We start from the raw sequence: 57,671 nt of genomic DNA on the forward strand, positions 1-57,671 counted from the left end.
TGTGTTCATTAGTGCACCTATTGTCATGCTCGATTTCCAGTCAAAACCTATAAAGCGTGAGACCAATGTTCCTCCGATAAGCTTCCCGAATGTCGCAATAAAAATAATACATCCGCACAGAGCCCATAGTTCAGGTGTATTGAGTAAACCTATTTTGGTATTTAATCCTGTATAAACGAAGAATAACGGCAGCAATATAACTAAGGATATGTCTTCGATCTTATCTACAAATAATCTTCTGAAGTTGATATTAGGAGGCATAATTACACCGGCAAGAAAAGCGCCGAACAGAGGATGTATACCTATTATACTTGTCATATATGCCGAGACGAACAATGTCAGAAAAAATATGCCGATGATGGATTTACTGATAATGTTTTTTGACGTTTGTAAGTCAGCAACCCGCTGCAAGAAGGGCCTTACTAATTTAAACATCACTATTACATATGCTACAGCAAATAGAATAACATACAGAGAACTGACAAATGTTCCTGCTTTAGCTATAGCGATAACTGCAGCCAGCAGACACCAAGCTGTTATATCGTCAACGGCAGCACAGGTTATAACCATAGCTCCGAGGGGAGTTTTATTTAATCCTCTCTCATGTACAATCCGGGCAAGTACAGGAAATGCCGTAATACTCATGGCTATACCCATGAACAGCGCAAAAGGTAAGAACCGGACATCCGCAAACGTAAAGTAAGGATATATGAAATAAGCAAATGTAGTACCTAGAACAAAGAGGAGAGCAATACAGGAATGGCTTATCAGTACTGCGTCATTTGCCCTGTTTCTAAGTACTTTGAGGTCTAATTCCATGCCAACAATAAACATAAATAACACAAGTCCTATCTCACTTAATAGTTTGATATTACCAATAGACGATTCGGGAAATATTGTTGCTGATATTTCAGGGAAAAATGCTCCTAATAAAGAGGGGCCAAGTACAATACCTGCTATAATTTCACCGATAACAGTCGGCTGTCCTATACGTTGGCATATCCATCCGAAAAAGCGGACAAAAAACAGGATAACAATTATCTGTAAAATGAGAAGTGCAGTAGAGCCGGTTGCCTCTGTAATAACTGATGTCAGAAAATCACTCCATGCCGAACCATTGTTGATTAATTCTTCGATTTGCCTGCCGGACTCGAGGTTGTCTTTTCCAAAAGTGATAATTGTGTATAATAATATTGCTGTTAAGCTTAAGATGGATGTATAAAAAATGATGTTTTTATATTTTTTCATGTTTATCACACATGCCTTGGTTTTCTGATACAAAGATACGTATTTTCAAAATATCAGAACAGAATTTTATTTGTTAAGATAATTTCGGGTGGGGAACGAAAAGTTTTTTGTTAACTTTGAGTGTTCCGATTACTAATTAATATTTAGATATGTAATGAATGAAGAATTAAAACAGATAGGCTTGCGTCTGAAAGGTTTACGGGATGCTATGGAACTTTCGAAAGAAGAATTTGCTGCTTCATGTGATATTCCTTTAGCCGATTATATAGAATATGAAGCCGGAAAAAAAGATTTTTCGATTAGCTTATTAAAAAGAATAGCGACACAATACAATGTGGATATAACTACTCTGATGTTTGACGAGGAACCCCGTATGAATAGTTATGCGCTAACTCGTAAAGAAAAAGGGTTGGAGATAAAACGTGTCGAAGATTATCAGTATCAAGCATTAGCTAGTGGTTTTGCTAACCGTAAAGCCGATATTTTTGTTGTGACTGTTCAGCCAAAGAGCGATGATACACCCATACATTTAAGTTCTCATTCGGGTCAGGAATTCAATTTGGTAGTTAAAGGACGTTTGCTTATACATATTAATGGGAAGGATTTGATTTTAGAAAAGGGAGATAGCTTATATTTTGATCCGAGTTTACCACATGGAATGAAAGCTTTAGATGGTAAACCTGTCAAATTCTTGGCTGTAATTATTTAATATTCGATTTATAAGTGGTATATAAGTAACGGTAATACTTAATACTACATCTCAGAGCTTAAAACAACTCTTATTGTTACAGATATAAAAGCAATAAAAAGGTCTGCGACCTTATCTTAAACAAAGAATAAAGATGTTAGAAAGATTTTTAGACAAGACAATATTTACATCAACCGAAGATTTTAAAGAGAATTTTCATATAAACATTCCCGAAAATTTTAATTTTGCCTACGATGTTGTCGACGAATGGGCAAAAACTCATCCGGACAAGATAGCTCTTTGCTGGGCAAATGATGAAGGAGAGCATATCAATTTTTCATTTAAAGATATTAAGGAAAAGAGCGACCGGGCGGCATCCTATTTCCAGTCATTAGGATTAGGTAAGGGAGATATGGTAATGCTTATCTTGAAAAGACGTTACGAATTTTGGTTTGCTGTTATCGGTCTGCATAAGATTGGTGCTATAGCAATTCCGGCAACTCATTTGTTGACAAAAAAAGACATCATATACCGCAACAATGCCGCAGGCATAAAAGCTATAATTGCCACGGATGATGAATTTATTCATCAACACGTGGAGGATGCTTTACCCGAATCTCCAAGTATAAAACACATGATTGCTTGTGGTAAAATGGTTCCCGCAGGATGGAAAGATTTTCGTAAGGGATTACAAGAGGTACAGCCATTCGTGCGTCCGGAACATGTTAATAATAATGACGATATATCGTTATTGTATTTTACTTCGGGTACTACCGGCGAACCTAAGATGGTAATTCATAATTTCACTTATCCCTTAGGTCATATTGTTACCGCTAAATATTGGCATAATCTGAATGAGAATAGTGTTCACCTGACAGTATCTGATACTGGTTGGGCAAAAGCAGTATGGGGTAAATTGTATGGGCAATGGATAGTTGGAGCAACGGTTGTTGCATTTGATCACGAGAAATTCACACCGGTTATGGTGCTCGATCTGATACAGAAATATAAGATAACGTCTTTTTGTGCGCCTCCAACCGTATATCGGTTTATGATTCGCGAAGATTTGTCCAAATACGACCTGTCGTCATTAGAGTATTGTACAACGGCAGGCGAGGCATTAAATCCATCAGTATTTGAAACTTTTCACAAAGTGACAGGTATTAAAATGATGGAAGCTTTTGGGCAAACAGAGACAACACCTACGGTAATAACATTTCCATGGCTCGAACCTAAACCCGGATCCATGGGAGTTCCTAACCCGGCATACGATATTGATTTACTTACAACGGAAGGCCGGCCGGCCGAAGACGGTGAGTCCGGGGAAGTCGTAATTCGTACAGATAAAGGTAAACCAACAGGTTTATTTATGGGATATTACCGTGATGAGGCGTTGACAAGTGAAGTTTATCATGACAATATTTACCATACCGGTGATGTTGCATGGCGCGATGAGGATGGCTATTATTGGTTTATCGGCCGTATGGATGATGTGATAAAGAGCTCGGGATACCGTATCGGGCCATTTGAAGTCGAAAGTGCTCTGATGACACATCCCGCAGTCGTAGAATGTGCTATAACAGGTGTACCTGACGAAATTAGAGGGCAAATAATTAAGGCTACAATTGTTTTAGCCACGGATTATAAGAATAAAGCGGGCGAAATATTAATAAAGGAGATTCAGGATCATGTAAAAACGGTAACAGCTCCATATAAATATCCCCGGATTATTGAATTTGTGGAAGAATTACCCAAGACTATTAGTGGTAAAATAAAGCGTGCTGAAATTAGAAAACAATAAAGCAACTCTTTTGTAATGAAGGAGTCGAAATGTACCCTTTGCTTTATCCGAAGCAAAGGGTATTCTTTTTATTCTGCCAAATTGTCACCTTTTTTGTTAAGACTGTTTTACTATTCATACCTCCGTTGTTAAACCCTGTTAAGCCAAATTGTTACAGGTTAAAAGTGTTAAAAAATAAAGATTATCGTGATCAGGTGAACGAATTTTGTATATAAATTTGGAAAAAAGATTTAACAGGGTCTTAGACCGTAGAAAATAACTAAAACTAAAAATAATTAAACAATAAAACAGATTTAAGTATGAAGAAGCTTTGGAAGAATGCATCTACCTATATTGTAGCGGCATTAATAAGTGTCGGTGCTTCATATGGGACATTCAGTTATCTGAATGGTAGGTCAAATTACAGCACATCGGATGTGTTTAGTTATGCAAAAGAGTTTAACCAGGAGAACGTTCATTTGGCATCATTGACAAGCGAAGGCTATCCGGATTTTACTAAAGCAGCAGAAAGTACTGTACATGCAGTAGTTCACATCAAATCGACGGTTAAACCTACGGCACAAGAATCTAGAAGAGGTCGTCAGCAAATGATAGATCCTTTTGAGTACTTCTTTGGATTTGGAGACAGAGGAGGGCAGGACTTCGGTTATGGTACTCCTAAACCAAGCGTAGGTTTCGGATCAGGGGTTATTATATCTAATGATGGTTATATAATTACTAATAACCATGTTATTGATAAGGCTACTGAAATCGAGATTACCATGAATGATAATTCTAAATATACAGCCAAATTAGTGGGAGCTGATCCGACTACAGATATTGCGTTGTTAAAAATAGAAGGAAAAGAGTTTCCTTATATACCATTCGGTAATTCTGATAACCTGAAAGTAGGAGAATGGGTGTTGGCAGTAGGTAATCCATTTAATCTGACATCAACAGTAACAGCCGGTATCGTTAGTGCTAAAGGACGTGGTAATATCGGTCAGGGACAAGGTGGTGATATGACTATACAGTCTTTCATTCAAACGGATGCGGCAATCAATCCCGGAAATAGTGGAGGAGCATTGGTGAACACTGATGGACAGCTAGTCGGAATAAATACAGCCATCTATTCACAAACAGGAAACTTTGCCGGATATGGATTTGCCGTACCGATATCTATCGCTGGTAAAGTCGTGGCTGACATTAAGGAATATGGCACAGTACAAAGGGCTGTATTAGGAGTAATGATTAGTGACGTGGCGGTAGCTGAAGAAGCTAGCCCCGAAAAGGCTAAAAACCTTAAAGTAAAGGAAGGTGCTTTTGTTGGAGGTTTTGCAGAGCGTAGCCCGGCAAAAGAAGCTGGAGTTACCGAAGGGGATGTGATCACTGCTGTTAATAATACAAAAGTACGCAATGTCGGTGAGCTTCAAGAGCAAGTAAACAGGTATCGTCCGGGCGATAAAGTAGACTTGACTATTGACAGATATGGAAGTCAAAAGAAGATCACTGTTGAACTGAAAAATAGTTCAGGTAATACATCTGTAGTGAAGAAAACAGATGGTCTGGCTATAATCGGAGCAGCATTTAAGGAATTAACACCCGAACAGAAAAAGCAATACGGTGTAAGCTACGGAGTACAAGTTGCCGGAGTTGACAATGGTGGACGCTTTAAGAAAGAAGGTATTGAAAAGGGATTTATTATAATGAAAATAAATAATCAGTCAGTATCTTCCTCGGAAGAAGCTGAAAGCATTATACAATCTGTAGGTAAATCGCAGGATAAAGGTTTGTTCATTTCCGGATTTTATCCTAATGGAAGAACCCGTTATTATGCTATAGATCTCGGAGAATAAATAGATTAAGGATATTTAACAGTGTGTAACGTTTAATTCCCTGATCAAAATAGGGAATTAAACGTTATTATATTTACGAGAATGCGAAATGTACCGGAATATGTTTTTAGCGAAGATAATAGTTTAAATGATAAATATTTGTTACCTTTGCACACCCGTTTGAAAAAATTAATATCTATACAATTAATAAATAAATGAGACAGTTAAAGATTACAAAATCGATTACCAATCGAGAAAGTGCATCTTTGGATAAGTATCTTCAAGAGATTGGTAGGGAGGATCTTATCACTGTAGAAGAAGAGGTTGAATTAGCTCAGGCTATTAAGCGAGGCGATAGGGCCGCGTTAGAAAAACTAACCCGTGCAAACTTACGTTTTGTTGTGTCAGTAGCTAAACAATATCAGAATCAAGGATTAAGTTTGCCCGACCTTATCAATGAAGGTAACTTGGGACTAATCAAGGCTGCTGAGAAATTTGACGAAACCAGAGGTTTCAAATTCATCAGTTACGCAGTATGGTGGATACGTCAATCCATATTGCAGGCTTTGGCCGAACAGTCTCGTATAGTGAGGCTTCCATTAAATCAGGTAGGTTCTCTGAATAAAATAAGTAAGGCTTTTTCTAAATTCGAACAAGAGAATGAAAGAAAACCTTCAGCGGAAGAATTATCCGAACAATTAGATATACCTGTAGATAAGATTGCTGATTCGTTAAAAGTATCGGGTCGCCATATCTCAATGGATGCTCCCTTTGTAGAAGGTGAAGATAATAGCTTATTGGATGTATTGGTAAATGACGATGCTCCTATAGCAGACAGATCATTGATAAATGAATCGCTGCAACAGGAAATTGAAAGGGCATTGTCTACCTTGACAGAAAGAGAAAGCGATATTATTAAAATGTTTTTTGGCATAGGATGTCAAGAGATGACACTGGAAGAAATTGGTGATAAATTTCAATTAACACGTGAACGTGTAAGACAGATTAAAGAAAAAGCAATCAAGAGATTGCGTCAAAATTCCAGAAGTAAATTATTAAAGGGATATTTGGGTTAATCACTCATGATATGTACTTAAGTATATAGTAGGCTATCTAATTTTTTAGATAGCCTATTTTTTTTCTTATTTGAAAGAAAAGTGATTTTTATATATTTGTGCAACAAAAGAATTTGGATTTTAGTAAAACAACACAATGGAATTATACTACTCGTTTTCTATATTGATTGTAATCGCAACAATATTTTATTATTTGAATTTACGTTTTCTTAAACTACCCGCAACGATAGGTATTATGGTTATAGCCATGATATTATCTATTGGTTTAGTGTTTATAGGGAATCTTGTAACGAAGGGGCCTCTCCAAAATTTTTCAGTATTGATAGGCAGTATTAACTTTTCGCAAATGCTGATGAGCTGTATGCTGAACTTTCTTCTATTTGCTGGTGCCATCCATATTAACATGAGTGATTTGAAAGAACAGAAAGTTCCGGTGATGGTTTTTTCAACACTAAGTGTTGTTATTTCGACATTCGTAGTGGGGTTTACCTTATATTTTCTACTAAATGTGCTGCTTCCGGCTAATCTGAATTTACAAATATCATTGATATACTGTTTACTGTTCGGAGCTTTGATTTCACCTACCGATCCTATTGCTGTATTAAGTATATTGAAACAGGCTAAAGTCTCGAAATCATTGGAAACAAAAGTAGCCGGAGAATCATTATTCAATGATGGTGTCGCTGTAGTAGTGTTTGCTGTAATTCTTAATGTAGCACAAGGGCAGGCCATAGATTTGTCTTTTTCCCATATATCATGGTTGTTCATTAAAGAAGCACTGGGCGGATTTGTTGTTGGTGTTATTTTGGGGTATATTGCTGCTTGGGCTATGAAAACGGGCAACGATTATAAATTATCTGTATTAATAACGCTATCGGTTGTAATGGGAGGTGCTCTTGTCGCACATTCGATGCATATATCCGGACCATTGACTATGGTAGCTGCCGGATTGATTATAGGAGAGTCGAAACGTCAAAGATATGAAAATGAAGAGAATGATCAGGTCAACCATGTAGGAGCTTTCTGGGGGTTATTAGATGAGGTTTTAAACGCAATACTCTTCCTGTTTATTGGATTCGAATTACTCTTAATCCCTAACTTGCATGAATATTGGTTAATAGGTAGTATTTGTATTTTAGTCGTGTTATTTTCCCGTTACATTTCGATAAAGATACCTACACTGGTTATTCCTTTTAAAGAAAAATTTTCGAGCGGAACAATAAAGATATTAGTTTGGGGTGGGCTTCGAGGCGGTGTGTCTATTGCTTTGGCGTTATCGATACCTGAAGGGGGGATGAAGCCTATATTGATTGCTGCAACTTATTTTGTTGTCGTGTTTTCTATTATTGTACAAGGATTAACTATAGGTAAATTAGCGAATAGAATTAAGATATAAGTAATCTTATTCCGATAATAGATATTGAACTTTAGCTCCGGCGATTTTTACTAGATCTGCCGGAGCTATTTTTACTTGTAGGCCTCTTTGTCCTGCACTAATGTATATAAAGTCAAAATTATTACAGGTATCATGTATGTAGGTTGGGAATTTTTTCTTCATACCTATAGGGGAACATGCTCCGCGTATATATCCGGTAATGCCTAACAAATCTTTCATCGGAATCATATGGCAACTTTTATTATCAGATACCTTAGCCGCAATTTTTAGATCCAACTCTTCGGCTCCAGGGATGATGCATACGAAATATCCCGATTTATCGCCTTGTAAAACTAAGGTTTTGAATATTTGTTCAATAGGTTCATCTAATACTTCGGCAACATGTACAGCACTAAGATCAGACTCGTCCACTTCATACGGAATGAGAGAGTAGTTTATTTTAGATTGATCTAATAATCTCGCAGCATTAGTCTTATGTATTTTCATTTATATTTATATAATTCAATAATAATTACAAAGTTAATCGGCATGTTTAGCAGAGAACATGAAATTGATGTTAATAAAAGCATCGAAGTTCCAATTTTTAGTTAAAAAATATCCAAGTGGATACTAATTTGTTTGATAAATATAAATTGTATTTTTTTATTCTCTATATTTGCTGTGCATAGAGATATTATTACAGACAGTATTTAAATATTTTTCAAGTAGGCCTTGGTAAGTTATTTCATTTCTCTCTGAAATTTGATTCTTTGCAAAACACAGTATTATTTATTTTTTTAATTACATTTTTATGAACATTTTTATTGCAGGGTTAAGCTATAGTATCACAGATGCTGACCTAAATGATTTATTCGGAGAGTATGGCGAAATTACTTCTGCTAAGGTTATCATGGACAGAGACACTAACCGTTCAAAAGGTTACGGATTTGTTGAAATGAACGACGAGGCTGCTGGCCAAAAAGCTATCGACGAATTAAACGGTGCAGAATACGATGGAAGAACTATCTCTGTATCAGTTGCACGTCCAAGAGCTGAAGGCGGTGGCGGTGGCCAACGTAGAAGCGGTGGTAACGGCGGCGGTTTCAACAGAAGCAGAGGCGGTAACGGTGGTGGTTACAACCGTGACAGATATTGATATTTAGATTTTTTATATATACGATATCAGAAGGGATAGTATTAACTATCCCTTTTCTGTTGTAAAGCACGTTTTTTTGTTAACTTTGCAAGCGAAAATACAACAAGATTAATGCTTCGTATAAAACGCTTATATTTATATATTTTACAATCTTTTGTGCCGGTGTTTTTTATGACATTTGCCATCAGTTTGTTTATTATATTGATGCAATTCCTTTGGAAATATGTTGAAGATCTGGTCGGTAAAGGGCTGGAAGTTCATGTGTTGACCGAATTGTTTCTATATGCAGCCTTAACCCTTGTACCAATGGCATTGCCATTAGCTATACTTTTGGCATCCTTGATGACTTTCGGAAATCTGGGAGAACGTTTTGAGTTAACGGCTATAAAAGCAGCCGGCATTTCTTTGTTAAGGGCTATGCGCCCCTTAATTATTCTGATAACTGCTATAAGTATTGGGGCATTCTATTTTCAGAATGATGTTATTCCTAAAGTAAATGTAAAATTCCGGACATTAATGATCTCCATTAAACAAAAGTCGCCGGAATTAGATATTCCAGAAAATACATTTTATTCGGATATTGAAAATTATAATCTTTTTGTAAAAGAAAAAGATAAGGAGACCGGAATGCTCCGTGATGTGATGATTTATGATGTGTCAAAAGGTTTTGACAATATGGCTGTAATTGTTTGTGATTCGGCTAAGATGAAAATGTCATCACATAAAGATTATCTGATGCTGACCTTATTTTATGGGCAACAGTTTTCGAACCTGAAACAAACCGGATTTAGAGATAATATATCTTCGTCGAGTCAGTTTGTACCCTATACCAGAGAGATATTCAAAGAGAAAAAGGTAATTATTCCGTTTGATGCTAATTTTAATAGAATAGATGAGTCTGCAATGGAAGGTACCCAGCTGGCAAAAAATATAACACAATTAAGATCATCTATCGATTCATTATCGCTAATTGTAGATAGTTTGAATATTACTGACCGTAAGATAATGGTTACTCGTGCTTATGTGAGTACGCGTAATATTATTCCGGCTTCTGACTCTTTGTCAGACAAAAGTAAAGTCAGGCAAATGTCTTTAGATTCGATTCTGACATCTTTTTCTGCACAGGAGAAGCAACGTGTTTATTCGAGTGCTGCATCTGCTTCCGAGAATGGAAAAAATGATATGATGTTCCGTTCTTTTATAAAGATCGATCTGCAAAAGAAGATAAGAGGTCACAATGTCGAATTACAACGTAAGTTTACATTATCTTTTGCTTGTCTTGTATTCTTTTTTATCGGAGCTCCGTTAGGTGCTATTATACGCAAGGGCGGATTAGGTATGCCTGTTGTGGTCTCAGTAATATTGTTTATTATTTATTACATTATAGATAATGTCGGTTATAAAATGGCCAGAGATGGAGTTTGGCCGGTTTGGCAAGGTGTTTGGTTAAGTTCATTTATCCTTTTCCCTCTGGGCGCATTTATAACCTATAAGGCGATTAATGATTCTGCCCTATTTAATGCAGATGCGTACCGGAATTATTATATACGCTTTTTCGGAGACCGGACAGCAATGTCTATGGAGCAACTTTATATAGCTTATAACCGCAATGTTAGGTATGGACTTATTACATTTGCTATCTGCATTGTTTTAGTCGTATTATCGTCTCTTACCGGAGGTTTTCTGGGGGGATTGTTCACCGTCTTTACATGGATAAGTGGGATTGCTTATATCATATTATTTATACAGTTCTTTTTGGAAAGATATGAATTTTATAAAAGAGCTAAACAGGAATCGGAGATAAGTATAAAAGAGATGGTCTTTACCTTTACAATAGGGGTATTCTTTTATTTTGTTTTGTATCTTTATTATAGAAATAAGATGGCAAAAATGCTTGGAGACAGTGAATCCGGGCAAAAAGCTGTTCTAAATATTTAAATATTATGTCAGTTATAAAATTAAATACGATTGAAGAAGCAATCGAAGAGATTAGAAATGGCAATTTTGTCGTAGTTGTAGATGATGAAGATCGTGAAAATGAGGGAGATCTGATAATTGCAGCAGAAGCAATTACTCCGGAAAAAGTTAATTTTATGGAAACATATGCCAAAGGTCTACTATGTGTACCTTTGACTAACGAACGTTGTGACGAGTTGGATCTTCCAATGATGGTTACATCAAACACCTCTGTTCATGCTACGCCATTTACAGTTTCTGTCGATTTGCTCGGACATGGTTGTACTACAGGTATATCTTCACACGATAGGGCTAAAACTATCTTGGCATTAGCAAACAAGGATACTCTGTCCGAAGATCTGGGACGACCTGGTCATGTTTTTCCCTTAAGGGCCAGAGATAAAGGCGTTTTAAGTAGAATAGGACACACAGAGGCTGCTGTAGACTTGGCAAAATTGGCAGGTCTAGCACCGGCAGGTGTCCTAATCGAAATCAAGAAAGAAGATGGAGAAATGGCTCGTCTACCAGAGTTAGTAGAGTTTGCGAAAGAGCATAATCTTAAAATAGTATCAGTTGCCGATTTGGTTAAATACAGATTGGAACGTGAATCTTTAGTAGAAATAGGCGAAGAAGTGAAAATGCCGACAGAATATGGTGACTTCCATCTGATCCCTTTCAGACAAAAATCGAACGGATTAGAACATATCGCCTTGATAAAAGGTACATGGGAAAAAGATGAACCTATTTTGGTTCGTGTGCACTCGTCATGTATGACCGGAGATATATTCGGGTCGAGACGTTGCGAGTGTGGTGAACAACTGCACAAAGCAATGGAAATGATTCAAAAGGAAGGAAAAGGTGCAATCGTATATTTAAATCAGGAAGGACGCGGTATTGGACTAATGGCTAAAATACAAGCCTATAAATTACAGGAGGAAGGATTAGATACTGTAGATGCCAATTTGCATTTAGGATACAATGCAGATGAGAGAGATTATGGTGTTGGCGCTGCAATTCTCAGGGATCTGAATATAACCAAAATGCGTTTGATGTCAAATAATCCTGTCAAACGAGTAGGATTAGAGTCATTCGGTCTTCAGGTTGTCGAGAATGTCCCTATCGAGATTGAACCGAATAAATATAACTCATTCTATATGAAAACTAAAAAAGATAGAATGGGACATACATTACATAACATCGATTGATGTTTTCATAAGTAAAGATTAAACTTAGTATCATAATATATTAAAAAGACAATTTTCTGAAATGGCACAAGTAGCAGATCGTATTGCCAATTTATCGGCATCCGAGACATTAGTAATGTCGCAAAAGAGCTCTGAATTGAAAGCTCAGGGTATTGATGTTATAAATTTGAGTGTGGGGGAACCCGACTTCTATACACCTGATCATATAAAACAGGCTGCAAAAGATGCAATAGACGGAAATTTTTCTTTCTATTCGCCCGTTACAGGATATCTATCTTTACGAAAAGCTATTTGCTCAAAGTTATTGACCGAAAATAACCTTTCATTTGAGCCCGATCAGATTGTATGTTCTAATGGAGCTAAACAGTCTGTTTACAATGTGTTATTGAGTGTTGTTAATCAGGGTGATGAAGTTATTATTCCAGCACCTTATTGGGTAAGTTATGTAGAAATGGTAAAACTGGCAGAGGGTAAAAGTGTTGTAATTTCTGCAGGAATAAATCAGAATTTTAAAATTACACCGGCTCAATTAGAAGCAGCTATTACACCAAAAACAAGAGCAATTATTCTTTGTTCGCCATCCAATCCTACAGGGAGCGTATATTCTAAAGAAGAATTGAAAGCCTTGGCTGATGTATTAGCTAAATATCCAAATATTATAGTGTTAGCTGACGAGATTTATGAGCACATAAACTATATAGGGAAACATGAAAGTATTGCCCAATTCGAAAACATACGTGAGCGTGTAGTTATTATAAATGGGGTGTCTAAAGGATATGCTATGACCGGTTGGCGTCTAGGATGGATTGCTGCTCCTAAATGGATCGCTTCTGCCTGTAACAAACTGCAAGGGCAGTCCACATCCGGACCATCATCTATAACTCAGAAAGCTGCAGAGGCTGCCTATATTGGAGACCAGTCGTGTGTGGAAACTATGCGTAAAGCTTTTGAGCGTCGTCGGAATTTAGTTTATAAACTGACATCGGAAATAGAAGGTTTTAAACTCGAAAAGCCGGATGGGGCATTTTATGTTTTTCCTGATTGCTCATTCTATTTGGGTAAATCTTTCAATGGTAAGACTATCGAAACATCTGGAGACCTCGCCATATTCTTATTGGAAGAAGGTCATGTTGCTTGTGTTGGTGGACAAGCTTTTGGTGCCCCCAATTGTATTCGTTTTTCATATGCTACGGCAGATGATCTACTAATAGAAGCTTTAAAACGAGTAAAGGAAGCTTTGGCTAAATTGAAATAAGAACAAATAATAAGTACAATTAAAGCGGGTTTGAACTTTTCAAATCCGCTTTTGTTATTTTACTTGTGAATTTGAGAACTGCAGATTCCCAATAAACAAATTAGGCATGTTTTCTTAAAAAGAAAAAGCGGAAAGCGGATTTTATATTTATAAGAAATGATTTTTATTTCTTTTATATATCATCTATCTTTGCAGCGCTGAAAAAGTGTCGAGTAATAATACTTAATTTCTTACCTATTATATAAAATGATTTATACTGAAAATACATTGCATGAAACACCTCGGAGAGGTAGTATAGAGGTTATCTGTGGATCTATGTTTTCAGGTAAAACGGAAGAATTACTCAGGCGTCTTAAACGAGCTAAAATAGCTAAGCAAGAGATCGAAATATTTAAACCGGCAATAGATACGCGTTATTCGGAGGTTGAAATAATCTCGCATGATAAAAATTCTATACCTTCCACTGTGGTTGAACACTCGAGTAATATTTTGTTATTAGCGTCAAATATTGAAGTAGTAGGGATAGATGAAGCTCAGTTTTTTGATCAGGGATTAGTTGATGTTTGCCAACAGCTGGCGGATCAGGGATTAAGAGTCATAGTTGCAGGACTTGATATGGATTTTAAAAGAAATCCTTTTGGCCCAATGCCGGGGCTTTGTGCTATAGCAGATGATGTTAAGAAAGTTCATGCAATTTGTGTCGAATGTGGACGGTTAGCTAATTATTCGTTTCGGCTTGTTTCTAATAATGACAAGCAGGTTATGTTAGGCGAATTACAAGAATATAAACCGCTTTGCCGTATTTGTTATATGAGGCTTATGAAAAAATAATAAAGCATTTATTGATATATTTTAAATGCTTTATCTAGAATAAAAGAGAATGTATTCGCGAATATTTCTTTTGAGAAAAAGGGATATTCTAGTATTTACGGATTAAAATGGGCTCAGTATGAAAAAAGAACTGAAAAACATTGTTCATCAAACCCAGTCTCTGATTAAAGTCGGAGATAAAAAGAAACTGAGAGTTTACTTAGATAGCCTTGATATTTCGGCTATAGAAGATCTAATTGACGAATTACCTGACTATGCTCCTTTAATCATCGAGACGATGAGCGCAAACAGAGCAGTTAATGTCTTTAGAATTCTGGATGTTCCAACTCAGGAACGAGTCATAAAAAAATTACCTAAGCTAAAGACAAAAGAACTTTTGTCTATTCTACCCCCAGATGATCAGACATCTTTATTAGGCGAACTAAAGGATGAAAACCTGATTCAGGAATTAATGGCAATGTTGTCTCCGGAAGATAAACTGGAGGTTGCGGCTTTATTATCTTATCCGGAAGATAGTGTCGGACGGTTAATGACACCTGACTATTTGGCTATAAATAGGAATATAACTGTACAAGAGACTCTGGATACTATCCGGAAGAATGGAAAAAACTCCGAAACAATTGATGTTATTTATATATTGGATGACACAGGAGTTTTACTCGACGATTTACGTATTCGGGATTTATTGATCGTTGATCCGCAAACCCGTATTTCAGATCTAATGGATAACCGGCTTATTTCATTAAAAGCAGAAGATCCACAGGAAGAAGCCATAAAGATATTCAAGATGAACAATAGAGTGGCATTACCTGTTGTTAATTCAGAAGGGGTATTACTCGGTATTGTTACAATAGATGATGTCTTGTGGATTGCAGACGAAGAATATTCCGAAGATATGCAGCGCTTTGGGGGTAGTGGTACTCTGGACGAACCCTATCTGGATGTTCCTATCCACAAACTTGTTTGGAAACGGGCAGGGTGGCTAATTGTTCTTTTTATAGGTGAATTACTAACTGCATCAGTTATGCAGTATTACGAAGACCAATTAGCAAAGGTGATTGTGTTAGCAATGTTCTTACCTTTAATGATCTCGAGTGGAGGAAATAGCGGCTCACAGGCTTCTACTCTGATAATTCAAGCAATGGCAGTAGGAGATGTCCGTCTGTCTCATTGGTGGAGAGTTTTCAGACGGGAAATAGTTTCCGGTTTAAGTCTGGGTATTATTTTGGGTATTATTGGTTTTACACGTATTTATATCTGGCATTTCATCTTCCCTAATCTATATGGAGACCATTGGATACTAGTGGCATCTACTGTATCTCTATCATTAGTCGGTATAGTACTTTGGGGTTCATTGATTGGCTCTATGTTACCTTTTATACTGAAGCGGTTAGGTGCCGACCCTGCAACATCATCAGCACCGTTTGTGGCTACAATAGTGGATGTTACAGGATTGATGATTTATTTATCTATTGCAGGAGTAATTTTTGGGACAATACTTGATTAATAATTTTTTCTGACTTAAAAGCTAACCAAAATATACTAAAATAATAAAGTATGGAAGCGAACGATTTCGAACATAAGTCATTTGAAATTAATGGTAGGACTGTAGAATATAAAACTAAGGTTGTATCGAAGGTCGAACAGGACTTTATAAATCTGAGTGATAATAATAGAGAGTTTATTGCATATAGTTTGGTGGATGCCGAAATCCTACTGAAACAACTGGATGCATCAAAAGACCTGTCATCTTATACTGCTTATGATTTAGATACATTGATAAACTATTGGCTACATAAAAAATCGTGGTTTAAACATGTCTCAGAGGAGGAATTCGTTAATGCAATAGGTGCCGCATTCGGACATTGCTTGAATGTTAGATTCAAAACTATATGGACAATCGTAAGTGATGAATACGGAACTGATTTTGCGTGCATCTCAGAGTCTCCTAAGTTTCAAACATTTCCATTCAGCTCAGTTCGGAAAGCCGTGGAAGAGGGCAGGGAAGGACCGTTACAGGATATTATAGATTTGATAAATAAACACTTGTCTGATCAAGCGATATAATAAGAATAAAGAGGAAAATTATCGATTAATTTTCCTCTTTATTCTTATTAGTTATATATAGGTCTTATTTTCTAATTTGAGTAGAATCCGGCCTGGCTACATCTTTTTTCAACTCTTCTGTGCCTTTCAGTTCTATATCGTATAATAATATCTTATAGTCCATCTGTGAAGTATTTATATGTATATATCCACTGATATCTTTTATGGATGAAGATATATTTGGGTTTAATATTTTAGGTGTGATTTTATCTTGAAAAGTCTGGCGTTTTATAACAACAGTATCCGTATATTCGAAACGGACAGTAAGTTCTGCTGAAGCATTGTCTGATATCCCCAAGCTTTTTAGGCTGATTTCCATATTGGTATAATCTTTAGCTTTGATAGAATCGATATCGAAACTTAAATAAGGATTAGCCTCAGTCAGGTATGTATAATAGGGTAGAAGTGAGCCATTAATTTTATTGGCTTTAATTGCCGGTATATTTTTTTCGAGGACTAAAGACTCGCGCTTCAGACGTGCTGATACAGAATCGGATATTCTTAAGAATTCTTCCGGGTGATCGGCATACCATACTAATGAAGAGTCTAAGTCGGCTTGGGTTATTCCATGTTTAAGAAAAACCCCATCCAATAAAGCTTTCTTATTTTCAGCATCTTTAAAATCGTCATACTTATTCTGATATATTGCATCAACTAACTGCATGTCATACAATATATCCTCCATTTTATCTCTAGATAGTTTCTTATTTCCTTTACCACATGTAATGAAACACATAGCTAGGAATAGGGACAAAATCAAATATAGAAACCGTAATTTATTCATTAGGTTTTTGCATTGTTTCGGTTAATGTTTTTCGATAAAATATCAACAGTAATGCAATACCGATGGTAATAGCTGAATCCGCAAAATTAAATATAGGGCGGAAAAACAAGAAGTCTTCACCTCCCCATATGGGTAACCATTGCGGGAAAGTACCTTCTATAAGGGGAAAGTAGAACATGTCTACAACTTTTCCGTGCAACCAACTGGAATATCCGTTACCGAAAGGAACCATACTTGCAACATGCCCCGGATAGCTGGCAGTGAAGATCTCACCATAGAATACACTATCAATTATATTCCCGATAGCTCCGGCTAAAATAAGAGCAATAGAGGCAATGTAACCATGAGTGAAATTCTTTTTAACGAGCAGATATAAATAATATCCTATAAATCCTACGGCAACGATTCGAAACAGGGATAAAAATAGCTTACCAATGACTTCGATGCCGAATGCCATTCCGTTATTTTCTACGAAATAAATTTTAAACCAACTTGCAATCTCGATGGATTCATAAAGTGCCATGTTGGTTTTTACCCAAATTTTGATAATCTGATCAATAACAATAATAAGCAGAACAACAATAATAGCTGTTGCTCCCTTTGGGAAATTTCGCATAAGAATATATTCGTAATAAATTTCAGAAGAAAAAATAGTAAAACTATTGTAATCTTACTATTTCTCCCTCTGATTTGAGATTTTTAATGCTAATTCTCAACTCTGTTAGTTGAAATAAATTATTTCGAACCTCCGTTCTTTGCTTCGATGCTCAATGTTGCATGAGGCACAGCACGTAAACGTTCTTTTGGTATGAGTTTACCGGTTTCGCGGCAAATACCATATGTTTTATTTTCGATACGGATCAATGCTGCCTGAAGGTTTTGTATAAACTTCATTTGACGTTGAGCCAATCGTCCTGCTTCTTCTTTCGATAATGTAGCAGCTCCTTCTTCCAAAACCTTAAATGTTGGAGATGTATCTGTTACATCATTTCCATCAGAGTTTGTAATTGATGCTTTAAGTCCTTCGTACTCTTCTTTCGCCTTGTCTAATTTTTGTAGAATCAAATCGCGAAATTCATCTAACTCTTCGTCTGTATATCTTGTCTTTTCTGCCATAACTGTTCCTCCCTTTAGAATTTCCAATTTAATTATTTATGTTTTTTCAATAAAAATATTCAATATAAGGTCATCCATATCCGAAATTTCAACTCCTTCGACATGCGCTTCGAGAGTAACTTCATCGGCTAATACTTGTCCTGCAATATAGTCTTTATATTCTGAAATTGCACCACGTATTTGCTCAATATCTGATATTTTTACCCGAATACGATCTGTAATATCCAAACCGCTCGATTTTCTGATATTTTGTATACGGTTCACCAATTCCCGGGCAATCCCTTCTTTCTTTAAAGAATCGGTTATTGTTATGTCCAAAGCAACGGTCAATCGGCCTTCATTAGCAACCAGCCATCCTTCTATATCTTCTGATATGATTTCAGCATCGGCTAATTCAATAGTTGCAGTTTGTCCTTCAATATCAAATGTATACGAACCTTCTTTTTCGAACTGGCATATCGCCTCCTGATTCATTATTTGTACGGCTGCTGCCAGCTGCTTCATAATCTTACCATAACGAGGCCCCAGTTTTTTGAAATCAGGTTTAACCTTTTTCACTAATATTCCGGCTGCATTGTCTACATATTTGAGCTCTTTCACGTTCACCTCATTCAAGATCAGGTCACGAACAGCTTCAATTGCGGTTTCCTGACTTTTATCAAGTACGGGAATCATTATCTGAGTTAAAGGTTGACGAACTTTAATATTCACCTTGCGTCTTAATGCTAATATCATAGATGATATGCTTTGGGCGATTTGCATTCTTTCCTCCAAAGCTTTGTCTACTACGGTAACTTCGTAAACCGGGAAATCAGCTAAATGAACAGATTCAAGCGCATTTTGTTCGCAAGCCGAAGTCAAATCTGTGTATAATCTGTCGGCATAAAAAGGCGAAATAGGAGCTATAAGCTTTGAAATAGTTTCAAGACATGTGTAAAGGGTCTGGTAAGCCGATAATTTGTCTTGATCCATATCTCCTCCCCAGAAACGTTTACGGTTTAAGCGTACATACCAGTTACTGAGATTATCATTTACAAAGTCAGAGATAGCACGACCTGCTTTTGTAGGCTCGTATGTATTATAATATTCATCAACATCTTTTACCAGCGTGTTTAATAACGAGATAATCCAGCGGTCGATCTCAGGACGTTCCGAAACCGGAATCTGAGGCTGTGAGTTATCGAATTTATCAACATTGGCATATAGAGCAAAAAACGAATATGTATTGTATAGTGTTCCGAAAAATTTACGGCGTACTTCGTCAATACCTTCTGTATCGAACTTCAGGTTGTCCCATGGAGATGCATTTGTGATCATGTACCAACGCAGAGGATCGGAGCCATATTTTTCTATGGTTTCGAACGGATCTACAGCATTGCCTAAACGCTTAGACATCTTGTTTCCATTCTTATCCAGAACCAGTCCATTGGATATCACATTTTTAAAAGCTATGCTGCCCCTCACCATAGTAGATATGGCATGCAGGGTGAAAAACCAACCCCTGGTTTGGTCTACTCCTTCTGCAATGAAATCGGCAGGGTATATCTTCATGAATTCTTCTGCATTGATATTTGGGAAAAATACTTGTGCAAAAGGCATAGCACCCGAATCGAACCATACGTCTATAAGATCGAGTTCTCGCTTCATTGGTTTTCCGGATGCTGAAACTAAAACAATATTATCAACATAAGGACGATGTAAATCTATTTTTTCGTAATTAGCTTTATCCAGATTACCGGTTTCAAAGCCTTTCCATGGATTCTCTTTCATGAATCCGGCTTTAACGGATTTCTCTATTTCTTCGAACAGCTCTTTTACCGAACCAATACACAACTCTTCTTTTCCGTCATCGGTTCTCCAGATGGGTAACGGAGTGCCCCAATAACGGCTACGGCTAAGGTTCCAGTCTTGCAGATTTTCGAGCCATTTACCAAAGCGTCCTGTCCCTGTTGATTGAGGCTTCCAGTTGATTGTTTTATTTAGTTCAATCAATTGATCGCGACACGCCGTAGTACGGATAAACCAGCTATCCAGTGGATAATATAGAACGGGTTTGTCTGTCCTCCAGCAATGAGGATAATTGTGTATTTGCTTTTCGATACGGAATGCTTTATTCGATTGCTTCAGCATTACAGAGATATCGATATCCAGAGTTGAGTCATTTTCAGTTAAAGTGGCATCATAGTCATTTTTGACATATCGTCCGGCATATTCACTGTAAAGATCTACGTTTACACTTTTCTTTACATAATCAGCATCTAAGTCCTCTATCCGGAAATACTTACCGGTAAGGTCTACCATCGGACGAAGATTTCCATCTTTGTCTGTAAACATGAGTGCCGGTACGCCATTGGCTTTAGCTACTTTAGCATCATCAGCACCAAAGGTAGGAGCGATGTGTACTATACCCGTACCATCTTCTGTTGTAACAAAGTCCCCGACAATCACTTTAAAAGCCCCTTCACCCGGATTCACCCATGGGATAAGTTGTTCATAGGCTATTCCTGCTAAATCCGAACCTTTCCATGAAGCTACAATCTTGTAAGGAATTAGTTTATCTCCGGCTTTGTAATCTTCTAAAGCCAAATCGGCAGCTTTGGGATTGAACAAACTCGATACAAGAGAATTTGCAACCACAGCGGTCATCTTATCTCCTGTATACGGATTGTATGTCTGTACAGCTACATATTCAATTTCAGGTCCAACAGCTAATGCCGTATTTGAAGGCAAAGTCCACGGAGTAGTTGTCCATGCTAAAAAATAAGCAGTACCGAAATTCGACATTTCAGGTTTAGGATCAACTATCTTAAACTGGGCTACGCATGTAGTATCTTTTACATCCCTGTAACACCCCGGTTGATTCAATTCATGGGAACTCAATCCGGTACCGGCAGCGGGGGAGTATGGCTGTATAGTATATCCTTTATATAAATATCCTTTGTTATATAACTCTTTCAGTAAATACCAAAGAGTTTCTATATAACGGTTATCGTATGTGATATAAGGGTCATTCATATCTACCCAATATCCCATTTTGGTAGTCAGGTCTTCCCACTCTTTAGTGTATTTCATTACCTCCTTGCGACAGGCGTTGTTATACTCATCAACAGAGATTTTCTTACCTATATCTTCTTTGGTTATGCCTAAAGATTTTTCAACACTTAATTCGACAGGTAATCCATGTGTATCCCAACCTGCTTTTCTGTTAACCAGAAAGCCCTTCATCGTTTTGTAACGACAGAAAATATCTTTAATAGAACGAGCCATTACGTGGTGAATACCCGGCATGCCATTTGCAGAAGGAGGACCTTCATAAAAAACAAACGTGGGCGAGCCTTTTCTTACTTCGAGACTTTTTTGAAATAAGTCCAGTTTATTCCATTTATCCAACATCTCTTTATTGATATCGGACAGATTGAAATTGTTGTATTCTGTAAATTTTTTGCTCATAACTGAGGATACCTTTCCATTAAAAATTGCCGCAAAGATAATAAAAAAACAAATGTCATTATATAAATATGGAGCGTAAGAAAGTAAAATACAGTTAACAATATATCGTTTTAGAATTGACCTGGTTTCTGAAAGGAGAGAATGCCTGTTTTTTTATTACATTTGTTCGTTTTTTAATATATAATAGCAAGTTCATGAATAAAACAAAATATTATTTTTCATTTCTCGCTCTGTTTTTTATGGGTTCGCTTGCAGCTCAGAATGTTAGTGAAAATGAAAATAGGCTTAAAAATGATACAGCAAGGGTTGCAATCTGTGGTTTTGTACCTCGGCAATACAACGACGTGCCGGATGGGTTCCTTGTGAAAGCCGAAACTATGGGGACCTTCTCTGATGGAGACTTCGCTCCTTTCTGGTTAACCAATAATCAATTCGGGTTGGGGTCTGCTGAGACGAATAAAGAGTACTTAAGAATAAACTCACTTTTAAACAGAAATTACGGATCGGGTAACTCAAATGTGTTGTTGTCGGTAGGTATTGATATGCTTGTGTCCCATAATTTGCAATCCGATTTTTACTTTCATCAACTGTATGCAGATTTGAAGTACAAGAAGGCACTTCTTTCTGTGGGTGCGAAAGAGAGATATTCTCTATTCAAAAACAAAGATTTAAGTACCGGCGGTATGACATTATCGGCCAATGCCCGTCCTATACCGCAAGTTGAAGTGAGTATTCCTGATTTTATAACAGTCCCTTATACTAAAGGCTATTTACAGTTTATGGGAGGTCTGTCATATGGTTGGTTTGGTGATGATAAATTTAAGCGAAAGAATGTGGATGACGGATATTATGCCGAAAAAGTATTATACCACCGGAAATATGGATTTCTGAAATTTGAAAAAGTTCCCGAATGGAGTTTCATTGTAGGTGCAGAAATGGATACTCAATGGGGTGGCCATTTTTATCATGCAGGAGAATATTGGGAGAAAGGCTCTGCTAAAATAGGAGATTTTTTCAAAGTTTTGCTTCCGATGAAAGGAGGAGGTGATTCAAATTTAACCGATCGCCAGAATATTGTAGGAAATGTGTATGGTAGTACCCATTTTATTGTAAGCCACAAGAGAAAAGACTTTACGGTAAAAGCTTATCATGAGCATTTTTTTGAAGACCATTCAGGGTTATTTTTTAAAAATATGCCTGATGGATTGTATGGGATCGAAGTTAATCTGAATAAAAAAGGCTGGTTGACTGGTATTCTGTTCGAATATTTGCATACGAAAGATCAATCAGGACCCTTCTTGTGGGATAAGAATGATGCTATTCCGGTGCAGGTTAGTGGTGGCGATAATTATTATAATCATGTGGATTATGCATCTTTAACTAATTATGGATTCGTATTAGGGAATCCTTTACTTACTTCACCAATTTATAATAAGGGGCAGTCTTTGACAGTATACAATACACGCCTATCCAGTTTTAACGGAGGGATTAGTGGGTATATAATATCCGATCTTAAATATCGGGCTTTGGTTACTTATTCCCGTAGTTGGGGAACACCTTTTGTTCCATCGCGGAGTATAAGAAATCAGTTTTCGAGTATGTTGGAAACTGTTTATACCAACAGAAACTTAAGAGACTGGACTTTTTCGGGAGCTGTAGCCTATGACAACTCAAATATGGTCGGCGACAATGTTGGTGTACAATTTAAAATATCTAAGCTATTTAGAATACAATAGACATTGATTTATTATTATTTTTGTACTTAATAAAATTCATCTTTTATCTCTTATGGATAATCTTAAATCTGCAATAGCAGATAAAGTTCTGGATATATCGTCTCTTAGTGGCGATGACATGAAAGTAAAGCTCGAAAAGATAAATCGTTTTCGGGATTTTGTTGATGCCTGTAGATCTCTGATTCTGAAGTATCCGGCAATTGAGGCCGAACTACTCCGGATGGTCGAAAATAATGATTTTGATACACGCATAGCATCGTCACGTGTGGATACAATTATTCGTCTTTCGGAAAAAGAGGGGACTGTATCACAATCGTCAGAACAAAGAGTGGAAGATGATATCCATAATTTAGAAGAAATTGTTGAAAACATAGAGAATGTTGATGTTAAAAAAGAGAACTCTAAAGAAATAGAAGAAATAAATACCGCAACCGAGGATTTGGTCTCAACATCAAATCAGGTTACAGAACAGTCCCCGAAAGAAACAATTGAAAAACAAAAGCAGATAGCAGGAGAAGATAAAGATCCTGTACGTTATTTGCCGGAGGATGTTGATTACGAGGAGATAGATGAAGAGAAACAACAGCAATATGTCGATTACGAGGAGATAATAGAAGGCTCGGAAAAGGAAAGCCAACTAGCAATTGAAGAGCCAGACTCACCAAAACTATTACCTCAATCAGACGAGAAAGAATCCATTCCGGAACAGAATAATGAGGTCTCCCGATCTGTTGTAGAGGCCAATATACAAACGCAAAGATCGTCTATCATTGAGGAGAAAGATAATAGAGGAAAAGATACTGCAAAGAAAGTATTACAAGTTTGTGCAATTGTAGCTGTTGTTGTAGCTTTGATTTTTATTATTCGTTTTGTAATAAATAACTGGCAAGCTATTCTTTATGGTCTGGGTGCGGCTGTAGTTGTGGGCGGAATAGTTTGGTTTTTATTGAAAAAGAAAAAATCAGCAGAATAAAAGCCCTATTGTTTTACTAATAATGTAACAATAAGTATTAATGATATATTTCTGAATCATAAACACTTATTGTTATTGAGCTTAACAAAGTAATAAAAAGGTCTGAGACCTAAGTAACATATGTATCAGTATAATATACATTTAAAATCATATAATTCATTTCAGACAGAAGCATCTGCCAAAATATTTTGTGAACCAACAGATATTGCCCAGTTAAAGCAATGTTTGCTTGACTTTCGTGAAGAACAGAAACTGATTATTGGAAGTGGATGCAATTTATTTTTTACTAAAGATTTTGACGGATTGGTTATTCATCCTCAAATATTTGGTATCCGCGAAATTTCAGACATTTCGGATGAGTCAGATGAAGTATATCTTGAGGTGATGGCTTCTGAAGATTGGGATAACCTTGTCGAATTTTGTGTGGATAAAGGATATTCCGGTTTGGAAAATCTTTCATATATACCTAGTACAGTGGGGGCTGCTCCCGTGCAAAATATCGGGGCATACGGAGCAGAAGTAAAAGACTGTATACACGAGGTTATAGCCTTGGATATGAAAACTCTGGAGGTAATATCCTTTTCGAATGCCGAATGTGAATTTGCTTACCGTGATAGTATTTTTAAAAAGCAACAAGACCGGTACGCTATCATATCAGTGGTTTTTATGTTGAAACGGTCATATACGTATACACCTAAATATACAGACCTGAATAATGAATTAGCAGACGTTGATTCTCCGACTATCAGGGATGTAAGGGATGCTGTAGTACGGATTCGTCAACGAAAACTTCCGGATCATAAGGAATTACCAAATTGCGGAAGCTTTTTCAAAAATCCCTATATTACAAGAGAAATAGCGGAAAGAATAAAGTTAGAATATCCCGATTTACCTATATATCCCATTGATGGAGGCCTACTTAAAACATCAGCAGCGTTTCTTATCGATAGGGCAGGGTATAAGGGAAAACAATTAGGGCAGATAGGCACATATCCTAAACAAGCTCTAATTGTGGTTAACTATGGTTCGACGGATGGGAATGATATTGTCTATTTTAAGAATGAGATACAGAAAGCTGTATTTGAAAAATTTGCGATAGAATTAGAACCTGAAGTGAGAATATTATAAAGAAAAAAACATTCCAGAGTAAAATATATAATTAAAACAGATACATGGCATCATTTATTATAGAAGGCGGTTGCCGCCTCAAAGGAGATATAACTCCACAAGGAGCGAAAAACGAAGCATTACAGGTTATTTGTGCAGTATTGCTAACGCCGGAAGAAGTTATCATTGAAAATATACCGGATATTCTCGATGTAAATAACCTTATTTCCCTTTTGGGAGATATGGGTGTTAAGACCAGACGGATAAATGAAAATACATGGTCGTTTCAGGCTGATGAAGTTGATCTGACTTATCTCGAAAGCCCTGAATTTTTAAAAAAAAGTTCATCTTTAAGGGGTTCGGTAATGATTATCGGTCCGTTGGTAGCACGTTTTGGTAAAGCTCTGTTACCTAAGCCCGGAGGAGATAAGATCGGTCGCCGCCGTTTGGATACACACTTTATTGGTATTCAGAAACTTGGAGCAAACTTCGAATACGATGCCGAACAGCAATTATATTCTATTACGGCTGATAAGCTAACCGGCGCTTATATGTTGCTTGACGAAGCATCTGTAACCGGTACAGCTAATATAATAATGACAGCCGTTTTGGCCGAAGGAGAAACGACTATTTATAATGCAGCATGTGAGCCATATTTGCAACAGTTGTGTAAAATGCTCAATAGAATGGGAGCTAATATATCGGGTGTCGCATCAAATCTGATCAGAATACAAGGAGTAAAAGAACTGGGAGGAACTACTCACCGTATTTTACCCGATATGATCGAAATAGGTAGTTTCATTGGTATGGCTGCTATGACAGGTTCTGAACTGACTATTAAAGATGTTGCGTATGATGATTTGGGTATTATCCCTGATACATTCCGCCGCTTAGGTATCACATTAGAGCGTAGTGGAGATGATATCCATATCCCTGAACATAAGGGATATACAATAGATACTTTTATCGATGGTTCTATACTTACTATTGCCGATGCTCCTTGGCCGGGACTCACTCCTGACCTTATCAGCGTGTTACTGGTAGTTGCCACTCAGGCACAAGGTAGCGTGTTGATACATCAAAAGATGTTCGAAAGCCGCTTATTCTTTGTCGATAAACTGATAGATATGGGTGCTCAGATAATTCTTTGTGATCCCCACCGGGCTACTGTAATCGGAACAGGACGGCGTTCGATGCGTGCCACAACTATGACTTCTCCGGATATTCGCGCGGGTATCGCTCTCCTTATAGCAGCTATGTGTGCCGATGGTAAGAGTATTATTCATAATATTGATCAGATAGACAGAGGATACCAGAATATTGATGTACGGTTGAATCAACTGGGAGCCAATATTTTGAGAATGAATTAATAAGAGGCTACAAACTAACTTAAACACACAATTATGGAAAATTTCAGTTTTGTAAATCCTGTAAAAATTATTTTTGGAAAAGATACTATTCAATCTTTATCGAAAGAGATTCCGGCCGGAAGTAAAGTTTTAATAACTTACGGTGGGGGCAGCATTAAACGTAATGGAGTATATGATCAGGTTGTGAAGGCATTAGCTGATTTCGAATGGAACGAGTTCAGTGGAATAGAAGCTAATCCTCATTACGAGACTTGTATGAAAGCCGTACAGTTGATCAAAGAAAAAAATATCAATTATGTATTAGCTGTAGGAGGAGGCTCTGTTATCGATGCTACTAAATTTATAGTTGCAGCAGCTTGTTTTGATGGAGATGATCCCTGGGATATTTTAAGTAAACAGGCTACGATAAAAGATGCATTGCCTTTCGGTACGGTACTTACTATATCGGCAACAGGTTCGGAAATGAATGGAGGTGCTGTTATTACTAAAGCAGAGACTCACGATAAATTATCTTTCGGATCGTCAAAAACATATCCGAAATTTTCGATTCTCGATCCCGAAGTTACCTACTCTCTTCCGATGAAGCAGGTAAGTAATGGCGTAGTAGATGCCTTTGTACATGTTGTGGAACAATACGTAACTTATCCGGTTAATGCCATGATACAGGATAAGTTTGCCGAAGCGATACTGGTAACTCTGATAACAGAAGGTCCAAAAGCTTTGGAAACTCCAGAAAACTATGACATTCGGGCTAATCTGATGTGGGCTTCAACATGGGCATTAAACGGCTGGATTGGATGCGGAGTACCCGAAGACTGGGCTACTCACGGAATAGGACATGAACTCACCGCTTTATATGGGTTAGACCATGCACAGACATTGGCAATAGTTCTTCCCGGAGTATTAACTGTATTGAAAGAGCAGAAAGCCGAGAAGATTATCCAATTTGGAGAGATGGTATTCGGCATTTATAATAATATGTCGAAAGAGGAGCGTATAAACGAGACTATAAATGCTGTGGTTAATTTCTTTGAAGAGATGCAGGTTAAGACTCGTCTTTCAGACTATGGATTAGGACAGGAGGCTGTAAATGCAGTGTCGAACCGGATAAAAGAGCGGGGATGGAAACTTGGTGAAAAGGAAAATATTACAGCAGATACAGTACGGCAGATATTAACTTTAAGATTATAGTAGATATGAAAAAGCTAACCTTATTGTTCGTATTTATTTTAGGAATCTGTATAGCATCGAAGTCTCAGGAAACATTTCCGGCTAAGCTTAATAAAACTCCGGTTGTATTGGCTTATGTAACAGCCGGAAGTGATATAATGCCTGATCCTAATTATGTGACCCATATAAATTATGCATTCGGGCATGTATCTGAAACATTTAATAGCATTGATATTGATAATGAAGCCCGATTGAGACAGATAGCCGCTCTAAAATCTACTTATCCTCACCTAAAAGTAATGCTATCAGTAGGAGGCTGGACTAGCGGGCGTTTTAGTGAGATGGCGGCAAGTGTAATCAATCGTCGGTCATTTGTCAATGATTGTAAAAGAGTTATAGACGAATTTGGTTTAGATGGGGTTGACCTTGATTGGGAATATCCGACAAGCAGTGTTGCCGGAATATCTTCTTCTTCTGATGATACAGACAATTTCACTCTTTTAATGAAAGAAATTCGTGGGGTAATAGGTGAGGATAGACTGCTTACTTTGGCCAGTGCGTGTACTGCCCAGTATTACGATTTCAAAGCTATTGATCAATACATTGATTTTGTAAACATTATGACATATGATATGGGGCGTCCTCCTTTTCATAATGCTCCGCTTCACAGGTCTGAGTTTACTTCCGATTTATCTATCGAAGAATCTGTTCAAGCTCATGTGGCTGCGGGTATTTCTTTGGATAAGCTAACTTTAGGGATGCCGTTTTATGGGCATGTGATTAAAGAACTGGGTGACTTTATAAACTATAAAGATATTCATACTTTAGATGAGAAATATACACGGAAATGGGATGATGAAGGAAAAGTTCCTTATTTCACAGATAAAGATGGCTATTTTGTTTGTTCGTTTGATAACGCTGAATCTCTAGCTTATAAATGCCGGTACGCTCTGAATAGAGGCATGCTAGGTGTAATGTATTGGGAATATAATGGAGACGATGCTGAAGGGACTTTACGCAAGACCGTTTACAATACAGTAATGAAGAAATAAAATTTAAAAGAGGTTGTCTCCTGAAATTCGGAACAACCTCTTTTTCTGCTCTTTTATTTATATTATCTTTTCATATCTGTTGTTTGTCGGGTACTCTGAGTTCTCCTTTCATTAGTTCTTCTCTCTTCGGTTTGTCTTCTTTCTCTTGCTTCCGCTTCTTGCTGTTCTTTAGCTCTTCTCTCCTCCGTTTGTCTTCTTTCTCTTGCTTCCGCTTCTTGCTGTTCTTTAGCTCTTCTCTCCTCCGTTTGTCTCCTTTCTCTGGTTTCCGCTTCTTGCTGTTCTTTGGCTCTTCTCTCCTCCGTTTGTCTTCTTTCTCTTGCTTCCGCTTCTTGCTGTTCTTTAGCTCTTCTCTCCTCCGTTTGTCTCCTTTCTCTGGTTTCCGCTTCTTGCTGTTCTTTGGCTCTTCTCTCCTCCGTTTGTCTTCTTTCTCTTGCTTCCGCTTCTTGCTGTTCTTTAGCTCTTCTCTCCTCCGTTTGTCTTCTTTCTCTTGCTTCCGCTTCCTGTTGTTCTTTGGCTCTTCTCTCCTCCGTCTGCCTTCTTTCTCTGGCTTCCGCTTCCTGTTGTTCTTTGGCTCTTCTCTCCTCCGTCTGCCTTCTTTCTCTGGCTTCCGTTTCCTGTTGTTCTTTGGCTCTTCTCTCCTCTGTTTGTCTTCTTTCTATTACCTTTGGTTCGGTATTAGTCGAAACTTTAGCAACTTGTCTGGCTCTATCTGCAGATCGTTTGAGTTGTACGTTATCTTTCTCAATCGTTTTATTCTGAGTTGAATGGCCGTTTTTATACGGATGTGACGGTTTTTCTTTAGAATAAGGTATTATAATTGGATCATTAGCATAATTATTATCTATATCATAGTAATAATTTTCAAAATCTTGATCCGAAATAGAATTATCATATTGGTATATATAATAGTCTGTGTAATAATTTTCTGAGACATTGTTTTCGTGTAATATCGGAAACTCCGACCATTCATTTTCTTCTATTACAATATCTTCTGTATTGGCTTCAGTATTTTCTATATCTGATAGTATATCGACATAATAATAGCTGTAGGGAATACTGTTTTCTATTGTTTTATTGACTACTTCTTGATTTGCTGAATAGTTTTTTGGAGCTGTAGCAGGATTTTCATCCTTCTCAATTAAAACCTCTTGAGGTGTAGTAACTTTTGTGTTATTTACTTCCTCTATACTATTTACGGCTTTTTTACAACTAAAAGTTATAACCGACAAGCAGATTATGTTTGTAAAAAGTAACTTATTCATAGCTTAGGTATATTAAAGATGAAACAATGAGGATTAATATATCTGAACATTTCTAGTCTTTATAGTTTGGTCAAATAATTAAAGTGCCTTTATTAATAAAGACTGGATTATAAAAGAAAGGTTTAATAAATTAAATAAAATAGGAGAGAAGAACCTGCCTAAATCTAGACAAGTTCTTCTCTCCTTATTTTGTTATTTTTCTTAGAAAGAGAAACTTAATCCTGTTAATATAGCACTGTTTCCACCCACATCAAGGTGTTCACTTTTGCCATAAGGGGCAAATTGATATTCGAAAAATATTCCTCCTTGTTTAAAGCGAAAATGTGTTCCTATTATCCAATTGAATACATCCACACTATATGTATTACCACCTTGGTCATTTTTCTTCTTATCTTCTTTTTTTAAGTTTGTAGTTATAGCACTAATTCCTATTTTAGTATAGTTATCCCAATAGATATTTTGTGATAATTTACTAGTATATCTATATCCTACGTTCAAATTTCCTATTGCATGAGCTTTAGTAGACAATACTGTTCCTGTATAGTAATTGAATCGTTTCCTGTCATTTGGCATAACAAATCCTAAGCTAAATAATATACTTGAATTAGAATCGTAATACCTCGACAAATTCAAGTTAAAATCAAGTTCGATATAAGGGCTTATTCCCAAAATGTCCTGCTGCTTTCCGAGAGGTATATACATACCTGATTTTATATTCAAAAACGGACTTTTGTATTTTCTTTCCCGAACCAGTCTTTTAGCTTCTTCTTTTTGTTCGGGCTTCAGTTCATCTTTTTCGGGTATATTATATTTGTTCCAAGCCGATTCGGGTACTTCTTCAAATTGAATCAATTCTTTTAGTAATTCAGGTAGTTCGTAATCATCGCGGTTGTAGCCATAATGGCTTAAGATGCAGGAGATATACCTATTTCTGATTTCAGCCGTTATATAATATACTATAAGTGGATAGGCTTCGCTGTTATAAATCGATTTGTAAACTATTCGGCGGGCGATGGATTTTTTCCCTTCGAATAATAGAGGTAGCTCTTTATCTTCGATAGTTACATGATACTTAGATTCACTTGTTTTTATGTAATTATCAACTTCATCTTTTGCCTGATCAAGTGTATTGAATACAGACCAACTAACTTGTCCTCCATTACAATAAATATTATGGGGTGAGCGCCATTCGCAAATATTACCAAGTTGTAATGTACGTCCGGCAAAATCAATCGAATCAATTTGCATTGGAACAATATATTCGTGTAGTTGCTGTGTAAAATAGAGGTTCAGAATTTGTTTTTCGATATCAGTATTACGTTTCCCTATTTTTCTGATATATATTAGACTAGAAGCATTGTCCAAGTTATCTAAAATATATAATATACGATGCTCGTCTATTTCTGGATATTTCTCTCCATTTCTCTCTAGTATATCTTTTGAATAGATAATTGTATTGGGATAACTAATTGACAATGATGAATATTCATTTTTAATATTCTTTAATCCATATTTTTTCTTTAGTTTCGATATATCCTTAGAATTTTTTGGTGTCTTTATCTCTTCCAGATATACATCATATCCGGCCCATTCGTAATACTGGTTTCCACTAGAGTCTATCAACCCTTGTAAACCGGTTGCCTGAGTTTGAGCAAAGGTGTGAAAATAAGATGTTAGTAAAAGAAATAATATAAAATATCGTGTTGTCATAAGAATAGTGTTGTTTCGAATAAAAAAAGTGAAGGTCATCTTATTTATAAATAAGAAATAACCTTCACTTTATATAAGACTGAATATTAATAGCCTAATTTAGTCAGCCAATAATATTTTCATAATTTCAACAGCAGCTTTAGTAACAGGAGAACCTGGTCCGAAGATTGCAGCTACACCTGATTTGTACAAGAAGTCATAATCCTGAGCAGGAATAACGCCTCCGGCAATCACAATAATGTCTTCACGTCCTAACTTTTTAAGTTCTTCAATTACCTGAGGAACAAGAGTCTTGTGACCTGCAGCCAGAGAAGATACTCCCAGAACATTGACATCATTTTCTACAGCCTGACGTGCAGCTTCTTCGGGAGTTTGGAACAATGGTCCCATATCTACGTCGAATCCACAGTCTGCGTAACCTGTAGCAACTACTTTTGCTCCACGGTCGTGTCCGTCCTGACCCATTTTAGCGATCATAATACGAGGTTGACGACCTTCTTTCTTTGCAAATTTTTCTACTAGTTCGCAAGCTTCTTGGAACGTTGGATCTTTTTTAGTTTCTGATGAATACACGCCTGATATTGTTCTGATTACTGCTTTATAACGTCCGACAATTACTTCACAAGCATCTGAAATCTCACCTAAAGTTGCACGAAGGCGGGCAGCTTCAACAGCAAGTTCAAGTAAGTTGCCTTTTTTAGTTTTCACACATTCAGTAATAGCGTCCAATGCTTTCTTAACAGCAGCATTGTCACGTTTCGATTTCAAATCGTTCAAACGTTCGATCTGTTGACGACGTACTTCGGTATTATCAACATCCAGAATATCGATAGGATCTTCTTTTTCCAAACGGTATTTATTAACACCGATGATTGTTTGATTTCCTGAGTCGATTTTAGCTTGGGTACGTGCAGCCGCTTCTTCGATACGCATTTTAGGAATACCTGTTTCGATAGCTTTAGCCATTCCACCCAGTTTCTGGATTTCCTGAATCAAATCCCATGCTTTGTGTACTAGTTCATTAGTAAGTGTTTCCACATAAAAAGAACCGGCCCATGGGTCTATTTCTTTACATATCTGAGTTTCTTCCTGAATGTAAATCTGAGTATTACGAGCAATACGGGCAGAGAAGTCGGTAGGCAATGCAATCGCTTCGTCCAATGCGTTGGTGTGGAGTGATTGTGTATGGCCTAGTGCAGCTGCCATTGCTTCGATACAAGTACGTCCAACGTTGTTGAAAGGATCTTGTTCGGTCAATGACCAACCCGAAGTTTGTGAGTGAGTACGAAGTGCCAAAGATTTAGGATTTTTTGCTCCAAAGCTTTTAACAATTTTCGCCCACAACAGACGACCTGCACGCATTTTAGCGATTTCCATAAAGTGGTTCATTCCGATAGCCCAGAAGAACGATAGGCGAGGAGCAAAAGCATCTACATCGATACCTGCATCGATACCTGCTTTCAGATATTCCATACCATCAGCCAAAGTATATGCCAACTCAATATCGGCAGTAGCACCAGCTTCCTGCATGTGGTATCCCGAAATAGAGATAGAGTTGAACTTAGGCATTTTCTGAGATGTATATTCGAAGATATCAGCGATAATCTTCATTGAGAATTCAGGTGGATAGATATATGTATTACGCACCATAAACTCTTTCAGAATATCATTTTGAATAGTACCTGCCATTTCTTCCAACTTAGCACCTTGTTCTAAACCGGCATTGATGTAGAATGCAAGGATAGGAAGTACCGCTCCGTTCATAGTCATAGATACTGACATCTGATTCAACGGGATACCATCGAAAAGAACTTTCATATCTTCAACAGAACAGATAGACACCCCAGCCTTACCAACGTCTCCGACAACACGAGGGTGGTCGGCATCATATCCACGGTGTGTAGCCAAGTCAAACGCTACAGAAAGACCTTTCTGTCCTGAAGCAAGGTTACGACGGTAGAATGCATTAGATTCGGCAGCGGTAGAAAAACCTGCATACTGACGGATAGTCCAGGGACGCATAGCATACATACCTGAATAAGGTCCGCGTAGAAATGGAGGAATACCTGATGCATAATTCAGATGTTCCATACCTTCCAGGTCATTTTTTGTATAAACAGACTTAACCGGTATTAGCTCAGGAGTAACCCAATTAGCTTCGATACCGTTTGTTGCAGACCATTCGGCAGCATTTACTGCTTCGAATCCTGCATTTTTAATATCTATATTCTTGAAATTTGGTTTCATGTTTTTTTATTTTGTTATAAAACAAAGTCGGTTATAATAAGGCCTGTGACCTTAGTTGATACCTAGAGCTGTGTTAAATCCTTTCAATGTTTCAAGCACATTACTTTTTACATTGATGAAATTTTGAATACCGATAGCTTTAAGATCATCAGTTGAAGCAGGAGCCCCGGCCACAACAAATATTTCTTTTCCGCCTTTTACTAGTTCGTAAGCAGCAGGAGCTAAAGTAGTATATTCGTCATCACTTGAACAAATAACAATAATGTCAGCATTCTTTTCACGGGCAGCTTTTACACCGGCTTCAACAGTTTCGAAACCAAGGTTGTCTATTACTTTATATCCGGCACAAGCAAGGAAATTACAAGAGAACTGAGAACGTGCAAGACGCATAGCCAGACTTCCGATTGTAAGCATAAATGCGACTGGAGTTTTTCCCGATTTTTCAGTAGCTAGACGTAGTTCTTCGAAGTCAGTAGCTAAGCGGGTTGACAAAAGTGGTTGTAAATTACCTTTTTCAGTTGAACATCCGCAGCTACAACCTCCTCTGGTAATTTTACCTGCTGCAACTTCTGTGAAGTTTGGATATTGGTTAGTTCCAAGAAGAACTTCGCGACGGGTTGCCAGTGCTTTAAAGCGTGCATCCGAAGATGTTTTAACTGCTGTTTGAACAGTTCCGGCTTTCAATGCAGCATAGAATCCTGCTTCGTCAATTTCAAGGAATAGTTTCCATGCTTCGTCAGCTATAGAAGATGTAAGGTTTTCGATATAATATGAACCTGCTGAAGGGTCAGTAATTTTATCGAAGTGACATTCTTCTTTCAATAACAATTGTTGATTACGGGCAATTCTTTCAGAGAAGTTATCCGAATCTTTAAAGCTTTCGTCGAAAGGAAGTACTGTTAATGAGTTTACTCCGGCAATACCGGCTGACATTGCTTCGGTTTGAGTACGTAACAAGTTAACATGAGCATCGAAAGTTGTCATATTATATGTTGAAGTCTCAGCATGTGCATATATTTTAGAAGCACAACGGCATATTCCGTCTTCTTCTTTCGATGGGCAGTCGTTATTACATTTAGGGTTATAGGCATTTACTATTTCAGCCCACAACCAGCGTGCAGCTCTGAATTTAGCTATTTCCATGAAATAATTAGAGCCGATACCAAAGTTAAACTTGATCTTTTTAGCTACTAATGTTGCGTCCAATCCGGCTTCAACAAGTTTGCTTAAGATTTCGTTTCCGTTTGCTAAGGCAAAACCTAACTCCTGGTATATGTATGCTCCTGCATTATTCAGCTTGTTTGCATTTACGTTCAATACTCTGAAACGGGGAAGTGCAGCTGATGCAAGAACAATTTCAGATGCTTGTTTTACCCATTCTGCATTGTCAACACCTTTTTTTAGAATAGTTTTGAACGGATCGTAATTTACTGATCCGAAACATTTCAGAACATCTGCATTTTTTGATTTCAGATCGTCAACTAAAATCTTTACTAAATCTAAAGACCTTCTGTGACAGGTTGAGAAGTTCAGTTCCACAGCTTCAGGACAAATGTCCTTCAGCAAGGTTTTGATATTCTCAGCACTTACATCATCACCTTTAATAATGAATCCCAGCGAAGTGATTCCTTTATTTAAAATATCCAGAGCCTTCGCATTTGCGGCTTTGAAATCAACAACCGTAATATCCTGACGAACATACCAGTCGTTGTCTTTTTTTGTACCTCTTACATACGGAAATTCACCCGGTAAAGCATCAATGGTTTTCAGGCCTTCGATGTTTTCACTTCTGTAAAAAGGATTAACCTTAAATCCCTCATTTGTTTTCCAAACAAGTTTTTTCTCAAAATCAGCGCCTTTTAGATCAGCTGTGATTTTTGCCATCCACTCTTCTGTAGATATCGCAGGAAAATCAGTAAAAAGCTTTTCTTTTTGATTTGCCATGGTTTATTAAATAATGTTTTAGTATATTGGTTTATCGTGTTGACTATGAATGTTTTCTAATTAATAATTTCTATCAGCAAATAGATGTTCTCTTATTATATCTGAAACTGATATAGTTATATTGATCAAAAGCAGTACAAAAATAGCTTTTTTGTTTTGGATATACAGCTAAAATGATGTGAAATTAACATCCGAATTTTTAAAATTCCTGATTTTCCTTACTATCAAAATGTCAAGATCCTGTTTTTCGGCTTAGGTATTCATTGAATCTATCGTAGGTATCCTGCATTATCCGGCCTTTTGTCTTCCAATATTCTATTTTTGACTGATTCTTCTTTAAGCTAAATAGTAAAATCGCTATATTAAGCTTTAAGCGATAAATATTGTAAACGGTACGTGTCTGGCTCAGTCCCTTCGTCTTATAAAAGAATAGGAACTTGCTGTACCAATGTTCGCGATACGACCACTTGTTTAGTTCTTCGCTTTTATTCTCCGCTGAACCTCCCTGCAAATGTATTATTTCAGCGTCAGGCACAGATATTATTTTATATCCCGCCTTCCGTGCTCTATAGCATAGTTCAACTTCTTCGAAATACATAAAAAAGTCGGGATCGAAGCCATTTAGCTCTTCAAATATATTTTTAGGCATAAAAAGGTCTGCACCGACAATTACTCTAGTTTCCTTAGGTTCTTTTGTGTAATTAAATCCCGGTACCCGCTTTATATTAAAGATGATTTTGTATTCGTAAGTAAGAAAATCTGTATCGTATAGTGAAGATGCCGGAATCATATTCTCCCGATACATATTTCCGCCGCAAATGCCAACCTGAGGATGTTTCTCCATATAATCATAGAGAATCGCAGCTGCATTGTTTATTAATAGGGTGTCGGGGTTAAGGAAGAAAAGATATTTGCCGGACGCTAATGTCGATCCCAGATTATTTGCCTTGCCAAAGCCTAAATTTTGATTCGAAAAATGAAACTGCACACCCGGGAACTTTTCGATTAAGTGAGATAATGAACCTTTTTCGGAATCATTGTCAATTACTATTATCTCATAATTGAGATCATGAGTCTTTTCTTTTACCGAAAGAATACAGTCTTCCAAAAGTTTATCAGTATTGTAATTGACTATGATTATACTTACCTGAAGATGGGTTTCCATTTATTTATCTAATGAAGGGTATGCTACAATTATCTTTTCCGTAATAGGGCTTATTTCTTCCAGATCTATCAATCTGAATTGATATGATGAAACAGCTGCTTTTAACATAGGAGGTATTTCAAAAAAGTCTTTACCCGTATGGTATGCAGAGATTAATAATACAGGTTTATCTCGTATTATTGTCTCCAGTCCTCCTTTTATAGCGCTGTATTCAGCTCCTTCGATATCCATTTTTATCAGACCGATTTTCCGGTCTTTGCACTCATTGTCAATGGTTGTTATGTGTATTTGTTTTTTCTGGGCATTAGGGTCTGAGATAGAATTGTTTATCGAACTGGCAGAAAGCTTGTCAGGATCAATATAAATATCAAGCATAGCCTCTTTTTCCCCTAAGCCTTTTTGTATTACCGATATTTTGTCCGTATTATTCAATCTTATAGTATTCCGCACATTGTCTGCATTCTCTTCTACGGGTTCGTATGCGTATATATGGGTAGGATTGTATTTCCTAAGCAAAAGAATAGAGGTATCTCCCAGATATGCTCCGACGTCCAGAAAATCTTTTCCTTTTATGTAATCTTTTACATATTCGGGCAGATGTACCAATCCGTATTCATGAATATATGTATGTTCTTCAAATGTGTTGTCGGGTAAATAGTAGTTGTTGCCGTCTAGTGTGAGGTGGTATCCTTCCGGTATTTTCTTCGTTTTATTTAAAAGCTCCTGCCTCTTTATGTACATATTCATTTGAGATTGGCTTAGCTCTATCTGGTTAAATCCGGCAATGAGGGATTTTAAACGGTTGTCGATAAATGATATGATTCTGGGTTCATCTTCTTTAGGGTAATAAAGGTCTGTGTCGAATTCAACATCGTGTGTGTAACAGTATTGCATGAAATCAATAGCGAAAGGATGAAGCAAACGGATGTTTATCTGATTCTTCTTTTTGCGTTTACTCGCTTTATATTGTACTAATACAGAATATGCCGGATTTAACGGATGAAAAATAATATTTCTGAACCAATTCGGAAACCGGAGTTTTATCTTATATAACTTATCGTCTTCAGTCTTAGTGGATAGAAGACTATCCTGCTTTTCTTTTACCAATAATTCTATTCGTGAAAAAATGTAGGATTTATTAATTAGCATTAGAATTGTATTTAATTGTTCGTGTTGCAAAAGTAAAAACTTTAGTTGATTCGTGTTGTTTTTGAGCTATTTAATTTATAGACGATTAAAAAGTAATGTATGTGTGAAAACAGACTGATTCCAAATTTTGAAATCGTTTCAAAAAAAGTTATCTTTGGGATAATTTTTTAATAATTGTAGGCCCATTTATTCCCAAAGCGTGTATGTTTCCAGAGGATATAATTGATGATGTGAATAATGAAGAAGATGGTATTTCTTCAGAAAATGAAGTAAATGAAAAAGAAGAAGATAATGACCAGTCGTCTCATTCGGAATATAAAGTACCATTGAAAGACACCGAAAGCCAGTTGCATCTGTCGGGGATGTACCAGAACTGGTTTCTCGATTATGCTTCCTATGTAATACTGGAACGTGCTGTACCTCATATAGCCGATGGATTGAAACCCGTTCAGCGCCGTATTTTACATTCGATGAAACGAATGGATGACGGACGTTATAATAAGGTGGCGAATATTATCGGGCACACTATGCAGTTTCACCCTCATGGTGATGCTTCTATCGGTGATGCTCTGGTTCAGCTAGGACAGAAAGATTTAATGGTCGATTGCCAAGGTAACTGGGGAAATATCCTAACAGGTGATGGTGCCGCTGCTCCCCGTTATATAGAAGCCCGTTTATCGAAATTTGCTGTTGAAGTGGCATTCAACCATAAAACAACGGAATGGAAGCCCTCGTACGATGGACGTAATAAAGAGCCTATAACCTTACCGATCAAATTTCCATTACTTCTGGCACAAGGGGTAGAAGGGATTGCTGTAGGACTTTCCTCCAAAATATTACCTCATAACTTTAATGAACTCTGCGATGCTTCAATTTCATATCTGAATGGCGAGGAATTTATACTTTATCCTGATTTTCAGACAGGAGGGTATATAGATGTTGCCCGATATAATGATGGTGAAAGGGGTGGGGCAGTAAAGGTTCGTGCGAAAATATCGAAACTTGATAATAAAACTTTAGTTATTACGGATTCTCCGTATGGAAGAACTACTTCTTCTTTGGTTGAATCTATCTTGAAAGCCAATGATAAAGGTAAGATCAAAATACGTAAGGTTGATGATATAACGGCCAGTAATGTTGAAATTCAGATACATCTGGCTCCCGGAGTGTCATCCGATAAAACGATTGATGCTCTGTATGCTTTTACGGATTGTGAAATAAGTATTTCGCCTAACTGTTGTGTTATCGAGGATGGTAAACCTCATTTCCTTACTGTAAGCAATATTCTGAAGAGATCAACCGATAAAACTCTGGAATTGCTAAAATGGGAGTTGGAGATACATAAAAGCGAACTCGAAGAGAGCCTCCATTTTTCATCCTTAGAGAAAATATTTATAGAAGAACGTATCTATAAAGACAAACAATTTGAAGAGGCTCCTAATATGGATGCCGCTGTTGCGCACATTGCAAAACGCTTACTTCCATTTACAAAACTTTTTATCAGAGAGGTTACGAATGAAGATATCCTCAAACTGATGGAGATAAAGATGGGGCGTATTTTGAAGTTCAATTCTGATAAGGCAGAAGAGCTAATAGCCAGATATAAAGCCGAAATAGAAGAGATAGAACATAATCTGGCGAATATTATTGACTATACAATCTCATGGTTTGTAATGCTGAAGGAGAAGTACGGAAAAGATCATCCCAGAATGACCGAAATCCGTAACTTTGATACTATTGTTGCAGCAAAAGTAGTTGAAGCCAATGAGAAATTGTATATAAACAGAGAAGAAGGCTTTATCGGTACTGCACTGAAAAAAGATGAATTTATATGTAACTGTTCCGACATAGATGATGTTATCATTTTCTATAAGGACGGGAAATATAAGGTGGTTAAAGTAAGTGATAAGATGTTCGTCGGTAAGAATGTATTGTATGTAAATATATTCAAGAAGAACGATAAGCGTACTATCTATAACGTAATATACCGTCATGGAAAGATTACACCATATTATATGAAACGGTTTGCCGTAACCGGTGTTACCCGTGATAAAGAATATGATGTAACGATGGGAGAGGACGGTTCTAAAATCGTGTATTTCAGTGCAAATCCGAATGGTGAGGCCGAAACTATTCGTGTGTTGTTAAAACCCCGTCCCCGCCAGAAGGTACAGTTATTTGAAAAAGATTTTAGTGAAATAGCTATTAAAGGCCGTCAGTCGATGGGTAACTTATTGACTAAAGCGGAAGTACACAAGATAACGCTCCGGCAAAAAGGAAAATCCACATTGGGTGGACGTAAAGTATGGTATGATCCGGATGTATTGCGCCTGAATTATGATGGACGCGGACAATATTTAGGTGAATTCCAAAGTGATGATCAGATTTTGGTAGTGAGAGACAATGGTGAATTCTATACAACCAACTTCGATCTTAGCAATCACTTTGAAACAAACACTATAAAGATCGAGAAATTTGATGAACATAAAGTTTGGACTGCCGTACTGTATGACGCCGATCAGGAATATATGTATTTGAAACGTTTCTCCTTTGAAGCGAATAATAAGGTACAGAACTTCTTGGGCGATAATGCGAAGTCTAAATTATATATACTGTCAGATATTGTCTATCCTCGCATTGAAGTTGCTTTTGGAGGAAACGACTCGTTCAGAGGAACACTGGAAATAGATGCAGAAGAGTTTATTGCCGCAAAGAGCTTTAAGGCAAAAGGTAAGCGTATCTCGACATACCAGATCGGTGTTGTACGCGAATTAGAGCCGATTCGTTTTCCCGAAAAGAAGGACGAAGAGGCAGAGGAAGAGGAAAGCTCTTTCAAGATAGAAATAGATGATGACGATTCTCCTGTTTCTGATACAGATGTTATTGATGATATGACAGGACAACAACAGATTGATTTTGAATAAGACGTAAAATACCTGAATCTATGGATGCACGCAGACTGGTTGTATTATTGTTATGTTGCATTACTACTGTAACTAATATGGTGCCTATGCTTGCACAAGAGTCAGATTCATTGCGATATTATTCGACAAATAAGGCTACCTCGTTTGCCATAGGAAATTCAAATATGTATGATACGTATTTGTCTCCCTTAAAGTATACAGGAGTTTCCGTCCGTTTTTTGGACGAACGGATGAAGCGGACTTCTTGGTTTAACCACAAGTTTACCCGGCAACAAATTATAAACCTGGAAGTAACCAGTACCGACAATCCGGCGGGTAATGCCGATGAGTATTCTTTGTTAGCACAATATAGTTGGGGAGGACATTATAATCTTTTCAGAAATGATAAGTTCCGTTTTTCGGCCGGAGCTTTGTGGAATATAACTGCCGGAGTGATATATAATCAACGGAACTCTAACAATCCGGCATCGGCAAAAGCGCATTCCAATATCAATCTGTCCTTTATAGGGTTTTATGATTGGAAAAAAATTACTTTCAGGGGGCAGATAGACTCTCCTGTACTAGGTATTTTGTTTTCTCCACATTACGGACAATCGTATTACGAAATATCCTTGGGTAACAGTGTGGGCGTTGTAAATTTTGCCTCAGTTCATAATCAAAGGGCCTTACGGGGATATTTTACAGCAGATATTCCTGTATCTAAAGTTACATTACGTATAGGTTATCTAGGCTCGTTTTATCAAACCAGAGTACATGGTATAACTTCTCACATATATTCCAATAGTTTTGTGATAGGTCTGGTTTCCGAATCGATAAATATTAGTGGAAACAAGATTAAAACAAATAAGATAATCAATAGTAGTTATTATTAAAGTAGACGAATTAGCACTACTTTTGGTAAATCAATAACTATCACTGATAAATTTGTTATTTTTTTGATAAATGAATTTAGGATCTCTAAAAGAAAAAATCAACGGAATTTGTAACACTGTCACAGCTTTCGTTACTAATAATACAATAAGCCAATTTTCAATTTTCCTATTGGTCTTACTTCTATTGTCATGGGGAATGATTATCTGGTATTTTCCGGAACAGGGAGTAGTCTCCGGAGGAGGAACTGACTTACAGTTTCATACCAACCGCTTTTATGCTGTATTCCAAGCCATAGATTACGGAAGTTTTCCTTTCTATATTAATACAGATGCATTGAACCATTATGGATATGCGGCTAATCTTTTTTATCCGGATTTAATGCTTATTCCTTTTGCTCTTTTGATTCCGGTACTTGGATTTGCTTCTGCTTACAAATTGATGATCTTTGTATATACCATATTATGTGGTATTTTCTCGTATTGGGCTTTATCTAAAATAACAAGAAACAATCTGATAGCCTTTCTATTTGCTTTGTTTTATACATTCGCTATATATCGCATTATAGATATTTCGTATAGAGGAGCTTTGGGTGAGTTTATATCTTTCACCTTTTTGCCTCTGGTGTTTTGGGGGATGTATGAGATATTATACGGAAACTTCAAACAACGCTGGTATATTGTCTCCATGGGTTTTATTTGTTTGATTTATACCCATCTTCTTTCGGCATTCCTTATTTTTCTGGCTGTTTGTATTGCTCTGATGATCTGTTACAGACAAATAGTCAGTAATCCCCGCCGATTGCTTTATCTAGCATTGGCCGGTGTTGTATCGGCAGTTATATCGTTTGCTTTTTTGCTTCCTATGTTTGAGCAACTAATTGATAATCAGTTTTATTTCAAAACACAACCATTGGCACAGCAGATTGGAACTCAATCGGTAGAATTGCGGAGAGTTCTCTGGGGTGTTTTTAGTGGATTGACCGACAATATGCTTAGAATAGAAACGATTGGTATAGTTTTGATCATACCGTTACTCTTTCGTCTTGTAATAAAAGGTAAACATCCGTTTCTTCGTTTTGCAGATATCTGTACATTCATTTCATTTATCCTTATTTTCGCTTTATCAGATTTATTTCCCTGGTATATTTTTCCATTTAATCAATTAACTATTTTGCAGTTTCCTTTCCGTTTGTTACAGCCGGCCAGCTTTCTTCTAGCTTGTTCTGCGGCTATTTATTTATCTATAATATGTAAGCAAACAAACCGGAGTTTTATAATTGTTACCTGTTTTGTCCTGATAATAGGGTACAGTATACGTGTTACAGGTGCTGTATATCAAGGGTATACAAAGTATACAGTTAATAATAAGGAAGGCCATAATCTGGATCAAATGGAAATTGTAGGAGCAGAGTATTTATCAAGCAGAATACCCTCAGATCCGACTGATGATATTAGATACCGTATTCAGTATATAGTTGACAGGGGTAGTGTAGTATTGGTGGAACATTCCGATACACAAATAAAAAGCCAAACAAGGGATAATGATAAACTGATAATTGAAACAGTACAAACCAATACTGATAATCTGGTATTACCTTTGTTGTATTATAAAGGATATAAGGCTATACAAGGCAATAAAGAATTAGAGGCCAGCCATTCTAAAGATGGGTTGTTAGAAGTGAAGAGTCCTCAGTCAGGCAAAATAACAATTTGGTTTTGGGGGACTTCACTACAACGTATTAGTCTTGCGATTTCACTTCTCGCTTTAGCCTTATTTGTCGTATATATTATCTATACAGAAAGAAGGGTAGGTAAGAGTATCTGATCTATATTTAAGATAAGAGAATAAAAAATATTCAAAAACAGTGTCACCTTTGTCACTTTATTGAGTTTTAGTAGTTGATTATAAATAGAATAGTAACGAGACAAAAGTGACAGTATAGTAACAGTAATGTATACTATTTGTATAAGAATGTTACTTAATTAAACACATATAAAAAAGATATAACAATGGAAGAATTAAAAATCGTAGCAACTATTACAGTTAAACCCGAGTTTAAAGAAGATATCTTAAAAGCTTTACATGATGTAGTAGATGCAACCCGGAAAGAAGAAGGAAATGTTTCTTATGATTTACATTCACATGTATCTGACGAGAATGTATTTACAATTCTGGAAGTTTGGAAATCGAGAGATGCTATTACCTTACATAATGCGAGTGACCATTTTGAAACATTTAAAAAGGCAATCGATGGTAAAATATCCGATCTGAAAATCGAGACTATAAAACGGGTGTACTAAATTACGGTTATAAAAAAATATAATCATTTGATTCTTTGCAAATGCACATTTGTATGTATCTTTGCGAAGTCAACATTTTAATAGATATATGATATCTAACATATTAATAACTTTTCTATTTGTTTTCTTTAATGGTTTTTTCGTTGCAGCTGAATTTGCAATAGTAAAAGTAAGAAATTCGCAACTCGAAATGAAAGCTCAGGAAGGTAACCGTTTTGCTATCCTTTCTAAGCATATTGTAAGCCATCTTGACGCATATTTAGCAGCTACTCAATTAGGAATAACCTTGTCCAGTCTTGCTTTAGGATGGATTGGTGAGCCTGTGGTATCTAAGCTTATAATCAGCTTTATGGAGTTGATAAACATAAATATTAGTCCCGAATTGGCTCATAGTATAGCATTACCTGTTGCTTTCCTTATCATCACTGTTCTACATATTGTATTCGGGGAATTGGCTCCTAAATCGTTGGCAATACAAAGCCCTGAAAAGACTACACTGTTTGTGGCTTATCCTTTACAAGCATTTTATTGGATATGCCGTCCATTTATTTGGTTGCTTAATGGTTTGGCCAATCTTATTCTTCGGATGTGCGGACTACATTCTGTATCAGAAACAGAAACTTACAGCAGTGACGAATTGAAATATCTGGTGGATCAGGTACGCGAAAGCGGTAATATTGAAGATACCAACTATGATATAATAAAGAATGCTTTTGATTTTTCGGAGCGTACAGCACGTCAGGTTATGGTGCCGCGTACTCAGGTTCTGGCAATAGATGTAAATGATTATGACGAGCAGACATTAGAAACCGTTATTGAGGATGGCTTTTCGCGTATACCTTGTTACGAAGATAGTATTGATAATATTATCGGTATTGTTCACTTGAAGGATATACTAAAGAAAATGCGCCAGAGCGGGCATGTCGATATTCGTTCTATTGTGCGGCCTGTTTCTTTTGTTCCGGAAAGCAAACGTATTGGTATTATACTGAAAGAGTTTCAGGTAAAACACCAACAGATAGCCATGGTATTGAATGAATACGGAGGTATTGAAGGTATTATTACGATGGAAGATATTCTGGAAGAGTTGGTCGGCGAAATACAAGATGAATATGATAACGAAATACCTTTTGTAGAGCCTACTTCCAGCAATACATATTCAGTAATAGCTACAGCTGCTATTTCGGACATTAACAATCAATTGCCACATGCTATTGATAAGTCAAAACAATACGATACATTAGCCGGATACCTGATTGATAAGTTTGGGCGAATCCCTAATACTCATGACAAATTGGAAGCCGAAGGATACGAATTTTCGGTTTTGAAGAAGAATAAGACTTCTATAGTTTTAGTTCAATTAAGAGATTTGGCAGATTCTGCTGATGATGCTAAAGATAATTGATCTGTGCTTTTATATATCTGAATGAAATTTGAATTACAATATAACGACAGTCAGTCTAATGCCCGGGCAGGATTGATCACTACTGATCACGGTCAAATTGAGACACCTATATTTATGCCTGTGGGTACACAAGGTGCAGTGAAAGCTGTACATATGCCCGAATTAGAAAAAGATATTCAGGCCCAGATTATACTGGGTAATACATATCACCTGTATCTTCGTCCCGGTCTTGACATTTTGCGACAAGCCGGCGGATTACATAAGTTTAATAGCTGGAATAAGCCTATATTAACAGACAGTGGGGGGTTTCAGGTATTTTCACTGGCTCACAACAGGAAGCTGACCGAAGAGGGTGCTATTTTCCGCTCACATGTAGATGGTTCCAAGCATATATTCACTCCCGAAAATGTAATGGACATTGAACGTACTATCGGCGCGGATATTATGATGGCTTTTGACGAATGTACTCCCGGTGATGCAGAATATTCGTATGCGAAAAAGTCACTGGATCTTACAGAGCGATGGCTCGATCGTTGTATTACCCGTTTTAATGAAACGGAATGTGAATATGGATATAAACAAGCTCTGTTCCCGATAGTACAGGGTTGTGTATATCCCGATTTGCGCAAGAGAGCAGCCGAAAATATTGCTTCGAAAGAGGCCGAAGGTAATGCTATAGGTGGATTAGCTGTAGGTGAGCCTACAGAAAAGATGTATGAGATGATTGAGGTTGTCAACGAAATCTTACCTAAGGATAAGCCCCGGTATTTGATGGGAGTGGGGACACCGGCCAATATACTCGAAGCGATAGAACGTGGTGTAGATATGTTCGACTGTATTATGCCTACCCGTAATGGTCGTAATGGGCAGTTGTTTACCCGTCGTGGCATACTGAATATGCGCAATAAGAAATGGGCAAATGATTTTAACCCGATTGATGCGGAAGGTACTTCATTTGTCGATACATTATATTCGAAGGCGTATTTGCGGCATTTATTTATTGTTAACGAAATTCTTGCGCTACAAATCGCATCAATACATAACTTAGCATTCTATTTGTGGCTGGTTAAAGAGGCCCGTAAACATATAATAGCAGGAGATTATTCGAACTGGAAACGTTCGATTATTGATGATGTTACACGACGATTGTAATTAAGAGAGCCTAAATGCTTACTATACTCGATAAATACATTATTAGAAAATTTTTGGGAACTTATGTGTTTTCCATAATTCTCATTATCTCTATTGCTGTGGTGTTCGACATCAATGAGCAGCTTGATAAGTTTCTGAGGAATGACGCTCCTTTAAAGGCTATTATCTTTTCATATTATTTGAACTTCATCCCTTATTATGTTAACTTGTTCAGTCCTCTGTTTGTCTTTATATCAGTAATATTTTTTACATCCAAACTGGCTGACAATTCGGAAATTATATCGATGCTTGCCTCTGGTATGAGTTTCAGACGGTTAATGAAGCCATACATGATATCAGCAGCAGTAATTGCGTTTGCAAGTTTTATACTCACCGGATTTGTTATACCTCCTGCAAATGTTGTACGAATACAGTTCCAGAATAAATATATTAAGAACAAGGCAGTTACTTATGCCGAACGTATACAGATACAAATAGAACCGGGAGTTATTGCCTTCTTCAACAGGTATGATGACAGGGAAAAGATGGGGTTCAATTTTTCTTTGGATAAATTTGACGGAAAGCAGTTGGTTTCGCGATTAACAGCCCGTCGCATCGCTTATGATTCTGCATACCATTGGGTTCTGCATGATTATTCAGTTCGGGAATTTGAAGGCATGAGAGAACATGTAACTACGGGGATAAAGGCCGATACTACATTAACTATAGTTCCCAGTGATTTCCTTATTGCGAGTAACGATTTTGAACAAATGAGCACTCCGCAACTGTATAAACATATTGCCCGTCAAAAAGACAGGGGAATCGGAAATATACAATCTTTTGAAATAGAATACCACAAGCGTTTTGCTTCTATTGCTTCTGCATTTATTTTGACATTGATAGGAGCAGCTCTTTCTTCCCGGAAAGTTAAAGGAGGAATGGGGCTTAATATTGGCATCGGGTTACTTCTGAGTGTATCTTATATCCTGTTTATGACCATAAGCTCCACTTTTGCTGTTTCAGGTCTTGTAAGCCCGTTTATTGCAGCCTGGATTCCTAATATTATATTCATGGCAATAGCTGCTTATCTCTACAGGAAAGCTCCGAATTAAATGTAACACCATCAGAAAAATGACTTATGGATGAAACATCTGAAAAAGAAACTAAGGTTCTATAGTCTATTCCTCTTAACAACACTTTATCAGAGCATACCTACTACATTTGTTATTGCAGTATTATTAGTCATTGCTGGTGGCTGGAATGATCTTCAGGAAACGATCGGGTTTATTATACTGGGTTTTCCTACACTCGGTTTGGCTATTGCATTTTTTTACAAAGAACAAATGAGACAAAACGAATATCCATTTTATTATAATGCAACCTGTGGAAAAACAGGTTTATGGGTATTCACTTCAATATGTTATGTTATAATAGCTATTGTATTAACTCAAATAAATAAGTTGATATGGGTACTTATTTAGAAGCTGATAGTATCTTACACTCATATGGAAATAGATCTATCCTTACTGATGTTTATCTGAGATGTGTGCCCGGTGATATTATTGCCATTTTCGGACGGAATGGAGCAGGAAAAACAACCTTATTTGAAATATTAACAGGGATAAGAAAGGCCGATAGGTCTTTTATTCGTATTAATGATAAAATTATCACAAAAGCAACATATAAAAGTGGCTTTATTACTTTCTTGCCTCAAAGAAGTTTTCTACCTAAGGAGTTAACTGTAGGAAGAATCATAAAGTTATATGATGTCAATGATTCGCTTTTTTTCAATGATGATATTGTATTCAAAACAAGAAACCAGAAAGTAAGAGATTTGTCTGGAGGAGAAATTCGGTATTTGGAAGTGAAACTGACACTGAATATAGATGCCCCTTTTGTTATTTTGGATGAACCCTTTAGTGGATTATCCCCTGTTATGGTTGAACATATTCTTGACGAAATCAAAGGGAGTGCGCGAATTAGGGGTATAATACTAACAGATCACAAATATAAAGATGTATGTAAAATTGCTAATAGGTTTATGCTATTAACAGATGGATATTTGAAAGAAATAAACGATGCCAATGAACTAATAAAATCGGAGTATATTCTTTCATAAGTTTATTAGTACAAAGAAAAACACGCAAAAAACATTGAGTTTATATTATATATAATAAAGATGTATTCATATAGAGAGCAAGTGTTTTTTGCCTTGATTTGGTTAACACATGATAAAATAAAAGAGCATGCATAATGCCGTTTCCTTTTGAAAACTAAGGTCCTATGCGGGTTTGTCAATAGCATAAAAATTCAAAAAGAAAATTTTTGAATTTACTCCTCAATTTTTTTTTTGAAAAAAAGTTGCAGAAAAAAATATATATACTACATTTATATCCGAATTGGACTCTAATTCAGATGATTAGTAGTATTAAAAGCAGAAGCAACACTAATATTAATCTAGGTTTATATAACTTGGATTTTGTTTTGTGCGTTGAATCACTAAACACGGAGAGTCAGACAGAGAGACAGAGAGAGCTAAACGTGCGCACCTACAAGCTAACATTTGCTAAATGGGAAAACAATAAATAAAGATCCCCAGAACACTTCTATTCTACATTTATTATATCTAAGATTTTATCGGTAAAATTTTACTGGGTAAAGTTTATGGGTATTAGTATCTATTATAAATGTGCTATTAGTGCTTTGAATTTATGAAATATGAAATTTATGTCTTTAGTGTATCTTCTGCATATAATGCTTATTGTCAGATAGGAATAAATACACACAATCAGACCCTTATAAAAGTGAATCATCCTAAATATATCCATAACCTAATCACAGGCTGGCTGGACCGGCTATACCGGGTAGTAGAGTTGTTGTTTTATTATCGTTCGAATGTTACCACGGATAGCAGGCCAAACTTTAGCCAACCGAATGATGCAGCAAGGTGCAGAGGTTGCACTTTGCTGCTTTATCTCGGAATAGTTGATAAATTAAGAAACAGCCTTTTTTTAGGACAAAGGGACAAAAAGCAAAGGATTTAAAAACAATTATTCTTCATAAATAACAATTAAACAACATGGATAGAAAGTTTTTATTGGGTATTATCGCCCTTATGATAAGCCTCACATCATTTGCACAAGTCGGAGTCAATACCGAAACACCGGCAGCGACACTTGATGTGACAGCGAACTTAAGCGATGCCACACCTGAGGGTGTTATCGCTCCCCGTCTCACGGGAGACCAGCTAAAAGCTGCAGACTCACAATATGGAACCGCCCAGATTGGTGCTATTGTTTACGCAACGGCAGCAGTAACCACAGCAAGTACGAAAACTGTAAATGTAACAGTTGCTGGATATTATTATTTTGATGGTACAGTGTGGCAGATGATTATCGGCGGTACCGAGTGGCTAATCTCAGGAACGACAACTGATGCCCAGTCAGACAAAGTCGGAGCTATTTCCCGTAGCGGCCGTGTTGGTATAGGTACTTTGACACCAGCAACCAAATTGGACATTAAAGCGGACGCTTCCGGAACAGGATTCAAAATGGTGGATGGTACGCAAGGTGTAGGCAAAATAATGACTTCCGATACTAATGGTGTGGGAATGTGGCAGACTCAGTGGTTTTATCTGCCCAGCTTCAATCTTGACCTTTCAACTGTAACTAATGGTAAAACAGTCAATCTATATGAAGTGTATTCAAATCAGTTCACAAAAAGCAGTAATACAAAGTTTGTCAGCAACAATGCTGCTCTGACATCCATTCCCGATCAACCTGTTTATGCAGTCAGCCAGCTCGATTTTGCCGTAACAGACTACGATGACACAGTTATTAAAGTTACAAGTATAGATAATAATGGCATAATGACCTACGACGTACTCAGAACAAACGCATCCCCCGATTCGTATATCAATATCATCTGTATTGTAAAATAAAGGCAATCTTCAGTTTATGAAAAATATAAAGAAGGTATTAATTGTTGCGTTCTGCATTCTGTGTAGTTTTGCGCTACACGCTCAAAAAGAGAATTACAACTGGGCGTTCGGTGCAAATGCAGGGTTATCGTGGAGCGCGCCGCAAAACTATACAGGTACCGCGGTATTTGGCACAACCGGAGGAAATGTTTCACTGACGGGCATACCGACCAACTGGAGGTCTGCTATTTCGACTTCTGAAGGCTGTTTCTCTGTTTCTAGTTTTGACGGGGAAACGATGTTCTATTCGGACGGAATGACCATCTGGAATAAAAATAACGTTGCAATGCCTAATGGAACAGGCCTTTCGGGTGATGCTTCGTCAGCTCAGTCGGGTATCGTAATCCCTTACCCGGGACAGGGTGGAAAATTTATCGTTTTTGCCGTAAGCCTCAATAAAGCAGGTGGACTATCCTATTCGGTAGTGGATATGAGCCTTGACGGTGGATTGGGTGATGTGGTAATTGGGCAGAAAAATATTCCGCTCACCGGCGTGGGTGGCGATTTTGGCGAAGCTCTTACGGCTGTCCGCCATGCCAACTACCGCGATTACTGGGTTGTGGCTACCGCTCGTGATGCCGCCAATATAGGTACCATTAATGTGTGGAAGGTCGATCTGAACGGCGTACATACTGCCGCCGCTAGCAGTATCAATACAGGCGCTACATATGCGGAATCATGGATCGGGTATATGCGTTTCAACTCGGATGGTTCTAAATTTTGGCAAGGTACCGGAAGTTCGGTTGCAGGGTCAAACACAGCTCCTAGCGGATATGTATTGGCTAACTTTAATACGAATACGGGCATTTTTTCCAACCTAAAAGTAAAAGCCTCACCTTTTGGTTCATCTTATGGAGCCGAATTCTCACCTAGCGGACAGTATATTTATACTACACATATAGGGGGTAGCGCTAACGCAGGTGTCAATTATACATCAAAACTATATGTTTGGAACTTCGATGCGCTGATGTCTGCCGCCAATATATCTACCGTTGTGCCGCTCAAGGAACTGACTTATACAGGCCTTCAAGCCCCAGCAACCGTTATAAACGATCTGGCAAGTAATCCTATTGGGGTTCCGCTAATGGGGCCTGACGATAGGATGTACGTATCCAATGCCTGGACGAATTCCATGTTTGTAATCCCTAATCCCGATAGCAACCCGGCTGATCTGAAAATATACAAACTAAACCATATACTTGATGTAGGAGCAGATGGTACCGGCGAAAGAAACTCGTGGGGTTTGCCAGTCTATGCGGCAATGTACTTTAATGTAACGCTCGGAATGCCAGCATCTCTCTGTATCGAAAAGTCAGTTACATTTGATCTCGGCATTAGTGGTGGTGCAGGTGGCGATGCCCTCTCCCGAATAACTATCGACTGGGGCGACGGCTCATCGTTGTATACCCTCACCGGGCCGACGCTCAGCACCACCTATCCAATATCGCATATTTATGAATACAGCGGCAGCTATGTGGTAACAATGACTTCCTACGACAGCAATGATGTAAGGATGGAATCTTCCGGCAGCACCCAAACTGTGACTGTATCCAACTGCCGCATGCCGGTAAACCCACATGTGAGGAGCAGGATGGAGGGAGCAGGAGTCCTTATAAATGGGGTCTACTGGGCAAAAGCCAATGTAGATGCACCCGGTACCTTTGCCTCTTCTCCCGAATCTCCGGGTATGTTTTATCAATGGAACCGTAAAACGCCCTGGCCTGTAACGGGAGCAGTCACCGGCTGGGATACATCGTATTCAACAGCCGATAGTTGGGAGCCCGCTAACGACCCATCACCCGAAGGATGGAGAGTACCAACGGAAGAAGAATTGGAGAGACTCTATGACAGAAGCAAAGTGAGTATGGCAGCGAAAACTATTAATGGCGTGAATGGAGTGGAAGTAACAGACCTGTCTACCGGAGCTTCACTCTTCCTTCCTGATTTGGGCTACCGCAGTGAGACGGATGGCAGCATGGAAACTGCAGGCCGCTACTGGAGTAGTAGTAAGTACGGTGATAGTAGCCCTACCTTGGCTTTTATAGTACAAGTTTTTTTTAGTCGTGGCGCTATGAACTGGGGCAATAGTCACCGGGCCAGTGGTCTACCCATACGTTCAGTGGCGAAATAATATCGTCTAAGGTCAGCCAATGTCTAACAGCAAGAAAGCATAAATAGAATACGTTTTCCTGCTTTTATTAGGAATAAAACCATTCATTCACAATACAGGTAGGTAGAACGAATATTTCATAGAATAAATTATTGATGTTCAATTATTCAAAATTCAAAAATTGTAATTAGTTTTCGTATAAACACACAATGATCAATTACCTCGTTATGTTACCTAATTATGCCAAATCATTGGGGTTTATAAGAAAACATTTACTAGCGTTGTTGTTTGATAGGAACTGAATCAATACAATTACGGCCGGCAGTAGTCTGTAGTGATTACAAGCTACTGCCTTTTATAAAATAACAAATCAGGTATTACTTTACAAAACTCTTTATTCTTATGAATTTTTACTATAACCAACTAATTATATATAACATGAAAACATTAATAATGGAAATAACGTCAAAATTCGAGTGAGATATAAAACCTTTTTAAATAATATATCCGTTTATGACAAGAAGAATAACCAAACAAACTTATAAACAACTATTTATTAATACAAACTCATGAAAAGAAGATCAGTTTTAACGCTCATAGCGTTTATGTCTATCACATTGTTAGCATATAGTCAAGTGGGAATAAACACAGAGACACCCATTACAGCACTTGATATTAATGGAGATCTCCGGGTAGCCACTGTACCAACTAATACATCGTCACAAAATGTTTTGGTATTAGGCATCAACAATGTAGTATCCCAAAATACGGTAGCAAATCTTATGGGGAGTGCATCAGGACTAAAATCATTTGTCCGGGCTGCGGGAGGTTCTTCTACTAGTCTTATCTCGTTAGCAACAGATATACTGACTGCCGGTTGGTTTCAGATTGCAATGCCAGTAGAAGATTTTGACATCAATACCGATGTAACTACACGACCTAATGGAGACTATGATATAACTACCTCTGAATTTACAGCACCTGTTACGGGCTTGTATGAAATCTTTGTCCAATTCAAAACATCGTCTGTTGTCTCGGCAGCAGAAGTAGGGGTCGGTATTTTCAAAAGAAATTCAGGTGCAACAGAGTTTACGCTGGTTGCCGAGGAGACATTTTTAAGTGTAAATGTATCTGTTCTAACAATAGACTTGGATGTATCTCCTCCCACCCGTAAAACGCAGACATTAGTACAACTCAATGCCGGGGATACGATTATCTTCGGAGCTAAAGTTCCTTTAGTTTCTGTAACCTTAGTGGGAGGAACAAATACTTATTTCACAATTAACCAAGTTAGATAAAGATGACACTGATTGTTATTAATGCTAATTTATTAAAGGATATGACTTTCAGTTGTGTCCTTTTTTATCTAAATAATAAAAAGAAACTGTTTTCTCTGTATTTTATTCCGAAATATAATGCTGGTTTTAAAACTTATACTTAATACCTAAGCTATGCCCCGTATCATTATTCCTGAAATCTCGTTGAAGCTGATACTCAATACCTAGATTATGATAGAAGAAGCCGCCTCCAACACTGACGATATCTAAAATCAAATGGCTGGTAATAAATATGTAGTCGTTCGTAGTGATATAATGAAATGGTATATGGAATAGAAAACCTCTCAGTTCATTCTGAGAGGTTAGAATCATGGAATATTTACAAAAGGCAAGTTGAAAAATCTTTTAAACAATAAAATTATTTGAGAAGATTATCTTTAATTAAAGATGATAATAAAACACGTTCATTGCATTCGCCTCTTAAGTAGTTTACGGCATGTCGAGCTATAGATTGTCCCTGTATTGATCTCAACTGATATATTCCAGCCTTTACAAAGTCAATATCTTTATTATTTAATATTTCTAAGGCTTTTAAATATCCATCTTTAGCATTTTTATTTGTGAGTCGATTCATTGAATTATTAGATAAGCAATTACTGATAATAGATGTAACTAATTCTATATCTGAATCAGAAGCTACTATGGCATAAACAGACGAGCTTTTTTTATTGTACATTGCTGATTTAATAAATGGAATACTAATCTTATTTTGAAAAGGTATGGTTATATTATGAGATATTCTATTTATTATAGTTAATTATAATGTAAGATAAAAAAGCTGCTCTTCACAGAGCAGCCATATTATATTTTAACAAGCAAAAATATGTTCTGGCTTTTCATATCCCATCCTGTTTTACAATATTTTCAACCATTTTAATCATAGATGCCATTGTTTTGGCATAATTCGGATCAGTGCATACTTTGCCCTAGTATCATCCACTAACCTTTTTGCATATTTAGTAGGATCATTTCAATATGGTATGCATCGGCATACATCGGTCTTTTCAATAGGCTTAAATGATCAGACAGGCAATCTTCGAGATTGGGATATACACGAAAGTGTCTTTTTACTGAGTACCTGTATTTACCATTGTCAATGGGAGTAATGGATAATACTTCTTCAGGTGCTTTAAACTTCACATTGGAAGTGGATAAACTACGTCGAGGAAAGAATTCCGAAGCTGTATAATACGACTATCGAAAGTTACAATTAAAAAATAAAAGACAATATAACCAACTGATTTATATTGTCTTTTATTAAAATAATGTACACACGAGGGGAGCACTGAAAATGCAACAGGCAAGATATAAGTATTGCAAAAAGCTATTTATATAGAATGAATTATTAACTGTGAAATTGATTTTATATCTTTATTTCACCAAACGTTCCAAAGAAAGTTCCAAATATGACAGAAGCTATTCCTTTCCTTATTGACAAAAGAAAAGACAAAACATCAATACAATTTATAGTTAGAATTAAAGGGCAAAGACTACGATTTGTACCTGGTATAACTATCGAAACGAAATATTGGATTGATAATGTCCGTTGGTGCAAAGAAAATAAACAATACCCTGAAGGATATTTGAATAATATCCAGATAAAAAAATATAAAGAGATAATAGAAAATGTTATAGCTGAATTCCAATCTAATTTAATTCTTCCTACTCAACAATCTTTTAAAGATGCCATTGTAAAACGTATTGACGAAATTAATATGCTTGAAGGTGGAGTGATATCAGATGAAAAACAAAAAGAGATAGATGTTCAACAGAAACTTCAGCTTTTTATCCCTTTTGCCGAATCTTATAAAGAATCCAGCGATAAGAGTATTAGTACAAAGAAAGGATATCAGACCACAATCAATAAACTAAAGGAATATGAAAGTCACATCGGCGTAAATTTGAAATTTGAAGATATTGATATCTCATTCTACAACAAACTCAAACAATACCTGATCAATAAAGATCATTCAAAGAACTATATAGGCGGTCTGTTTAAGAATATTATTCTTTTTATGGGAGAAGCAAAAGCGCAAGGTTTGTGTAAATTTGAAAAGCCCAGAGGTTTTACGGTCGAAAGAGAAGATGGAGATTCAATATCTTTATCTATAGAAGAAATAAAGAAAATTCATGATGTTGTGTTTACCGAAGATCTAGTAAAGAAACATTTTCCTGATTTACGACCTCAAAATATGTCCCGCAAATTAAAAAGTCTCAATATTGAACGAGACCGATTTATAATAGGGTATTGTACAGCTCTGAGAATATCAGATTATTCACGTGTAAATGATTATGATTTAGATGATGGCTTAATTTCTATATGGACACGGAAAAAAGATAAAAAAGTTTACGTGCCAATGCACTATTATTTGAAAGATATTATTGCAAGATATGGAGGTTTAACATTACCTAAAATATCAAGTCAGAAACATAATGAGCAATTAAAAGATATTTGTAAGATTGCCGGTATAAATGATCCCGTAAAGAAAACGATCACTAAAGGAGGTGTTCGAATAGAAGAGGTTAAAGAAAAATATAATCTTGTTTCGAGCCATACAGCCAGAAGATCCGGAGCGACTAATATGTATCGAAATGGAATAGATCTACTTTACATATCCAGATTGTTGGGGCATTCTAAAATTGAGCAAACGGTGAAATACTTAAAAATAACCACTAAGGAATTAGCTATTAGCTTAAAAGATAATCCGTATTTCTCAGGCAAAAAAGTAATATCTGATATGTCGGTATTACTGGAGGGAGAGAAAAAGAAAAAATAAATATGTTGTCGTGTGAAAGAAGCTATTGATATAATGAAGTGGTATCTGTGATAGTTTAACACGATAATGTGTAGTATTTTAACGTTAAA

47 protein-coding genes (1 of these 47 cut by a window edge) are annotated in these 57,671 nt (G+C 37.0%); 32 read left to right on the forward strand and 15 right to left on the reverse strand.

Annotation, left to right across the window (positions count from 1 at the left end; translation table 11 throughout):
- Window positions 1-1,248 carry the 5' portion of a cation:proton antiporter gene (locus tag BUC12_RS12705; RefSeq protein WP_062179935.1) on the reverse strand. 1,038 nt of this gene lie to the left of the window's left edge, so only the first 1,248 of its 2,286 coding nucleotides appear in the window; it begins with the start codon at window positions 1,246-1,248; its stop codon lies off the left edge, out of view.
- 154 nt (window positions 1,249-1,402) lie between these two features.
- Here BUC12_RS12705 and BUC12_RS12710 point away from each other — a divergent pair, with 154 nt between their 5' ends.
- From BUC12_RS12710 to BUC12_RS12730, 5 genes are all read left to right on the forward strand, one after another.
- Complete coding sequence (locus BUC12_RS12710; protein ID WP_062179938.1) at window positions 1,403-1,957, forward strand: helix-turn-helix domain-containing protein; 555 nt, start codon at window positions 1,403-1,405, stop codon at window positions 1,955-1,957.
- 133 nt (window positions 1,958-2,090) lie between these two features.
- Window positions 2,091-3,737, forward strand: coding sequence for an AMP-binding protein (locus BUC12_RS12715; protein WP_062179941.1), 1,647 nt, complete (start codon window positions 2,091-2,093; stop codon window positions 3,735-3,737).
- A 299-nt stretch (window positions 3,738-4,036) separates the two neighbouring features.
- The gene (locus BUC12_RS12720; RefSeq protein ID WP_062179943.1) at window positions 4,037-5,572 is read left to right on the forward strand and encodes a Do family serine endopeptidase; all 1,536 of its coding nucleotides are present in this window, start codon (window positions 4,037-4,039) and stop codon (window positions 5,570-5,572) included.
- 194 nt (window positions 5,573-5,766) lie between these two features.
- The gene (locus BUC12_RS12725; RefSeq protein WP_026625108.1) at window positions 5,767-6,627 is read left to right on the forward strand and encodes a sigma-70 family RNA polymerase sigma factor; all 861 of its coding nucleotides are present in this window, start codon (window positions 5,767-5,769) and stop codon (window positions 6,625-6,627) included.
- Window positions 6,628-6,763: 136 nt separating this feature from the next.
- Window positions 6,764-8,023, forward strand: a complete 1,260-nt coding sequence (locus tag BUC12_RS12730) for a cation:proton antiporter (RefSeq protein ID WP_062179946.1) — start codon at window positions 6,764-6,766, stop codon at window positions 8,021-8,023.
- Between the two features lie 6 nt (window positions 8,024-8,029).
- On the opposite strand, the gene ybaK is transcribed toward BUC12_RS12730, so the two are convergent.
- Window positions 8,030-8,509 carry a Cys-tRNA(Pro) deacylase gene (ybaK, locus tag BUC12_RS12735; RefSeq protein WP_062179949.1) on the reverse strand — a complete coding sequence of 160 codons (480 nt, stop codon included), beginning with the start codon at window positions 8,507-8,509 and terminating at the stop codon, window positions 8,030-8,032.
- 304 nt (window positions 8,510-8,813) lie between these two features.
- Here ybaK and BUC12_RS12740 point away from each other — a divergent pair, with 304 nt between their 5' ends.
- The 7 genes from BUC12_RS12740 (at window position 8,814) to BUC12_RS12770 (ending at window position 16,472) form a co-directional block, all read left to right on the forward strand.
- A complete protein-coding gene (locus tag BUC12_RS12740; protein WP_062179952.1) occupies window positions 8,814-9,158 on the forward strand; it encodes an RNA recognition motif domain-containing protein in 345 nt (114 codons plus the stop codon).
- A gap of 171 nt (window positions 9,159-9,329) precedes the next feature.
- Window positions 9,330-11,096, forward strand: a complete 1,767-nt coding sequence (locus tag BUC12_RS12745; protein WP_236689387.1) for an LptF/LptG family permease — start codon at window positions 9,330-9,332, stop codon at window positions 11,094-11,096.
- Window positions 11,097-11,101: 5 nt separating this feature from the next.
- Window positions 11,102-12,319, forward strand: a complete 1,218-nt coding sequence (locus BUC12_RS12750; protein ID WP_062179960.1) for a bifunctional 3,4-dihydroxy-2-butanone-4-phosphate synthase/GTP cyclohydrolase II — start codon at window positions 11,102-11,104, stop codon at window positions 12,317-12,319.
- 61 nt (window positions 12,320-12,380) lie between these two features.
- Entirely contained in the window at window positions 12,381-13,574 is a 1,194-nt protein-coding gene (locus BUC12_RS12755; protein WP_062179962.1) for a pyridoxal phosphate-dependent aminotransferase, read from the forward strand.
- 246 nt (window positions 13,575-13,820) lie between these two features.
- Window positions 13,821-14,405 carry a thymidine kinase gene (locus BUC12_RS12760; RefSeq protein WP_062179965.1) on the forward strand — a complete coding sequence of 195 codons (585 nt, stop codon included), beginning with the start codon at window positions 13,821-13,823 and terminating at the stop codon, window positions 14,403-14,405.
- Between the two features lie 118 nt (window positions 14,406-14,523).
- Entirely contained in the window at window positions 14,524-15,912 is a 1,389-nt protein-coding gene (gene mgtE / locus BUC12_RS12765) for a magnesium transporter (RefSeq protein WP_062179968.1), read from the forward strand.
- A gap of 50 nt (window positions 15,913-15,962) precedes the next feature.
- A complete protein-coding gene (locus BUC12_RS12770) occupies window positions 15,963-16,472 on the forward strand; it encodes a DUF3806 domain-containing protein (protein ID WP_062179970.1) in 510 nt (169 codons plus the stop codon).
- A gap of 64 nt (window positions 16,473-16,536) precedes the next feature.
- Here BUC12_RS12770 and BUC12_RS12775 read toward each other — a convergent pair whose 3' ends face one another.
- The 4 genes from BUC12_RS12775 to ileS all read right to left on the reverse strand — a co-directional run bounded on the left by BUC12_RS12775 (window position 16,537) and on the right by ileS (window position 21,861).
- Window positions 16,537-17,295 (reverse strand): DUF4296 domain-containing protein, encoded by a 759-nt coding sequence (locus tag BUC12_RS12775; RefSeq protein ID WP_062179973.1) that lies wholly within the window; start codon window positions 17,293-17,295, stop codon window positions 16,537-16,539.
- Window positions 17,288-17,911 (reverse strand): lipoprotein signal peptidase, encoded by a 624-nt coding sequence (locus tag BUC12_RS12780; protein ID WP_062179976.1) that lies wholly within the window; start codon window positions 17,909-17,911, stop codon window positions 17,288-17,290. Before BUC12_RS12780 ends, BUC12_RS12775 begins: the two co-directional genes overlap by 8 nt.
- Window positions 17,912-18,030: 119 nt before the next feature.
- Entirely contained in the window at window positions 18,031-18,411 is a 381-nt protein-coding gene (locus BUC12_RS12785; protein ID WP_062179979.1) for a TraR/DksA family transcriptional regulator, read from the reverse strand.
- Between the two features lie 36 nt (window positions 18,412-18,447).
- Window positions 18,448-21,861 (reverse strand): isoleucine--tRNA ligase, encoded by a 3,414-nt coding sequence (ileS, locus tag BUC12_RS12790; protein ID WP_062179982.1) that lies wholly within the window; start codon window positions 21,859-21,861, stop codon window positions 18,448-18,450.
- 194 nt (window positions 21,862-22,055) lie between these two features.
- Here ileS and BUC12_RS12795 point away from each other — a divergent pair, with 194 nt between their 5' ends.
- From BUC12_RS12795 to BUC12_RS12820, 6 genes are all read left to right on the forward strand, one after another.
- The gene (locus BUC12_RS12795; protein WP_062179985.1) at window positions 22,056-23,597 is read left to right on the forward strand and encodes a capsule assembly Wzi family protein; all 1,542 of its coding nucleotides are present in this window, start codon (window positions 22,056-22,058) and stop codon (window positions 23,595-23,597) included.
- Window positions 23,598-23,649: 52 nt separating this feature from the next.
- Window positions 23,650-24,570 (forward strand): hypothetical protein, encoded by a 921-nt coding sequence (locus BUC12_RS12800; RefSeq protein WP_062179988.1) that lies wholly within the window; start codon window positions 23,650-23,652, stop codon window positions 24,568-24,570.
- Window positions 24,571-24,690: 120 nt separating this feature from the next.
- Window positions 24,691-25,698: a UDP-N-acetylmuramate dehydrogenase gene (gene murB, locus BUC12_RS12805; RefSeq protein ID WP_062179991.1), complete on the forward strand. Its 1,008-nt coding sequence runs from the start codon at window positions 24,691-24,693 to the stop codon at window positions 25,696-25,698.
- 44 nt (window positions 25,699-25,742) lie between these two features.
- Window positions 25,743-27,047, forward strand: coding sequence for a UDP-N-acetylglucosamine 1-carboxyvinyltransferase (gene murA, locus BUC12_RS12810; RefSeq protein WP_062179994.1), 1,305 nt, complete (start codon window positions 25,743-25,745; stop codon window positions 27,045-27,047).
- A 33-nt stretch (window positions 27,048-27,080) separates the two neighbouring features.
- Window positions 27,081-28,238: an iron-containing alcohol dehydrogenase gene (locus tag BUC12_RS12815; protein ID WP_062179997.1), complete on the forward strand. Its 1,158-nt coding sequence runs from the start codon at window positions 27,081-27,083 to the stop codon at window positions 28,236-28,238.
- 5 nt (window positions 28,239-28,243) lie between these two features.
- Entirely contained in the window at window positions 28,244-29,269 is a 1,026-nt protein-coding gene (locus BUC12_RS12820) for a glycoside hydrolase family 18 protein (protein ID WP_062180000.1), read from the forward strand.
- Between the two features lie 62 nt (window positions 29,270-29,331).
- On the opposite strand, the gene BUC12_RS12825 is transcribed toward BUC12_RS12820, so the two are convergent.
- The 6 genes from BUC12_RS12825 to BUC12_RS12850 all read right to left on the reverse strand — a co-directional run bounded on the left by BUC12_RS12825 (window position 29,332) and on the right by BUC12_RS12850 (window position 38,746).
- Window positions 29,332-30,531, reverse strand: a complete 1,200-nt coding sequence (locus BUC12_RS12825) for a hypothetical protein (RefSeq protein ID WP_073357312.1) — start codon at window positions 30,529-30,531, stop codon at window positions 29,332-29,334.
- Between the two features lie 201 nt (window positions 30,532-30,732).
- Complete coding sequence (locus BUC12_RS12830; protein ID WP_062184960.1) at window positions 30,733-32,241, reverse strand: hypothetical protein; 1,509 nt, start codon at window positions 32,239-32,241, stop codon at window positions 30,733-30,735.
- A 99-nt stretch (window positions 32,242-32,340) separates the two neighbouring features.
- Complete coding sequence (scpA, locus tag BUC12_RS12835; protein WP_062184957.1) at window positions 32,341-34,488, reverse strand: methylmalonyl-CoA mutase; 2,148 nt, start codon at window positions 34,486-34,488, stop codon at window positions 32,341-32,343.
- A gap of 51 nt (window positions 34,489-34,539) precedes the next feature.
- On the reverse strand, window positions 34,540-36,432 hold the full coding sequence (gene mutA, locus BUC12_RS12840; protein WP_062184954.1) for a methylmalonyl-CoA mutase small subunit: 1,893 nt from the start codon (window positions 36,430-36,432) through the stop codon (window positions 34,540-34,542).
- 232 nt (window positions 36,433-36,664) lie between these two features.
- Window positions 36,665-37,597: a glycosyltransferase family 2 protein gene (locus tag BUC12_RS12845; protein ID WP_062184950.1), complete on the reverse strand. Its 933-nt coding sequence runs from the start codon at window positions 37,595-37,597 to the stop codon at window positions 36,665-36,667.
- On the reverse strand, window positions 37,598-38,746 hold the full coding sequence (locus BUC12_RS12850; RefSeq protein WP_062184947.1) for an FkbM family methyltransferase: 1,149 nt from the start codon (window positions 38,744-38,746) through the stop codon (window positions 37,598-37,600).
- A gap of 203 nt (window positions 38,747-38,949) precedes the next feature.
- On the opposite strand from BUC12_RS12850, the gene BUC12_RS12855 reads away from it, so the two are divergent.
- From BUC12_RS12855 to BUC12_RS12915, 13 genes are all read left to right on the forward strand, one after another.
- Complete coding sequence (locus BUC12_RS12855; RefSeq protein WP_062184944.1) at window positions 38,950-41,670, forward strand: DNA gyrase/topoisomerase IV subunit A; 2,721 nt, start codon at window positions 38,950-38,952, stop codon at window positions 41,668-41,670.
- A gap of 20 nt (window positions 41,671-41,690) precedes the next feature.
- Complete coding sequence (locus tag BUC12_RS12860) at window positions 41,691-42,542, forward strand: DUF3316 domain-containing protein (protein ID WP_062184941.1); 852 nt, start codon at window positions 41,691-41,693, stop codon at window positions 42,540-42,542.
- A 70-nt stretch (window positions 42,543-42,612) separates the two neighbouring features.
- Window positions 42,613-44,367 (forward strand): glycosyltransferase family protein, encoded by a 1,755-nt coding sequence (locus BUC12_RS12865; protein ID WP_062184938.1) that lies wholly within the window; start codon window positions 42,613-42,615, stop codon window positions 44,365-44,367.
- Window positions 44,368-44,552: 185 nt separating this feature from the next.
- Window positions 44,553-44,843, forward strand: a complete 291-nt coding sequence (locus BUC12_RS12870) for a putative quinol monooxygenase (protein ID WP_062184935.1) — start codon at window positions 44,553-44,555, stop codon at window positions 44,841-44,843.
- Between the two features lie 88 nt (window positions 44,844-44,931).
- Window positions 44,932-46,248: a hemolysin family protein gene (locus tag BUC12_RS12875; RefSeq protein ID WP_062184932.1), complete on the forward strand. Its 1,317-nt coding sequence runs from the start codon at window positions 44,932-44,934 to the stop codon at window positions 46,246-46,248.
- Between the two features lie 21 nt (window positions 46,249-46,269).
- Complete coding sequence (gene tgt, locus BUC12_RS12880) at window positions 46,270-47,400, forward strand: tRNA guanosine(34) transglycosylase Tgt (protein ID WP_062184929.1); 1,131 nt, start codon at window positions 46,270-46,272, stop codon at window positions 47,398-47,400.
- A gap of 14 nt (window positions 47,401-47,414) precedes the next feature.
- Window positions 47,415-48,491, forward strand: coding sequence for an LptF/LptG family permease (locus BUC12_RS12885; RefSeq protein WP_062184926.1), 1,077 nt, complete (start codon window positions 47,415-47,417; stop codon window positions 48,489-48,491).
- Window positions 48,492-48,521: 30 nt separating this feature from the next.
- The gene (locus BUC12_RS12890) at window positions 48,522-48,860 is read left to right on the forward strand and encodes a hypothetical protein (protein WP_062184923.1); all 339 of its coding nucleotides are present in this window, start codon (window positions 48,522-48,524) and stop codon (window positions 48,858-48,860) included.
- On the forward strand, window positions 48,845-49,498 hold the full coding sequence (locus tag BUC12_RS12895) for an ATP-binding cassette domain-containing protein (RefSeq protein ID WP_062184920.1): 654 nt from the start codon (window positions 48,845-48,847) through the stop codon (window positions 49,496-49,498). Before BUC12_RS12890 ends, BUC12_RS12895 begins: the two co-directional genes overlap by 16 nt.
- Before the next feature lie 592 nt (window positions 49,499-50,090).
- The gene (locus tag BUC12_RS12900) at window positions 50,091-50,423 is read left to right on the forward strand and encodes a hypothetical protein (RefSeq protein WP_062184918.1); all 333 of its coding nucleotides are present in this window, start codon (window positions 50,091-50,093) and stop codon (window positions 50,421-50,423) included.
- Window positions 50,424-50,458: 35 nt separating this feature from the next.
- On the forward strand, window positions 50,459-51,319 hold the full coding sequence (locus tag BUC12_RS12905) for a hypothetical protein (protein WP_062184915.1): 861 nt from the start codon (window positions 50,459-50,461) through the stop codon (window positions 51,317-51,319).
- Between the two features lie 16 nt (window positions 51,320-51,335).
- On the forward strand, window positions 51,336-53,489 hold the full coding sequence (locus BUC12_RS12910; RefSeq protein WP_062184912.1) for an FISUMP domain-containing protein: 2,154 nt from the start codon (window positions 51,336-51,338) through the stop codon (window positions 53,487-53,489).
- Between the two features lie 548 nt (window positions 53,490-54,037).
- The gene (locus BUC12_RS12915) at window positions 54,038-54,766 is read left to right on the forward strand and encodes a hypothetical protein (protein ID WP_139262056.1); all 729 of its coding nucleotides are present in this window, start codon (window positions 54,038-54,040) and stop codon (window positions 54,764-54,766) included.
- A gap of 126 nt (window positions 54,767-54,892) precedes the next feature.
- Here BUC12_RS12915 and BUC12_RS12920 read toward each other — a convergent pair whose 3' ends face one another.
- The 3 genes from BUC12_RS12920 to BUC12_RS19875 all read right to left on the reverse strand — a co-directional run bounded on the left by BUC12_RS12920 (window position 54,893) and on the right by BUC12_RS19875 (window position 55,945).
- Window positions 54,893-55,117: a hypothetical protein gene (locus BUC12_RS12920; protein ID WP_062184906.1), complete on the reverse strand. Its 225-nt coding sequence runs from the start codon at window positions 55,115-55,117 to the stop codon at window positions 54,893-54,895.
- 46 nt (window positions 55,118-55,163) lie between these two features.
- Complete coding sequence (locus tag BUC12_RS12925) at window positions 55,164-55,481, reverse strand: hypothetical protein (protein WP_062184904.1); 318 nt, start codon at window positions 55,479-55,481, stop codon at window positions 55,164-55,166.
- A 263-nt stretch (window positions 55,482-55,744) separates the two neighbouring features.
- Window positions 55,745-55,945, reverse strand: coding sequence for a hypothetical protein (locus BUC12_RS19875; protein WP_139262057.1), 201 nt, complete (start codon window positions 55,943-55,945; stop codon window positions 55,745-55,747).
- A gap of 266 nt (window positions 55,946-56,211) precedes the next feature.
- On the opposite strand from BUC12_RS19875, the gene BUC12_RS12930 reads away from it, so the two are divergent.
- A complete protein-coding gene (locus BUC12_RS12930; protein ID WP_062185243.1) occupies window positions 56,212-57,582 on the forward strand; it encodes a tyrosine-type recombinase/integrase in 1,371 nt (456 codons plus the stop codon).
- The last annotated feature ends 89 nt before the right edge of the window (window positions 57,583-57,671 follow it).

Origin of the sequence: Indolivaga macrotermitis, assembly GCF_900128985.1 — a bacterium.
GTDB classification, from domain to species: Bacteria; Bacteroidota; Bacteroidia; order Bacteroidales; family Dysgonomonadaceae; genus Dysgonomonas_A; species Dysgonomonas_A macrotermitis.

What these genes read in the sequence shown, in the direction of transcription:
- BUC12_RS12865 (WP_062184938.1), top strand. Translation starts at nt 42,613, where the DNA reads ATGAATTTAGGATCTCTAAAAGAAAAAATCAACGGAATTTGTAACACT.
- BUC12_RS12860 (WP_062184941.1), top strand. Translation starts at nt 41,691, where the DNA reads ATGGATGCACGCAGACTGGTTGTATTATTGTTATGTTGCATTACTACT.
- BUC12_RS12925 (WP_062184904.1), bottom strand. Translation starts at nt 55,481, where the DNA reads ATGTACAATAAAAAAAGCTCGTCTGTTTATGCCATAGTAGCTTCTGAT.
- BUC12_RS12760 (WP_062179965.1), top strand. Translation starts at nt 13,821, where the DNA reads ATGATTTATACTGAAAATACATTGCATGAAACACCTCGGAGAGGTAGT.
- BUC12_RS12800 (WP_062179988.1), top strand. Translation starts at nt 23,650, where the DNA reads ATGGATAATCTTAAATCTGCAATAGCAGATAAAGTTCTGGATATATCG.
- BUC12_RS12720 (WP_062179943.1), top strand. Translation starts at nt 4,037, where the DNA reads ATGAAGAAGCTTTGGAAGAATGCATCTACCTATATTGTAGCGGCATTA.
- BUC12_RS12785 (WP_062179979.1), bottom strand. Translation starts at nt 18,411, where the DNA reads ATGGCAGAAAAGACAAGATATACAGACGAAGAGTTAGATGAATTTCGC.
- BUC12_RS12845 (WP_062184950.1), bottom strand. Translation starts at nt 37,597, where the DNA reads ATGGAAACCCATCTTCAGGTAAGTATAATCATAGTCAATTACAATACT.
- BUC12_RS12875 (WP_062184932.1), top strand. Translation starts at nt 44,932, where the DNA reads ATGATATCTAACATATTAATAACTTTTCTATTTGTTTTCTTTAATGGT.
- murA (WP_062179994.1), top strand. Translation starts at nt 25,743, where the DNA reads ATGGCATCATTTATTATAGAAGGCGGTTGCCGCCTCAAAGGAGATATA.
- BUC12_RS12780 (WP_062179976.1), bottom strand. Translation starts at nt 17,911, where the DNA reads ATGCGAAATTTCCCAAAGGGAGCAACAGCTATTATTGTTGTTCTGCTT.
- BUC12_RS12885 (WP_062184926.1), top strand. Translation starts at nt 47,415, where the DNA reads ATGCTTACTATACTCGATAAATACATTATTAGAAAATTTTTGGGAACT.
- BUC12_RS12850 (WP_062184947.1), bottom strand. Translation starts at nt 38,746, where the DNA reads ATGCTAATTAATAAATCCTACATTTTTTCACGAATAGAATTATTGGTA.
- BUC12_RS12915 (WP_139262056.1), top strand. Translation starts at nt 54,038, where the DNA reads ATGAAAAGAAGATCAGTTTTAACGCTCATAGCGTTTATGTCTATCACA.
- BUC12_RS12725 (WP_026625108.1), top strand. Translation starts at nt 5,767, where the DNA reads ATGAGACAGTTAAAGATTACAAAATCGATTACCAATCGAGAAAGTGCA.
- BUC12_RS12730 (WP_062179946.1), top strand. Translation starts at nt 6,764, where the DNA reads ATGGAATTATACTACTCGTTTTCTATATTGATTGTAATCGCAACAATA.
- BUC12_RS12770 (WP_062179970.1), top strand. Translation starts at nt 15,963, where the DNA reads ATGGAAGCGAACGATTTCGAACATAAGTCATTTGAAATTAATGGTAGG.
- BUC12_RS12825 (WP_073357312.1), bottom strand. Translation starts at nt 30,531, where the DNA reads ATGAATAAGTTACTTTTTACAAACATAATCTGCTTGTCGGTTATAACT.
- BUC12_RS12815 (WP_062179997.1), top strand. Translation starts at nt 27,081, where the DNA reads ATGGAAAATTTCAGTTTTGTAAATCCTGTAAAAATTATTTTTGGAAAA.
- tgt (WP_062184929.1), top strand. Translation starts at nt 46,270, where the DNA reads ATGAAATTTGAATTACAATATAACGACAGTCAGTCTAATGCCCGGGCA.
- ybaK (WP_062179949.1), bottom strand. Translation starts at nt 8,509, where the DNA reads ATGAAAATACATAAGACTAATGCTGCGAGATTATTAGATCAATCTAAA.
- BUC12_RS12795 (WP_062179985.1), top strand. Translation starts at nt 22,056, where the DNA reads ATGAATAAAACAAAATATTATTTTTCATTTCTCGCTCTGTTTTTTATG.
- murB (WP_062179991.1), top strand. Translation starts at nt 24,691, where the DNA reads ATGTATCAGTATAATATACATTTAAAATCATATAATTCATTTCAGACA.
- BUC12_RS12820 (WP_062180000.1), top strand. Translation starts at nt 28,244, where the DNA reads ATGAAAAAGCTAACCTTATTGTTCGTATTTATTTTAGGAATCTGTATA.
- BUC12_RS12715 (WP_062179941.1), top strand. Translation starts at nt 2,091, where the DNA reads ATGTTAGAAAGATTTTTAGACAAGACAATATTTACATCAACCGAAGAT.
- BUC12_RS12895 (WP_062184920.1), top strand. Translation starts at nt 48,845, where the DNA reads ATGGGTACTTATTTAGAAGCTGATAGTATCTTACACTCATATGGAAAT.
- BUC12_RS12920 (WP_062184906.1), bottom strand. Translation starts at nt 55,117, where the DNA reads ATGATTCTAACCTCTCAGAATGAACTGAGAGGTTTTCTATTCCATATA.
- BUC12_RS12830 (WP_062184960.1), bottom strand. Translation starts at nt 32,241, where the DNA reads ATGACAACACGATATTTTATATTATTTCTTTTACTAACATCTTATTTT.
- scpA (WP_062184957.1), bottom strand. Translation starts at nt 34,488, where the DNA reads ATGAAACCAAATTTCAAGAATATAGATATTAAAAATGCAGGATTCGAA.
- BUC12_RS12745 (WP_236689387.1), top strand. Translation starts at nt 9,330, where the DNA reads ATGACATTTGCCATCAGTTTGTTTATTATATTGATGCAATTCCTTTGG.
- BUC12_RS12855 (WP_062184944.1), top strand. Translation starts at nt 38,950, where the DNA reads ATGTTTCCAGAGGATATAATTGATGATGTGAATAATGAAGAAGATGGT.
- BUC12_RS12890 (WP_062184923.1), top strand. Translation starts at nt 48,522, where the DNA reads ATGAAACATCTGAAAAAGAAACTAAGGTTCTATAGTCTATTCCTCTTA.
- BUC12_RS12740 (WP_062179952.1), top strand. Translation starts at nt 8,814, where the DNA reads ATGAACATTTTTATTGCAGGGTTAAGCTATAGTATCACAGATGCTGAC.
- mgtE (WP_062179968.1), top strand. Translation starts at nt 14,524, where the DNA reads ATGAAAAAAGAACTGAAAAACATTGTTCATCAAACCCAGTCTCTGATT.
- BUC12_RS12930 (WP_062185243.1), top strand. Translation starts at nt 56,212, where the DNA reads ATGACAGAAGCTATTCCTTTCCTTATTGACAAAAGAAAAGACAAAACA.
- ileS (WP_062179982.1), bottom strand. Translation starts at nt 21,861, where the DNA reads ATGAGCAAAAAATTTACAGAATACAACAATTTCAATCTGTCCGATATC.
- BUC12_RS12905 (WP_062184915.1), top strand. Translation starts at nt 50,459, where the DNA reads ATGGATAGAAAGTTTTTATTGGGTATTATCGCCCTTATGATAAGCCTC.
- BUC12_RS12710 (WP_062179938.1), top strand. Translation starts at nt 1,403, where the DNA reads ATGAATGAAGAATTAAAACAGATAGGCTTGCGTCTGAAAGGTTTACGG.
- mutA (WP_062184954.1), bottom strand. Translation starts at nt 36,432, where the DNA reads ATGGCAAATCAAAAAGAAAAGCTTTTTACTGATTTTCCTGCGATATCT.
- BUC12_RS12775 (WP_062179973.1), bottom strand. Translation starts at nt 17,295, where the DNA reads ATGAATAAATTACGGTTTCTATATTTGATTTTGTCCCTATTCCTAGCT.
- BUC12_RS12750 (WP_062179960.1), top strand. Translation starts at nt 11,102, where the DNA reads ATGTCAGTTATAAAATTAAATACGATTGAAGAAGCAATCGAAGAGATT.
- BUC12_RS12870 (WP_062184935.1), top strand. Translation starts at nt 44,553, where the DNA reads ATGGAAGAATTAAAAATCGTAGCAACTATTACAGTTAAACCCGAGTTT.
- BUC12_RS12755 (WP_062179962.1), top strand. Translation starts at nt 12,381, where the DNA reads ATGGCACAAGTAGCAGATCGTATTGCCAATTTATCGGCATCCGAGACA.
- BUC12_RS12910 (WP_062184912.1), top strand. Translation starts at nt 51,336, where the DNA reads ATGAAAAATATAAAGAAGGTATTAATTGTTGCGTTCTGCATTCTGTGT.
- BUC12_RS12900 (WP_062184918.1), top strand. Translation starts at nt 50,091, where the DNA reads ATGAAATATGAAATTTATGTCTTTAGTGTATCTTCTGCATATAATGCT.